General features: G+C 75.1%; 50 protein-coding genes, 1 pseudogene and 1 riboswitch (2 of these 52 running past the window's edge). Of the genes and pseudogenes, 30 read left to right on the top strand and 21 right to left on the bottom strand.

Annotation, left to right across the window (positions count from 1 at the left end; genetic code table 11):
• Positions 1–418: the 5' portion of a flavin reductase family protein gene (locus tag AB0N63_RS21800; protein ID WP_365530650.1), read on the bottom strand. It extends 74 nt beyond the left edge of the window; 418 of the gene's 492 nt are visible here — the first part of the coding sequence; its start codon is at positions 416–418; its stop codon lies off the left edge, out of view.
• A gap of 125 nt (positions 419–543) precedes the next feature.
• Complete coding sequence (locus AB0N63_RS21795; RefSeq protein ID WP_365530649.1) at positions 544–1,377, bottom strand: hypothetical protein; 834 nt, start codon at positions 1,375–1,377, stop codon at positions 544–546.
• Positions 1,378–1,615: 238 nt separating this feature from the next.
• Here AB0N63_RS21795 and AB0N63_RS21790 point away from each other — a divergent pair, with 238 nt between their 5' ends.
• The gene (locus AB0N63_RS21790) at positions 1,616–2,029 is read left to right on the top strand and encodes a zinc ribbon domain-containing protein (RefSeq protein WP_365530648.1); all 414 of its coding nucleotides are present in this window, start codon (positions 1,616–1,618) and stop codon (positions 2,027–2,029) included.
• 59 nt (positions 2,030–2,088) lie between these two features.
• On the opposite strand, the gene AB0N63_RS21785 is transcribed toward AB0N63_RS21790, so the two are convergent.
• The 3 genes from AB0N63_RS21785 to AB0N63_RS21775 form a co-directional block, all read right to left on the bottom strand.
• A complete protein-coding gene (locus AB0N63_RS21785) occupies positions 2,089–3,351 on the bottom strand; it encodes a glycosyltransferase 87 family protein (protein WP_365530647.1) in 1,263 nt (420 codons plus the stop codon).
• Between the two features lie 196 nt (positions 3,352–3,547).
• The gene (locus tag AB0N63_RS21780) at positions 3,548–3,937 is read right to left on the bottom strand and encodes a PPOX class F420-dependent oxidoreductase (protein WP_365530646.1); all 390 of its coding nucleotides are present in this window, start codon (positions 3,935–3,937) and stop codon (positions 3,548–3,550) included.
• Entirely contained in the window at positions 3,934–5,112 is a 1,179-nt protein-coding gene (locus tag AB0N63_RS21775; protein WP_365530645.1) for an aminotransferase class I/II-fold pyridoxal phosphate-dependent enzyme, read from the bottom strand. The genes AB0N63_RS21780 and AB0N63_RS21775 overlap by 4 nt, the downstream gene beginning before the upstream one ends.
• 167 nt (positions 5,113–5,279) lie before the next feature.
• Here AB0N63_RS21775 and AB0N63_RS21770 point away from each other — a divergent pair, with 167 nt between their 5' ends.
• Entirely contained in the window at positions 5,280–6,689 is a 1,410-nt protein-coding gene (locus AB0N63_RS21770; protein ID WP_365530644.1) for a S1 family peptidase, read from the top strand.
• A gap of 194 nt (positions 6,690–6,883) precedes the next feature.
• On the opposite strand, the gene AB0N63_RS21765 is transcribed toward AB0N63_RS21770, so the two are convergent.
• Both AB0N63_RS21765 and AB0N63_RS21760 read right to left on the bottom strand, forming a co-directional pair.
• Positions 6,884–7,069, bottom strand: a complete 186-nt coding sequence (locus tag AB0N63_RS21765; protein WP_019983535.1) for a hypothetical protein — start codon at positions 7,067–7,069, stop codon at positions 6,884–6,886.
• A 129-nt stretch (positions 7,070–7,198) separates the two neighbouring features.
• Positions 7,199–7,894, bottom strand: coding sequence for a L,D-transpeptidase family protein (locus AB0N63_RS21760; RefSeq protein ID WP_365530643.1), 696 nt, complete (start codon positions 7,892–7,894; stop codon positions 7,199–7,201).
• 430 nt (positions 7,895–8,324) lie between these two features.
• Between AB0N63_RS21760 and AB0N63_RS21755 the strand changes: the two genes are divergently transcribed.
• On the top strand, positions 8,325–8,873 hold the full coding sequence (locus tag AB0N63_RS21755) for a hypothetical protein (protein WP_365530642.1): 549 nt from the start codon (positions 8,325–8,327) through the stop codon (positions 8,871–8,873).
• A 60-nt stretch (positions 8,874–8,933) separates the two neighbouring features.
• Here the strand turns inward: AB0N63_RS21755 and AB0N63_RS21750 are convergent, their stop codons facing one another.
• Both AB0N63_RS21750 and AB0N63_RS21745 read right to left on the bottom strand, forming a co-directional pair.
• Positions 8,934–9,563, bottom strand: coding sequence for an MBL fold metallo-hydrolase (locus AB0N63_RS21750; RefSeq protein ID WP_365530641.1), 630 nt, complete (start codon positions 9,561–9,563; stop codon positions 8,934–8,936).
• Positions 9,563–10,648, bottom strand: coding sequence for an S-(hydroxymethyl)mycothiol dehydrogenase (locus AB0N63_RS21745; RefSeq protein WP_365530640.1), 1,086 nt, complete (start codon positions 10,646–10,648; stop codon positions 9,563–9,565). The genes AB0N63_RS21750 and AB0N63_RS21745 overlap by 1 nt, the downstream gene beginning before the upstream one ends.
• A gap of 223 nt (positions 10,649–10,871) precedes the next feature.
• Here AB0N63_RS21745 and AB0N63_RS21740 point away from each other — a divergent pair, with 223 nt between their 5' ends.
• Both AB0N63_RS21740 and AB0N63_RS21735 read left to right on the top strand, forming a co-directional pair.
• Complete coding sequence (locus AB0N63_RS21740) at positions 10,872–11,228, top strand: nuclear transport factor 2 family protein (RefSeq protein WP_365530639.1); 357 nt, start codon at positions 10,872–10,874, stop codon at positions 11,226–11,228.
• A gap of 342 nt (positions 11,229–11,570) precedes the next feature.
• Positions 11,571–11,655, top strand: a riboswitch (ZMP/ZTP riboswitch).
• Positions 11,656–11,675: 20 nt separating this feature from the next.
• Complete coding sequence (locus AB0N63_RS21735; protein ID WP_365530638.1) at positions 11,676–12,524, top strand: bifunctional 5,10-methylenetetrahydrofolate dehydrogenase/5,10-methenyltetrahydrofolate cyclohydrolase; 849 nt, start codon at positions 11,676–11,678, stop codon at positions 12,522–12,524.
• On the opposite strand, the gene AB0N63_RS21730 is transcribed toward AB0N63_RS21735, so the two are convergent.
• Positions 12,525–13,142, bottom strand: a complete 618-nt coding sequence (locus AB0N63_RS21730) for a hypothetical protein (RefSeq protein ID WP_365530637.1) — start codon at positions 13,140–13,142, stop codon at positions 12,525–12,527.
• 50 nt (positions 13,143–13,192) lie between these two features.
• Here AB0N63_RS21730 and AB0N63_RS21725 point away from each other — a divergent pair, with 50 nt between their 5' ends.
• The 8 genes and pseudogenes from AB0N63_RS21725 (at position 13,193) to AB0N63_RS21690 (ending at position 22,870) form a co-directional block, all read left to right on the top strand.
• Positions 13,193–14,428 (top strand): glycosyltransferase, encoded by a 1,236-nt coding sequence (locus AB0N63_RS21725; protein ID WP_365530661.1) that lies wholly within the window; start codon positions 13,193–13,195, stop codon positions 14,426–14,428.
• A gap of 414 nt (positions 14,429–14,842) precedes the next feature.
• Positions 14,843–15,403 (top strand): (2Fe-2S)-binding protein, encoded by a 561-nt coding sequence (locus tag AB0N63_RS21720; protein ID WP_365530636.1) that lies wholly within the window; start codon positions 14,843–14,845, stop codon positions 15,401–15,403.
• A complete protein-coding gene (locus tag AB0N63_RS21715) occupies positions 15,400–17,802 on the top strand; it encodes a xanthine dehydrogenase family protein molybdopterin-binding subunit (RefSeq protein ID WP_365530635.1) in 2,403 nt (800 codons plus the stop codon). Before AB0N63_RS21720 ends, AB0N63_RS21715 begins: the two co-directional genes overlap by 4 nt.
• Positions 17,799–18,653 carry a xanthine dehydrogenase family protein subunit M gene (locus AB0N63_RS21710; protein WP_365530634.1) on the top strand — a complete coding sequence of 285 codons (855 nt, stop codon included), beginning with the start codon at positions 17,799–17,801 and terminating at the stop codon, positions 18,651–18,653. Before AB0N63_RS21715 ends, AB0N63_RS21710 begins: the two co-directional genes overlap by 4 nt.
• A gap of 66 nt (positions 18,654–18,719) precedes the next feature.
• Positions 18,720–19,544: a MoxR family ATPase gene (locus tag AB0N63_RS21705; protein ID WP_365530633.1), complete on the top strand. Its 825-nt coding sequence runs from the start codon at positions 18,720–18,722 to the stop codon at positions 19,542–19,544.
• Positions 19,545–19,573: 29 nt separating this feature from the next.
• Positions 19,574–20,698, top strand: a pseudogene (locus AB0N63_RS21700) (VWA domain-containing protein); the annotation flags it as partial.
• Between the two features lie 286 nt (positions 20,699–20,984).
• Positions 20,985–22,091: an XdhC/CoxI family protein gene (locus tag AB0N63_RS21695; protein WP_365530632.1), complete on the top strand. Its 1,107-nt coding sequence runs from the start codon at positions 20,985–20,987 to the stop codon at positions 22,089–22,091.
• A 41-nt stretch (positions 22,092–22,132) separates the two neighbouring features.
• The gene (locus AB0N63_RS21690; protein ID WP_365530631.1) at positions 22,133–22,870 is read left to right on the top strand and encodes an SRPBCC family protein; all 738 of its coding nucleotides are present in this window, start codon (positions 22,133–22,135) and stop codon (positions 22,868–22,870) included.
• 345 nt (positions 22,871–23,215) lie between these two features.
• Here AB0N63_RS21690 and AB0N63_RS21685 read toward each other — a convergent pair whose 3' ends face one another.
• Positions 23,216–23,725: a metallophosphoesterase gene (locus AB0N63_RS21685; protein ID WP_365530630.1), complete on the bottom strand. Its 510-nt coding sequence runs from the start codon at positions 23,723–23,725 to the stop codon at positions 23,216–23,218.
• Positions 23,726–23,852: 127 nt separating this feature from the next.
• On the opposite strand from AB0N63_RS21685, the gene AB0N63_RS21680 reads away from it, so the two are divergent.
• Positions 23,853–24,311: a MarR family transcriptional regulator gene (locus tag AB0N63_RS21680; RefSeq protein WP_365530629.1), complete on the top strand. Its 459-nt coding sequence runs from the start codon at positions 23,853–23,855 to the stop codon at positions 24,309–24,311.
• A 78-nt stretch (positions 24,312–24,389) separates the two neighbouring features.
• On the top strand, positions 24,390–24,977 hold the full coding sequence (locus AB0N63_RS21675; RefSeq protein WP_365530628.1) for a hydrolase: 588 nt from the start codon (positions 24,390–24,392) through the stop codon (positions 24,975–24,977).
• Between the two features lie 75 nt (positions 24,978–25,052).
• Here AB0N63_RS21675 and AB0N63_RS21670 read toward each other — a convergent pair whose 3' ends face one another.
• The 4 genes from AB0N63_RS21670 to AB0N63_RS21655 form a co-directional block, all read right to left on the bottom strand.
• Positions 25,053–25,232, bottom strand: a complete 180-nt coding sequence (locus AB0N63_RS21670) for a hypothetical protein (RefSeq protein WP_365530627.1) — start codon at positions 25,230–25,232, stop codon at positions 25,053–25,055.
• A gap of 110 nt (positions 25,233–25,342) precedes the next feature.
• On the bottom strand, positions 25,343–25,714 hold the full coding sequence (locus AB0N63_RS21665; protein WP_365530626.1) for a DUF6479 family protein: 372 nt from the start codon (positions 25,712–25,714) through the stop codon (positions 25,343–25,345).
• A gap of 60 nt (positions 25,715–25,774) precedes the next feature.
• Positions 25,775–26,047, bottom strand: a complete 273-nt coding sequence (locus AB0N63_RS21660; RefSeq protein ID WP_365530625.1) for a hypothetical protein — start codon at positions 26,045–26,047, stop codon at positions 25,775–25,777.
• A gap of 151 nt (positions 26,048–26,198) precedes the next feature.
• Positions 26,199–28,661 carry a SpoIIE family protein phosphatase gene (locus tag AB0N63_RS21655; RefSeq protein WP_365530624.1) on the bottom strand — a complete coding sequence of 821 codons (2,463 nt, stop codon included), beginning with the start codon at positions 28,659–28,661 and terminating at the stop codon, positions 26,199–26,201.
• A 234-nt stretch (positions 28,662–28,895) separates the two neighbouring features.
• On the opposite strand from AB0N63_RS21655, the gene lanKC reads away from it, so the two are divergent.
• From lanKC to AB0N63_RS21635, 4 genes are all read left to right on the top strand, one after another.
• A complete protein-coding gene (gene lanKC / locus AB0N63_RS21650; RefSeq protein ID WP_365530623.1) occupies positions 28,896–31,649 on the top strand; it encodes a class III lanthionine synthetase LanKC in 2,754 nt (917 codons plus the stop codon).
• Between the two features lie 55 nt (positions 31,650–31,704).
• On the top strand, positions 31,705–31,821 hold the full coding sequence (locus AB0N63_RS21645; protein ID WP_019983510.1) for a SapB/AmfS family lanthipeptide: 117 nt from the start codon (positions 31,705–31,707) through the stop codon (positions 31,819–31,821).
• A gap of 805 nt (positions 31,822–32,626) precedes the next feature.
• Positions 32,627–34,663, top strand: coding sequence for an ABC transporter ATP-binding protein (locus AB0N63_RS21640; RefSeq protein ID WP_365530622.1), 2,037 nt, complete (start codon positions 32,627–32,629; stop codon positions 34,661–34,663).
• The gene (locus AB0N63_RS21635) at positions 34,660–36,549 is read left to right on the top strand and encodes an ATP-binding cassette domain-containing protein (protein ID WP_365530621.1); all 1,890 of its coding nucleotides are present in this window, start codon (positions 34,660–34,662) and stop codon (positions 36,547–36,549) included. Before AB0N63_RS21640 ends, AB0N63_RS21635 begins: the two co-directional genes overlap by 4 nt.
• Here the strand turns inward: AB0N63_RS21635 and AB0N63_RS21630 are convergent.
• Positions 36,518–37,078, bottom strand: a complete 561-nt coding sequence (locus tag AB0N63_RS21630; RefSeq protein WP_365530620.1) for a response regulator transcription factor — start codon at positions 37,076–37,078, stop codon at positions 36,518–36,520. The genes AB0N63_RS21635 and AB0N63_RS21630 overlap by 32 nt on opposite strands.
• Positions 37,079–37,483: 405 nt before the next feature.
• Between AB0N63_RS21630 and AB0N63_RS21625 the strand changes: the two genes are divergently transcribed.
• The gene (locus AB0N63_RS21625) at positions 37,484–39,640 is read left to right on the top strand and encodes a SpoIIE family protein phosphatase (protein WP_365530619.1); all 2,157 of its coding nucleotides are present in this window, start codon (positions 37,484–37,486) and stop codon (positions 39,638–39,640) included.
• A 393-nt stretch (positions 39,641–40,033) separates the two neighbouring features.
• Here AB0N63_RS21625 and AB0N63_RS21620 read toward each other — a convergent pair whose 3' ends face one another.
• Positions 40,034–41,383 (bottom strand): S1 family peptidase, encoded by a 1,350-nt coding sequence (locus AB0N63_RS21620; protein WP_365530618.1) that lies wholly within the window; start codon positions 41,381–41,383, stop codon positions 40,034–40,036.
• A gap of 621 nt (positions 41,384–42,004) precedes the next feature.
• Here AB0N63_RS21620 and AB0N63_RS21615 point away from each other — a divergent pair.
• The 9 genes from AB0N63_RS21615 (at position 42,005) to AB0N63_RS21575 (ending at position 51,601) form a co-directional block, all read left to right on the top strand.
• Positions 42,005–42,220 (top strand): type A2 lantipeptide, encoded by a 216-nt coding sequence (locus AB0N63_RS21615; protein ID WP_365530617.1) that lies wholly within the window; start codon positions 42,005–42,007, stop codon positions 42,218–42,220.
• Between the two features lie 121 nt (positions 42,221–42,341).
• Complete coding sequence (locus tag AB0N63_RS21610; protein ID WP_365530616.1) at positions 42,342–43,145, top strand: HlyD family efflux transporter periplasmic adaptor subunit; 804 nt, start codon at positions 42,342–42,344, stop codon at positions 43,143–43,145.
• Positions 43,142–45,367 (top strand): NHLP family bacteriocin export ABC transporter peptidase/permease/ATPase subunit, encoded by a 2,226-nt coding sequence (locus AB0N63_RS21605; protein WP_365530615.1) that lies wholly within the window; start codon positions 43,142–43,144, stop codon positions 45,365–45,367. Before AB0N63_RS21610 ends, AB0N63_RS21605 begins: the two co-directional genes overlap by 4 nt.
• 1 nt (position 45,368) lies before the next feature.
• The gene (locus AB0N63_RS21600; RefSeq protein WP_365530614.1) at positions 45,369–48,194 is read left to right on the top strand and encodes an NHLP bacteriocin export ABC transporter permease/ATPase subunit; all 2,826 of its coding nucleotides are present in this window, start codon (positions 45,369–45,371) and stop codon (positions 48,192–48,194) included.
• Between the two features lie 123 nt (positions 48,195–48,317).
• Positions 48,318–49,325: a Ppx/GppA family phosphatase gene (locus AB0N63_RS21595; protein ID WP_365530613.1), complete on the top strand. Its 1,008-nt coding sequence runs from the start codon at positions 48,318–48,320 to the stop codon at positions 49,323–49,325.
• 127 nt (positions 49,326–49,452) lie between these two features.
• Positions 49,453–49,647, top strand: coding sequence for a hypothetical protein (locus AB0N63_RS21590; protein WP_365530612.1), 195 nt, complete (start codon positions 49,453–49,455; stop codon positions 49,645–49,647).
• 50 nt (positions 49,648–49,697) lie between these two features.
• Complete coding sequence (locus tag AB0N63_RS21585; protein ID WP_365530611.1) at positions 49,698–50,714, top strand: iron-containing redox enzyme family protein; 1,017 nt, start codon at positions 49,698–49,700, stop codon at positions 50,712–50,714.
• A 31-nt stretch (positions 50,715–50,745) separates the two neighbouring features.
• Positions 50,746–51,399, top strand: coding sequence for a HemK2/MTQ2 family protein methyltransferase (locus AB0N63_RS21580; protein ID WP_365530610.1), 654 nt, complete (start codon positions 50,746–50,748; stop codon positions 51,397–51,399).
• Between the two features lie 43 nt (positions 51,400–51,442).
• On the top strand, positions 51,443–51,601 hold the full coding sequence (locus tag AB0N63_RS21575) for a CDGSH iron-sulfur domain-containing protein (RefSeq protein WP_365530660.1): 159 nt from the start codon (positions 51,443–51,445) through the stop codon (positions 51,599–51,601).
• A gap of 199 nt (positions 51,602–51,800) precedes the next feature.
• Here the strand turns inward: AB0N63_RS21575 and AB0N63_RS21570 are convergent, their stop codons facing one another.
• The 3 genes from AB0N63_RS21570 to AB0N63_RS21560 form a co-directional block, all read right to left on the bottom strand.
• Positions 51,801–52,232, bottom strand: coding sequence for a protease inhibitor (locus tag AB0N63_RS21570; RefSeq protein WP_365530609.1), 432 nt, complete (start codon positions 52,230–52,232; stop codon positions 51,801–51,803).
• Between the two features lie 314 nt (positions 52,233–52,546).
• Entirely contained in the window at positions 52,547–52,924 is a 378-nt protein-coding gene (locus AB0N63_RS21565; protein WP_019983493.1) for a hypothetical protein, read from the bottom strand.
• A gap of 3 nt (positions 52,925–52,927) precedes the next feature.
• Positions 52,928–53,173 (bottom strand): hypothetical protein, encoded by a 246-nt coding sequence (locus AB0N63_RS21560; RefSeq protein WP_027758336.1) that lies wholly within the window; start codon positions 53,171–53,173, stop codon positions 52,928–52,930.
• Between the two features lie 277 nt (positions 53,174–53,450).
• Between AB0N63_RS21560 and AB0N63_RS21555 the strand changes: the two genes are divergently transcribed.
• Positions 53,451–55,826, top strand: coding sequence for a SpoIIE family protein phosphatase (locus AB0N63_RS21555; RefSeq protein ID WP_365530608.1), 2,376 nt, complete (start codon positions 53,451–53,453; stop codon positions 55,824–55,826).
• A gap of 84 nt (positions 55,827–55,910) precedes the next feature.
• Here the strand turns inward: AB0N63_RS21555 and AB0N63_RS21550 are convergent, their stop codons facing one another.
• Positions 55,911–56,157 carry the end of an RNA polymerase sigma factor gene (locus tag AB0N63_RS21550; RefSeq protein WP_365530607.1) on the bottom strand. The gene runs 305 nt beyond the window's last position, so 247 of the gene's 552 nt are visible here — the last part of the coding sequence; the start codon falls outside the window, past its right edge — the gene reads right to left on this strand; the stop codon is at positions 55,911–55,913.

The raw sequence follows: 56,157 nt of genomic DNA, 5'->3' as shown, positions 1-56,157 counted from the left end.
TCCCGCCCCGTTCGACCGGGTCGAGCACGAAGCCCACGTGGTCGCCGCCGTCGACGCGCGTCACGATCCGGCCGACGAACCAGACCGGCGCGTCGTCCAGCACGACCGCTCCGCCGTCCCGCTCCGAGCGGCGGACCCGGGCGAGCTTGTCCACGCCGTCGTCGCCGGTGCTGCCGCCGAACAGCTCGGCGAGCGCGTGCTGGCCCCGGGTGAGGAGGTGCACGGCGAGCCGGTCGGCGCGTTCGGCCACCCGGTAGGTCCGGTTCTCCTTCGACAGCCACACGACGAACCGGGGCGGGCTGATGGAGCACTGCGAGGAGAACCCGACCAGGCAGCCGGCCCGCTCGCCGTCGGCCTGGGCGGTCACCACGCACATGTCGGGGTCCAGCCGGTCGGTGAATCCCTTGCCGCCCGTCATGCCGTTCCGCTCCGTTCCCGCGCCGGCGCGCCGCGTCGTCCACCCGGGGCGCGCGACGCCGGTCCGGCGCGTCCCCGTGGGCGTGTGCCCGCCGGGCGGCGCGTCAACCGCCGGGGGTGCCGGTCTCAGTGCGCGACGGCCAGGAAGCGGTGCAGGGACGCCTTCAGAGCGGCGACGAAGGACGCGCGGGCCGGGTCGTCCAGCGCGTCCAGGGAGAGGTACGGGTTGAGGTCCTCCAGTTCGACCAGCAGCAGTCCGCCCTCCGGCGCCCGGCAGGCGTCCACGCGCTGGATGCCGTGGCCGAGGGTGTTCCAGTCGATGAACCGCCGGGCGAACTCCAGGTCCGGGGCGGTGGGGCGGTACGGCCGCAGCTCCCAGCGCCGCTCGGGGTCGGGGGCGTAGAGGGCGTACTGGAAGTCGTGGTCCACGAAGCAGAACGAGATCTCGTGGACGAAGTCGATGTGCGGCTGGACGAGGAGGGTGCCGTCGGCGAGGCCGGGCAGCTCCCCGGCGGGGACGATGCGCAGCCCGATGGAGTCGGCGCCGAGCTTCGGCTTGACGACGTAGCGGTCGGCGGCGGGCAGCCGGTGCAGGTCCTCGGCGCGGTCGACGGTGGGGATGACCGGGTACCCGGCGGCGGTCAGGTCGAGGAGGTACTGCTTGCCCGCCATGTCGGCGCGGCCGGTGAGCGGGTTGTAGACGCGGGTCCCGGCGGCCAGCGCCCGGGTCCGGAAGTCGTCGTAGGCCGCCCGGTAGCCGAGGACGGGGCCGCTGTTGCGGACCACCACCGCGTCGAAGGCGGCCATCAGCGCGGCGGCGTCCCGCGGATGGGCGAGGGCCAGGTCGAAGTCGTCGCGCAGCCGGGCGGTCAGCCCGATGTCCTCGTCGCAGTAGCGGCGCCCGCGCGCCGGGTACGCCAGGTCGGTGACGTAGAGGAGGCGGGGACGTGCGGACGGCATGGCGGGCTCCTGGGCATGGCGCGCGGGGGAAGGCACGAGGTGCGGGGTGGGCGAGGAAAGGTTACTTCGGCCGGGCGTACGGGCCGCCGTCGGCGATTGGCGGTACCCAGTACCTTTACCTACGGCACTGAGTGCCATACGCTGTCGCCGTGCACGGTGGCACAGCCCGTCCGCGCACGGCGTGCACGGACTCCGCCGGGCACGCGGGATTCCGGCCGAGAGCAGGGAGTTGACCAGCGTGTACCACCACTCAGGGAACGCCGTTCATCCGGCGGCCGGCTCCGCCACCGGTCTGCTGGAGCCCGGGGGCCGCGACCCGGAGGCGCTGTACTTCCAGCGCTGCGCCTGGTGCGGTACGGCGATGTACCACCGGGTGCTGTGCCCGGTGTGCCGGGGCAGCGAGCTGCGGACCGAGCGCAGCGAGGGCACCGGCACGGTCCGCCACTCCACGGTCGTGCACCGCAACACCCCGGCGGCGCGCAATGTGTCGCTGATAGAGATGAGCGAGGGCTTCGTCGTGCGGGGCAGGGTCATGGGCCCGCCCATCGGCATCCACGGCGGCGACCGGGTGCGCCTGTCCACCGCGCAGGACCCGGTGCGGGGCGAGCCCGTCTTCCAGCTGCTGGACGAGCCGTACCGCGCCTGGACCTGACCCCCAGTCAGTAGGCTTCTCTCGACGGAGTCGGGGCGCGTCCGGCGGGCGTCGCCGCCTCAGGGCAGCAGCGAGCTGTCCGAGCGGTCGCCGGACCGCCGCCCGCCGGGCACCGCCACGTGCTCACGGCGCGGTTCGCCTCCGGTGGCGAGCGCGAGGAAGGTCAGCACCGCGCAGACGGCGAAGCCCGTCCCCAGCCAGGCCATCAGCGCCGGGTAGGGACCGGAGTGGACGGTGGCGTCCTCGATCCCGCTCAGCCGCGGCACCAGCCGGCCGGCGGTGACGAGCGCCCACAGCGCGAGCGCGCCCCGGCCGAGCGGCCGCCTCCGGCAGGGGCCGTGGGCGAGCCAGATCATCGCGGGCACGCACCAGATCCAGTGGTGGCTCCAGGAGATGGGGCACACCAGCAGCCCGTACAGCTGCACGGCGACCAAGGCGCCGAGCCGGTCCGTGCGCCGTACGGCGGCGCGCAGCGCCCAGGCCGCGGCCAGGGTGGTGAGCGCCAGCACCGTCCACCACAGGGCGGTCGCGGTGGCGTCCGGGCCGAGGAGCCGGGTGAGCGCGCCGCGCAGGGACTGGTTGCGCACGGTCCGCACCGGGCCGACGCGGCTCGTGTCGGTCACCAGGGAGGTCCAGTAGCGCCAGGACTGGTCCGGCGAGACGCACCAGGCCAGGACCGTGGCCGCCGCGCCGGCCGCGGTCGCCCACAGCGCCGCCCGCCACTGCCGGGTCGCCAGCAGGTACAGCCCGCCGACGGCCGGGGTCAGCTTCACCGACGCGGCGAGTCCCACGGCCGCGCCCCGGCCGGGCGCCGTACGGCACAGGGCGAGAGCGCCGACCACGAGCCCGCCCAGCAGCAGGTTGATCTGCCCCTGGTCGAGCGTGTGGCGCACGGGTTCCAGCCAGAGCCCGGCGGCGGCCCACAGCAGGGCGCGCTCACGGACGCGGCCCCCGTCGGGCGGGGTGAGCAGGCGCAGGGATCCGGCGGTGAGGACGAGCAGGGCCGCGACCGAGACCGCCCGCCACAGCACCAGCGCCACGTCCCAGGGCAGGACGGCCAGCGGGGTCAACAGCAGCGCGGCGAACGGCGGGTAGGTGAACGGCAGGACGGGGATGGGCGGGCCGGTGTGCACCGCGAAGTCGTACAGGCCGCCGGAGAACAGATGCGGCGCGCCGCCCCGGTAGACGCGCAGGTCCAGTGGCTGGGACGGGTCGACGAGGGCGGTCAGCGCGTACAGCGCCACGGAGGCGGCCAGGCACCGGCCGGCCCGTTCGGTGAGCCACCGCCCCGCTGCCAGGCCATGGGCCCGGGTCCCCTCCACTGCGCACCAGCTCCGTCGCATCCATGACGCCGCACCGGCTCGCGCGGGCCGCGGCGGCCCGGGGCCCGTCGGCGACGCCCGTCCCGTCCCGTCCCGGCGCCCGCAGCCTAGCGGCGCGCATCGGCTCAAGACGGCCGCCACGCGGAGGTTCCGGGACGATTCGCCCCGTGGTCGCCGGCGCGTCATGTGCGCGTCGTCAGCCCGTCAGGGTCACCCGGATGCCGACCGTTCCCCGCTCGCCCCGGCGCAGCCGGCTGCCGAGGAGGGTGAGGCGGCCGACGATGCCGTACTTGCGGGCGATCAGGCCGCGGTAGCGGGCGGTGGTGGCCGGGCCGGTGATCTCGGCGGTGGCCGGGATCTGGTCGCCGGTCGGGTTGCCGCGCACGTCGCAGGGGCCGACGAGGACGTCGGCGCGGTTGCGGATGCGCCGGACCTTGTAGGAGTCGGCGACCGTCCAGGCGCCGAGCGCCGCGCCGTCGCGGACCACCCAGACCGGGGTGGAGACGGGGGTGCCGTTCTTGCGGTAGCTGGTGAGCAGCAGGTACTTGCCGGAGCCGAGCCGGGCGAGGGTCTCCTCGGGGGTCATCGAACCGCCTCCGTCATACGTCGTACGGCCTCGGTGAGCAGTTCCGGCGAGGTGCCGATGTTGAGGCGCACATGTCCGGCGCCGCCCTCGCCGAACGGCAGGCCGGAGTTGAGGGCGACCCTGCCCCGGTCGAGGAACACCTGGGCGGGGTCGTCGCCGAGGCCGAGGCCCCGGCAGTCCAGCCAGGCGAGGAAGGTGGCCTGGCCCGGCCGGTGGCGGATCGCGGGGAGCCGGTCGGCCAGGAGCGCGGCGAGCAGCCGCCGGTTCTCGTCGAGGCCGGCCAGCAGGGCGTCCAGCCAGGGGACGCCGTCGCGCAGCGCGGCGGTGTGGGCGATGACGCCGAGGTGGCTCGCGCCGTGGCCGACCTCCTCGGGCAGCCGGGCGAGGTCGGCGGCGGCCTCCGGGCCGGCGACGGCGAGGGCCGCCTTGAGCCCGGCCAGGTTCCAGCCCTTGCTGGCCGACATCAGCGACAGGCCCCGCTCGCCGCCCGGCACGCTGAGGTACGGCACGAAGGCGGCGCCGGCGGCGGTCAGCGGCGCGTGGATCTCGTCGGCGACGACGCGTACGCCGTGGCGGTCGGCGCGTTCGGCGACGGCGGTGAGCTCGGCGGCGGTGTGCACGGTGCCGGTCGGGTTCTGCGGGTTGCACAGCAGGTACGCGGCGCGCCCGCCGCCGGCGACGGCCCGGCCGAACGCCTCGTCGAGCGCGTCGGGGTCCAGGCGCAGGCCGGGGCCGAGCGGCACCTGGACCACCCGGCGGTCCATGTGGGTGACGAACTGGAAGAACGGCGGGTACACCGGCGGGTTGACGATCACCGGGTCGCCGGGGCCGGTCACCAGTTTCAGCATCTCCACCACGCCGAGCATCACGTCGGGCACGAGCGCGGTGCGCTCCACCGCGAGCGCGTCCCAGCCCCAGCGCTTGGCTGCGAAGGCGGCGAGCGCCTCGGCGTAGGCGGTGCCGGCGGGGTAGCCGGTGTCGCCGAGGGCGAGGGCGTCGGTGACGGCCCGGACGACGGGTTCGGGCTGGGGTACGTCCATCTCGGCCACCCACAGCGGCAGCACGTCGGCGGGGTGGGTGCGCCATTTCATGCTGGTGCGGCGGCGCAGTTCGTCGGGGGTGAGGACGCGCAAGGGGTCCGGTTCACCGGACGTGTCGTGCGGGATCCTGTTCATGTGCCCAAGATAGGCGGCCGGACGCGGAGTTCCGAGTGCGCCCGGGGATGCGCGGCCGGCCTGCGGCTGCTGAACGCGGGCCCGGTGCGGCGCGTATGGGGGGAGGGCGCCCGAGCGGCGAGGCGCCTCGCGGTGGTGCACCGGTGTTCGGGGTTCGGGAGCCAGGTATGAGGCACGCACGACGACGGGTGGTCCGGCGAGCGGCACGGCTGACGGCCGTGGCGGGACTGCTGCTCGGTACGGCGATGGTCGCGCAGTCGGCGCTGGCCGGTGAGCCGTCCGGGACGCAGGCATCCCCGCGCTCGTCCGCCGGTTCGTCCGCCGCGCCGGGCTCCGGTCTGACGGCGCGGCTCGGCACCGCCCGTACGGCGGGCAGCTGGGTGGGCGCCGACGGTCGTACGGTCGTCGCCGTGACCGACGCGGAGGCGGCGGCAGAGGTACGGCGGGCAGGCGCCGAGGCGAAGCTCGTGCGGCACAGCATGGACGAGCTGAGGTCGGCGGGGGCGGCGCTGCGCGCGGCGCCGCGGGTGCCCGGCACGGCGTGGGCGGTGGACTACCGGACCAACCGGGTGACCGTGCAGGCCGACGGCTCCGTCTCCGCCGCCGACTGGAGCCGGATGAGCCGGGTGGCGAGCGGCATCGGCTCCTTCGTCCGGATGGAACGCGCGAAGGGCCGGTTCACCAGGCGGCTGAACGGGGCGCAGCCCATCCTGTCGGCGGGCGGGCGCTGTTCGGCCGGTTTCAACGTGACGGACGGGAAGAGCGACTTCATCCTCACCGCCGGGCACTGCGGGCCCACCGGTTCGACCTGGTTCGCGGCCGGGCAGGGCGACCGGCAGCTGGGCAGCACGGTCGCCGGGACCTTCCCCGGCAGCGACTTCTCGCTGGTGCGGTACGCCGCCGGGCGTGCCGGGCAGGGCGCGGACGTGGTGGCGATCGGCGGCGGCAACGGTGTGCGGATCACGGGGGCGGGGGACGCGGCGGTGGGGCAGCGGGTGTTCCGCAGCGGCAGCACCAGCGGGCTGCACGAGGGGGAGGTGACCGGGCTGGACGCGACCGTGAACTATCCGGAAGGAACGGTGACCGGGCTGATCCGGACCACGGTGTGCGCGGAGCCGGGCGACAGCGGCGGTCCGCTGTTCTCGGCGGGGATCGCCCTCGGGGTGACCTCGGGCGGCAGCGGCGACTGCACGACGGGCGGCACCACGTTCTTCCAGCCGGTGACCCGGGCGCTGAGCGCGCTGGGGGTGCGGCTGATCGTGGCGGCTCCGGCGCGGGACACGGGCGGGACGGCGCCCACCGGGAGTGCGTCCGGCGGGCCGGGAGGCGGTTCCTCCGGCGGGCCGGCCGCCCAGGGGGCCGCCGCGCCGGGAGGGGCCTCCCCCGGCCCGGCCGCGCCGGTGACGGGCGGGACGGCCGGGAGCACGCTGTCGGCACGGCTGACCGATCCGCGGACGGTGGGTCCGGGGCTGCTGGTCATGGCGGGCAGTCTGATCGCGCTGGTGGCGACCCGGTGGCTGCGCGCGGAGCGGGACCGGAAGGCGTACCGGCGCCACTACTCGGCGACCTGGAGCTGACCGGAGCACGCCGGTGCGCCGGCGCCTCGGTCGGCGGAGGCAGATGACCGAGGGGGAATCGGTCCGGCGGGACCGGGTCCCGCCGGGGAGTTTCGACGATGCCGTACGGGACGGCGGAGGTCGGTGCGAGAAGGGCGCCCGTTCGCAAAAGGGTGCCCTCGCGGGAGAGTCCGGTGCCGGGAGCCGGCCGGCGGTCAGGCCGCGCGGTCCGACTGCGGAGCGGCCTGAGCCCACTCCAGGACGAGGCGCTGGTACACCTCGCGCTGCTCGGTGGTCAGTGTCCCGCCCGACCGGCGCCACAGCGCACGGATCTCCTCGTTGACCTCCGCGGCCGATCGCTCGGAGGCGGTTTCAACAGTGGTGGACATGCTGTGAAGCATATGCCGGGCGACGTGAAGGCGGTGTGAGCAAGTACGACCGATACGGACATTTCGGACCGTGTTGCTCATCACGTCCGCCCGGCTCAACCCGCCCGGCCGCGGCTCCCGTTCCGGACTCCCCCACCCGGCTCACGTTCCCGGTTTGCGGCCGTACACGTAGACGTCGTCGCCCTTCTTCAGCAGCGACCAGTACTTCTTGGCGTCCTTGGCGGTCATGTTGACGCAGCCGTGGGAGCCCGGCGGGTTCCACATGCTCAGCCCGACCGAGTGGAACGCCTGCCCGCCGTCGAAGAACTGGCTGTAGGGCATGCGGACGTCGTAGAGGGTCGAGACGTGGTCGATGTCACGCCAGTAGACCTTCTTCAGGCCGGTGCGGGTCTCGTAGCCGTCGCGGCCGGTGCGCACGGGCACCGGCCCGTACACGAGCTTCTTGCCGTCCTGGATCCAGCTCAGCTGGAGGGTGAGGTTGACGCAGGCGATGCGGCCCTTGTTCGTCGGGCACTTGCCGCCCTTGTTCGGGTTCTTCCCGACGGCCTTCTGCTTGTTCATGAGATCCATCACGCCCCAGGTGACGGGTCCCGCGTAGCCGATGGCGGGTGTGATGCCGTGCTTGTTCTGGAAGGCCCGGATCGCCGAGCAGTCGGCGGCCGACTGCCGGCCGTCCACCGGGCGGCCGAGGAACTTCTCGACCTGCTTCTGGTACGGCCCCTTGCTCGCCGTACAACTCGCCGCCTGCGCCGGCGCGGCGCCGAGCGCGAGGGTGAGCGGTGCCACCAGCGAGGTGGCGCCGAGCACCACGACTCCCCGTCTGCCTATGTGCCTCATGGGCGCGCTGTCCTTCCCCCTCGATCGGGTTCTTCCGTGTGTCTCCGGTCCTCGGACACCTGGTGCTGTGACCGGGAAGGTTCGCCGGGAAGCTCGCGGCGTCCCGTGGTGGGGGCACCTCCCGCGCCGTTCAGGCAGTGGGAGCATCACAAGGCGGAGCATCACCCGCGTACTGGATGTACCCGGGTGACGCGCAACGCGGCGAGGTGCCGTGCCGGGCGTCGCGAGCCGGTGAACCTTCTCGGTCACAGCACTAGACAGCTGTGGGCGGGCGACGGTTGTGGGAGACCCCGGGTCGAGACGAAACGGTGACATTCGGGCGGGTCGGGCGCGGGCGTGCGCGCGGGGGCGCGCGATGCCGGCGGCGCGGGCGTGCGGTGCTCGGCGGCCGGGTGCGCGGCGGTCCGCGGCGGCGGATAACGTGCGGCGCATGTCGTCGTTCTTGCAGCAACTCCCCGCGCTCATCGGTGTGGTGATCGGCGCGCTCGGTTCCTATCTGGCGGTCGTGCGCAGCGACCGGGCCCGCTTCCAGCGGGAGCGGACGGCCCGTTGGGAGGAACGGCGGCTGGCCGTCTACACCGAGTACGCGCGCACGCTCAAGCAGTCGGTCACGCTGGCCTACCGGGTCGCCTCGCACCTCGGCAACGATCCGCATCCGCATCCGCTGTCCCTGGCGGAGGCCGAACCGCTGCTGACCGAGGCCGCGCTCGCCCGGGACCCCTCGGGCGAGGCGCTGCTCATGCTGGGCAGCCCGCGGGTCGTGGAGAGGGCCCGGGCGTGGGTCGTGGTGGCGATGGAGATGGAACGGTTCCTGCGCGAGGGTCGGCGCGAACCCGCCGCGTGGCAGGGGCTGCTGGCGCGGCAACGGACCGCGCGGGAGGGCTACTACACGGCCGTGCGTGAGGACTTGGCGCTGCCGCCCGGCCATCCGGGACGCTGGTCGCTGCCGGGGGCGCGGCAGCCCGCAGCGGGTGAGTGACGGCGGCGAGGCCGGGGCGGCGCTTCGGGGGTGAGCGCCGCCCCGCTGTGCCTGCGCGGCTCAGTGGCCGCGTGCGATCCACTCCTCCAGGTGGGGCGCCTCGGCGCCGATGGTGGTGCTGTCGCCGTGGCCGGTGAGGACCTTCGTCTCGGGCGGCAGCGCCAGGAGGCGGTCGCGGATCGAGTCGATGATCGTCGGGAAGTGGGAGTAGGAACGGCCGGTGGCGCCGGGGCCGCCCTGGAAGAGGGTGTCGCCGGTGAAGACGGCGCCGAGACCCGGGTCGTACAGGCAGACGGCGCCCGGGGCGTGACCGGGGGTGTGCAGGACGGTGAGGTCGGCGCCGGCCGCCTCGATCACCTGGCCGTCGGCGAGATGCTCGTCGGGCTCCCGGTCCGGGTGGGTCATCCGCCACAGCGGCAGGTCGTCGGGGTGCAGCCAGATCTTCGCGCCGGTGCGGTCGGCGAGGGCGGGCGCGGCGTCGATGTGGTCGTTGTGCGCGTGGGTGCACACGATCGCGGTCAGCCGGCGGTCCCCCACCGCCTCGGCGATCGCCTCGGCGTCGTGGGCGGCGTCGATGACGACGGCCTCGTGGTCGTCGCCGACGATCCACACGTTGTTGTCGACGTCCCAGGAGCCGCCGTCGAGGGTGAACTTGCCGGAGGTGACGAGGCGTTCGATGCGGGCGGCCATCACAGCACCACTACCGAGCGCAGCACGTCGCCGTGGTGCATCCGCTCGAACGCCTTCTCCACCTCGTCCAGTTGGATGGTCTCGGTGACGAACTTGTCCAGCGGCAGGCGGCCCTGGAGGTGGAGGTCGATGAGCATGGGGAAGTCGCGGGAGGGCAGGCAGTCGCCGTACCAGCTGGACTTGAGGGAGCCGCCGCGTCCGAAGACGTCCAGCAGCGGGAGTTCGAGCTTCATCTCCGGGGTCGGCACGCCGACCAGGACGACGGTGCCGGCCAGGTCGCGGGCGTAGAAGGCCTGCTTGTACGTCTCGGGACGGCCGACCGCCTCGATGACGACGTCGGCGCCGAAACCGCCGGTGAGTTCGCGGATCGCCTCGACGGGGTCCGTGTCCTTGGAGTTGACGGTGTGGGTGGCGCCCATGGTGCGGGCGGTCTCCAGTTTGCGGTCGTCGATGTCGACGGCGATGACCTTCGCCGCGCCCGCCAGGTACGCGCCGGCGATCGCCGCGTCCCCGACGCCGCCGCAGCCGATGACGGCGACCGAGTCGCCGCGGCCCACGTCGCCCGTGTTGATGGCCGCGCCGATGCCGGCCATCACGCCGCAGCCCAGCAGTCCGGCCACGGCCGGGGAGACGGCGGGGTCGACCTTGGTGCACTGGCCGGCCGCCACGAGCGTCTTCTCGGCGAACGCGCCGATCCCGAGGGCCGGGGACAGTTCGGTGCCGTCGGTGAGGGTCATCTTCTGCCGCGCGTTGTGGGTGTCGAAGCAGTACCAGGGGCGGCCGCGCCGACAGGCGCGGCATTTGCCGCACACGGCACGCCAGTTGAGGATCACGAAGTCGCCGGGCGCGACGTCCGTGACGCCCTCGCCGACCGACTCCACGACGCCGGCCGCCTCGTGACCGAGGAGGAAGGGGAACTCGTCGTTGATGCCGCCCTGCTTGTAGTGCAGGTCGGTGTGGCAGACGCCGCAGGCCTGGACCCGTACCACGGCCTCGCCGGGCCCCGGGTCCGGCACGACGATCGTCTCGACCCGTACCGGCTCGTTCTTCCCGGGTGCGATCACGCCGCGCACTTCCTGCGCCATGATGGTGGTTCCTTCCGTCGACCGGTTCGGTTGTCCGTGCCTTCCGACCCTACGCGCAGCTGATCGACTACGGCACCAGGACCCGGCCGATGTCCTGCTCCCCCGCCGCGCACCGCCCCGCCGCACGGCTGCGCTTGCCGAGCCCGGTGGGGCGGAGGACGCTCGGAGGTGAGGCCCGTCGCGGCCCCTGCGGTCCGGGCCGCGGACCTCGCAGGAGGTCACCATGGCAAGCCCGGCTTTCGACACCGGCACACTGCGCCGCGGCATCGAGGAGCACACAGCGTCCACCCTGCTGTCGCTCTACGCGGACGACGCGGAGGTGCGCATCGTGGACCGCGAAGCCCAGCCGAGCCGGCCCAAGGTGCTTCGCGGCCGCCACGAGATCGGCGCCGTGCTCGAGAACGTCTACGGCCGGGACATGACGCACGCCCTGGAGCACTGCGTCGTCCAGGGTGACCGCGCGGCGTTCCTGGAGTCCTGCCGGTACCCCGACGGCGTGCGCCTCCTGGCCGAGTCCATGATCTCGCTGCGGGACGGCGAGATCAGCGAGCAGATCATGATCCAGGCATGGGACGAGTAGGCAGGCGGTCCGCTTCGTTCCAGGTCACCTCCCGGCTGACCTGGACCTTCTCGGCCCGTGCGGGCCTGGGCCACTCCCGCACCCCGGTCCCCGGCCGGCCCCGCCCGGTCACGACGGCGAGCCACGTCGCCGCCACCGCCCTCCTCCGCTCCCTGCTGCGAGCAGCCCGGCCGCGCGCCCGCGTACGCGCCCGCTCGGGGTGTCCACGGCGGGGCCGGCGCAGGTAGGCGGCCCGCTCCCGAGGCACAGGGCACCGATGGCGCCGCGCCCCGACCGGCGACCGGGCGAGCCGTACCCGGCGGGAAACCCGGACGAGTTCCGCGTCCGGCGGGACGTAAGCTGGTCCGGGACCGTGACTGGCGCTGAGGTGGAGCACCACCGGGGAGCGGTCTCCGTCGAGTCACAGCCGCGCGCCTGGGCGATCCGTCGAACGCCCCGGAGTGGACCATGTCCCAGGCACGCCTCATGGACGGCACCGCGCTCGCCCGCCGCATCGTCGAGCGGACCGCGCAGCGCGCCGCAGAACTCACCGACCGCACCGGCGCCGCGCCCTGTCTGGCGACGGTGCTGGTCGGCGCGGACCCGGCCTCCGTCACCTACGTCCGGATGAAGCAGAACCGGTCCCGTACGGCCGGCATCGTCTCGCGGCACGTGGAGCTGCCCGCCGAGACCACCACCGGGGAACTGGTCGGCACGCTGCGCGCACTCTCGCAGGACCCCGCCGTGCACGGCATCCTGCTCCAGCATCCGGTCGGCGAACACATCGACGAGCGGGCCGCGTTCGAGGCCATCGCTCCGGAGAAGGACGTCGACGGCGTCACGTTCGCCTCCTTCGCGACGATGAGCTTCGGCGGGCCGGGGTTCGTCTCCTGCACGCCCGGCGGCATCCTGCGGCTGCTGGACGCCTACGACGTGGACCTGGCCGGCAAGCGGGCCGTCGTGGTGGGCCGCAGCGCGATCCTCGGCAAGCCGGTGGGCATGCTGCTGCTCGGGCGGGACGCCACGGTGACGTACTGCCACTCGCGGACCCGGGACCTGTCGGCCGTGGTCGGCGAGGCGGATGTCGTGGTGGCCGCCGTGGGCCGGCCGCGGCTGATCAAGGGCGAGGACGTCAAGCCGGGCGCGGTCGTCGTCGACGCCGGCTACAACCCGGGCAACGTCGGCGACGTGGACTTCGAGTCCGCCGCCGAGCGGGCCTCGCTGATCACGCCGGTGCCGGGCGGGGTCGGTCCGATGACCATCGCCACGCTGCTGGAGCAGACCGTGGCCGCCGCCGCCCGGCAGCTCGGCGTCTGATCAGCGCAGCCAGGCGCTGTACGCCATGACGTCCCCGGCCTTCGTGCCGTACTGGGGCTGGTCGGCGGTGGAGGTCTCCTCCGGGCCGAGGACGGCTCCGGTGACCGGGTCCAGGACGATCATCCGGCGGATGCCGGGGGCGTCGTACGCGTACGCCCGGCCCGGCCGGCCGAGGCGGTCGGTCACCTCGCCGGCCGGCCGCAGTCCGTCCGCCCCGGCCAGCAGCCTGGCCAGCGCGGCGGACTTGCTCGCGCCGAGTGTCCAGTTGTCCGGCAACTCCCGTACCGCGTCCAGGAGGAGTGGCGTGGTGAGGGTGTCGGCGTGGACCGTCTCGGCGAGGTAGGCGCGCAGCGCGGCGGCGTCGTGCGGGGGGCGCGCCTGGGGCGGGGCGTCGCTCCATCTCGGCGGGTAGGTGGGGGCGCTGAGGACGTGCCCGTCCCTCACCGGATGCGGTGCGCCGCCGTCGTCGGCGAGGACGGGGTGGCCCGGGTGCCGGGGGTCGGTGGCCACGGCCAGTTCCGTGTGGCTGCCGTCCGCCCGCCGGCGCACGACGCGGTCCCGGACGTCCGCGGGTCCGGCGTGCCGGGTGAGGGCGCCGACATCCCACGGGTCGCTCACGGGCGGCGGGCCGCGCCGCCCGCATACTGGCCGACGTGCGCGTAGCGATCATGACGGCGGGTTCCCGGGGCGACGTCGCCCCGTTCACCGGACTGGGGCACGGCCTGGCCCGCGCGGGCCACGAGGTCACCCTGGTCACCCACGCGTGTTTCGAGCCGCTGGTCACGGGCTCGGGCCTCGGCTTCCGCGCGCTGCCGGTCGATCCACGGGCCGAGCTGGACTCCTCGCGCGGCCGGGGCCTGCACCGCAGCGCCACCAGTGCGGGCAAGATGGTCCGGGCCGTCGGGCTGGCCCGGGCGGCCCTCGCGCAGATGACCGACGACCTGGTCGCGGCGGCCGAGAAGAACGACGTCCTGCTGCTGTCCGGATCGCTCGGGCCGGTCGGGCACGCCATCGCCGAGGCACTGGGCAGACCCAGTATGGGCGCCCATCTGCAACCTCTCTCCCCCACCCGCGAGTTCGCGCCCCCGCTGCTGGGCGGCGGGCACTGGGGGGCGGCGGCGAACCGGCTGGCCGGGCACGGCGTGAACCTCGCCGTGGACCGGGTCTTCTCCGCGGCGGTGCCCGCCGTGCGCTCCCGGCTCGGGCTGCCCGCCGCCCGCGCCGCGACGCCCTGGCACATCCGCGCGGGGCTGCGCCGCCCGGTGCACCACGGCTTCAGCGAGCTGGTGGTGCCCCGGCCGGGCGACTGGCGGTCCGGGCTCCAGGTGTGCGGCTACTGGTGGCCGTACGACCGTGACGAGACGCTGTCCGAGGAACTGCTGCGGTTCCTGGACGCCGGGCCGCCACCGGTCTTCGTCGGGCTCGGCAGCGCCACCGTCCCCGATCCGCGCCGGCTGAGCGGGACCATCGTGCGCGCGCTGCGCCGGGCCGGGCTGCGCGGGGTGGTGCAGCGCGGGTGGGGCGGACTGGCGGCGGCCGGCGACGACATGCTGACCATCGGCGAGACGCCGCACTCGGCGCTGTTCCCGCGCATGGCCGCCGTCGTCCACCACGCGGGGGCGGGCACGACGGCGGCGGGGCTGCGCGCCGGGGTGCCCGCGGTGCCCCTGCCGGTCCAGTTCGACGAGGGGTTCTGGGCCGACCGGCTGGTACGGCTCGGGGTGGCCCCGTGCGCCGTGCCGTTGCGCCGGCTGACCGCCGAGACGCTGGCCGCCGCGCTCGTACGGGCCACCCGCCACCCGGTCCACCGGGAGCGGGCCGAGGCGCTGGGCGTCCGTATCCGCGCGGAAGACGGCGTCGCGCCGGTGCTGGCCGCGATCGAGGAGCTGGCCGGGACGGTCTGACACCCGGGACGGACCGACACCCGGGACCCACCGAGAGGCCGTCCCGGCGGGGGGCACGGCGTACGGACGCCGTCGGCCCGGCGCCGGCCCGGCACGGACGCCGTTTCGGCCCTCCTGTCGCGCGCCCTCCTCGGGGAGCCGAGGGGCACCGCGTTCGAGACCCCCGCTCATCGAGGTCAGGGCTCCACAGAGGGCCTCCCCCTCGCCACCGTCCTCCGGGCGGAGAACCGCCGAGGCCCACCCCGGGCCTTGCACGCCTTGCCGACCGACCATCGGGACTTCCGCTGGACCCGCCCGCCCCGGACCCGGCCCCGTCGCACCGCTCGCCGCGCCCCGGACTCGGTCATAGAGTGACCTACACCACACCGGTCGCTGACTTCCCTCACGCACGCCCGGACGGTCCCTGGAGGACGCATGACCCACATCTCGGTCACGGTGGACGGCACGGTCTACGAGGACGAGGTGGAACCCCGTCTCCTGCTGGTCCACTACCTGCGCGACCGGCTCGGCCTGACCGGCACCCCGGTCGGCTGCGACACCTCCAACTGCGGGGCGTGCACGGTCGAGCTGGACGGCGTGAGCGTCAAGAGCTGCACGGTGCTCGCGGTCCAGGCGGACGGCGGCGAGGTGACCACCGTGCAGGGGCTGGCCCGCGACGGTGCCTGGACGCCGCTCCAGCGCGCGTTCCACGAGCGGCACGCGCTCCAGTGCGGCTACTGCACCCCCGGCATGATCATGGCCGCCCGCGATCTGCTGCGCGAGAACCCCCACCCCACCGCCGGCGAGGTGCGCCAGGCGCTCGAGGGCAACCTGTGCCGGTGCACCGGCTACCAGAACATCGTCCGCGCGGTGCTCGCGGCTGCCGAGGACACCGCCGGGGACGCCGGCGGCACCGCCGAGGAGGGCGCCGGACGGAGTCCCGGTGCGGGTGCCCCCGGCCGGCGGACCGCGTCCGGGCAGGGGGTGACGGCATGACCGGCCAGACCGTCCACGCAGCCGAGGGCGAGGTCGGCCGGGCCCGGCTACGCAAGGAGGACGCCCGGCTGATCACCGGGCAGACCAACTGGACCGACAACATCTCCGTCACCGGTCTGCTGCACCTGGCGTTCCTGCGCAGTCCGATGGCGCACGCCCGCATCGAGCGCGTGGACGTCTCCCCCGCCCTGGAGCGCCCCGGCGTCGTCGCCGCGTTCACCGGCCGCGACCTCGCCGGCGCGCTGGGCCCACTGCCGTGCGCCTGGCCGGTCACCGAGGACATGGTGCTGCCCAACCATCCGCCGCTGGCCGTGGACGAGGTGCGCCACGCGGGCGACCCGGTCGCGGTGGTGGTGGCCCGCGACCGGTACGCGGCCGCCGACGCGCTGGAGGCGATCGAGGTCGACTACGATCCACTGCCGCCCGTGCTGGACCTGGAGTCCGCGCTCGCCGAGGGCGCCCCGCTGGTCCACGCCGACAAGGGCACCAACCGCGCCTACGACTGGCCGTTGAAGGCGGGCGAGGACTTCGCCGCGGTCCGGGAGCGCGCCGACGTGGTCCTCGAGCGGCGCTATGTGCAGCAGCGGCTCATCCCGAACGCGATGGAGCCGCGCGCGGTCGTCGTCACCCCGCTCGCCGCCTCCGGCGAGTACACGGTGTACTCGGCGACGCAGATCCCGCACATCCTGCGGATCATGCTGTCGGTGGTGTGCGGGGTGCCCGAGCAGAAGCTGCGGGTCGTCGCCCCCGACGTGGGCGGCGGCTTCGGCTCCAAGCTCCAGGTGTACGGCGAGGAGGCGGTCGCGCTGGCGGTCGCGCGCAGGCTCGGCCGGCCGGTGAAGTGGACCGAGTCGCGCTCCGAGGGCTATCTCGCCACCCACCACGGTCGCGGCATGATCCAGGACGTGGAGGTCGCCGCCACCCGCGAGGGCCGGCTGCTCGGCCTCAAGGTGGACCTGCTCGCCGACATGGGCGCGTACCTGATGCTGGTGACGCCGGGCATCCCGATCCTGGGCGCGTTCATGTACCCGGCGATCTACAAGATGGACTCCTACGAGTTCGCCTGCACCGGGGTGTTCACCACCCGCACCCCCACCGACGCCTACCGCGGCGCCGGCCGCCCCGAGGCCACCTTCGCCATCGAGCGGATCATGGACGAGCTGGCCGCCGAAGTGGGCCTGGACCCGGTCGAGGTGCGGCGGCGCAACTGGATCCGGCACGAGGAGTTCCCCTACACCTCGGTCGCGGGCCTGACCTACGACAGCGGGAACTACGAGGCCGCCACCGACAAGGCGCTCGCCCTGTTCGGCTACGACGAGCTGCGCGCCGAGCAGCGCGAGCGCAACGAGCGCGGGGACACCGTCCGGCTGGGCATCGGCGTGTCGACGTACACGGAGATGTGCGGGCTCGCGCCGAGCCGGGTGCTGCGGGACCTCAGGTACTCGGCCGGCGGCTGGGAGGCGGCGAGCATCCGGATGCTGCCCACCGGGAAGGTCGAGGTGGTCACCGGCACCAGCCCCCACGGGCAGGGGCATGTGACGTGCTGGAGCCAGATCGCCGCGGACGTGCTCGGCGTGCCGTTCGAGGACGTCGAGGTGGTGCACGGCGACACGCTGGTCGCCCCGCAGGGCATGGACACCTACGGCTCGCGGTCCCTGGTCGTGGGCGGCGCGGCGGTGCACCGGGCGGCCGAGAAGGTGGTGGACAGGGCGCGCAAGGTGGCCGCGCATCTGCTGGAGGCCAGCGAGGACGACCTGGAGTTCAAGGGCGGCGTGTTCTCGGTGAAGGGTTCGCCGGAGGCGCGGCGGACCATCCAGGAGGTCGCCTTCGAGACGTTCACCTCGCACGACGTGCCCGACGGCATGGAGCCCACCCTGAACGCCGGGCATGTGCTCGACCCGGAGAACTTCTCCTACCCGCACGGCACCCATCTGTGCGCGGTCGAGGTCGATACCGAGACCGGGCAGACCCGCATCCGGTCGTACGTGTGCGTGGACGACGTGGGCCGGGTGATCAACCCGATGATCGTCGAGGGGCAGGTGCACGGCGGTCTCGCCCAGGGCATCGCGCAGGCGCTGTTCGAGGAGGCGGTCTACGACGCGGAGGGCAACCTGGTGTCCGGCACGATGGCCGACTACCTGGTGCCGTCGGCGGCGGACCTGCCCGAGTTCACCACCGACCGGACCGAGACGCCGGCCACGTCCAACCCGCTCGGCGCCAAGGGCGTCGGCGAGGCGGGCACGATCGCGTCCACGCCCGCCGTGGTCAACGCGATCGTGGACGCGCTGCGCCCGTTCGGGGTGACCGACGTACGGATGCCGTGCACACCGGAACGGGTCTGGGAGGCGGTCCGGGCCGCCGGGTCCGGCCGGCCGGACCGGAAGGAGGCCGCGCAGTGATTCCCCCCGCGTTCGACTACGTCCGGCCGGACACCCTGGAGGAGGCCGTGAGCGTCCTCGCCGAGGCGGGCGAGGAGGCGAAGGTACTGGCCGGCGGGCAGAGTCTGCTGCCGTTGCTGCGGCTGCGACTAGCCTTCCCCGAACTCGTCGTGGACGTGGGGCGCGTCCCCGGTCTGCGCGGGGTGCGCGAGGACGGCGACACACTGGTCATCGGCGCGCTGACCACCCACCACGACGTGGTCCACGATCCGCTGGTGCGGCGGTACGCGGGACTGCTGGCGCAGGCCACCGAGACGGTGGCCGACCCGGCCGTACGGCACCGGGGCACCCTGGGCGGGTCCCTGGCGCACGCCGATCCGGCCGGCGACCTGCCCGCGGTCGCCCTCGCCCTGGACGCCGAACTGGTCGCCGTAGGACCGGACGGCAGGCGCGGCGTCCCGGCGGGCGAGTTCTTCGCCGACTACCTCCAGACCGCGCTGGCCCCGGACGAACTGCTGGTGGAGGTGCGGGTGCCCAAACGGGAGGGCTGGGGCTTCCGGTACGAGAAGTTCCACCGGGTCTCCCAGTCCTGGGCGATGGTCGGGGTGGCCGCGCTGGTGCGGCGCGAGGACGGGCGGATCGCCGAGGCGCGGATCGGGCTGACGAACATGGGCCCGACCCCGCTGCGGGCCACGGCGGCCGAACAGGCGCTGGCCGGGGCGGCGGACGCCGGGGCCGTGGCCCGGGCGGCCGGGTCGGCGGCCGACGGCACCCGGCCCTCGCGGGACGCCTCCGCCTCGCCCGAGTACCGGGCGCACCTGGCGCGGGTGCTGACCGAGCGGGCGGTCCTGGCCGCCGCCGGGACGGGGTGAGCGCCGATCACCGCCGTCGACAGCCCCGAGCAGGTCCGCGCCCGCCTGGAGAAGACCGGGTACCTCGTGGACGACGGGCTGGCCGTCGCCTGCTTCCTGGCGCTCAGGCTGCACCGGCCCGTCTTCTGCGAGGGCGACGCGGGCGTGGGCAAGACCGCGCTCGCCGCCGCCCTCGCCGAGGCGCTGGACGCCCCGCTGATCCGGCTCCAGTGCCACGAGGGCATCGACGCCTCCCAGGCCCTGTACGACTGGGACTTCCCGCGTCAGCTGCTGCATCTGCGCGCCGCCGAGGCGGCGGGGGTCGAGGACGCCGAGCGGCTGGAGCGCGAGCTGTACGACCGGCGGTTCCTGGTCGCCCGGCCGCTGCTGCGCGCACTCCAGACGCAGCCGTCGGTGCTGCTGGTGGACGAGATCGACCGCGCGGACGACGAGTTCGAGGCGTTCCTGCTGGAGGTGCTCTCCGAGTTCCAGGTGACGATCCCGGAGCTGGGCACGCTGCGCGCCGAGGTGCCTCCGGTGGTCGTGCTGACCTCCAACCGCACCCGGGAGGTGCACGACGCGCTGAAGCGGCGGTGCCTCTACCACTGGTTCGACCATCCCGGCTTCGCCCGCGAGCTGGCCATCGTGCGGCGGCGGCTGCCCGGGGTGTCGGCGCGGCTGGCCGAGCAGGTCACCGCGCTGGTGCAGGCGCTGCGCGCCGAGGACCTGCTGAAGCCGCCGGGGGTGGCCGAGACCCTGGACTGGGCGCGCGCCCTGGACGCGCTCGGCGCGGACGAGGTGGACGCGGAGCTGGCGGTGGCCACGCTCGGCGCGGTCCTGAAGTACCGCGAGGACACGGACCGGGCCCGGGGCCTGGACTTCGCGGCGATCCTCGCGGGGCGGGAGGCGTGAGGGACGTGTCCGGCTCCGTACCACCCGCCGTGACGGCCGACGCCGCGGCCCCGTCGGGGGCCGACGCGGTGCTGGTCGGCTTCGCACGGGCGCTGCGGGCGGCCGGGGTCGCGGTGAGCGCCGAGCGGGTGCACGCCTTCCTGCGCGCGGTGGCCGTCCTGCGGCCGGGCGTGCGGGCCGACGTGTACTGGGCGGGGCGGCTGACCCTGTGCGGCGACCGGGACGATCTGGAGCGCTACGAGCGGGTGTTCGCCGCGTACTTCGGTGCGGGAGGGCCGTGCGTCCGGCCGGTGCGGACCCCGCCCCGGCCGCGGCTGCGCCCGGTGCTGCGGGAGGCGCCCGACGGGACCCGCGGCGGCGGCCGTGACGAGGAGCGGCGGGGTCCGGCGGTCACCTCCCGCGCCAGCTCGGCCGAGGTGCTGCGCCACCGCGACGTGGCCGGGCTCGACGCGGCCGAGCGGGCGCAGGTACGGCGGCTGCTGGCGGCGTTCGCGCTGCGCGGCGAGTCACGGCGCGGGGCACGGCGGCGGCCGGCCCGGCGCGGGGCCGTCGATCCGCACCGCACCGTGCGGGAGCTGCTGCGGCGCGGCGGCGAGCCCGCGCTGCTGCGCCGGCACGCGCGTACGGAGCGGCCCCGGCGGGTGGTGCTGCTGGTGGACGTCAGCGGCTCCATGGCGCCGTACGCCGACGCGCTGCTGCGGTTCGCGCACGCGGCGGTGCGGGGGCGGCGCACCGAGGTGTTCACCGTCGGCACCCGGCTGACCCGGGTGACGCGGGAGCTGTCCCACCGGGACCCGGACCTGGCGATGACGGCTGTGGCCGAGGCGGTGCCGGACTGGCGCGGGGGCACCCGGCTGGGCGAGCTGCTGCGGGCGTTCCTGGACCGGTGGGGGCAGCGGGGCATGGCGCGCGGGGCGGTCGTCGTGCTGCTGTCGGACGGCTGGGAGCGCGGCGATCCGCGGCTGCTCGCCGACCAGATGCGCCGGCTGCACCGGCTGGCGCACCGGGTGGTGTGGGCCAACCCGCGCAAGGCGCGCCCGGGTTACGCCCCACTGGCCGCCGGAATGGCGGCGGCTCTGCCGAGTGTGGATGCGTTCGTCGAGGGCCACAGCCTGGCGGCGCTGGAACGGCTGGCGGCGGTGGTGCGGGGCGCGGAGGCGGAGGGCGCGGGGGCGGCGGTCGGCGGGGCGGGGCCGGGTCCGACGGGCACCGCGGACAAGGCGGGCAAGGCAGCGGGCGGCGGCGCGGGACGGGCGGAGCCGGTGACGGATCGCGGCGCGGGAGACGGACCGGCGGGCAGTGCAGGGCGGGCGGAGACGACAGGGACGGCGGGACCGACGTGCGGCGGCGCGGTGGGGGCGGCGGGACGGAAGGTACGGATGTCGGGTGACGGTCCGGGCCGGGCGGGCCCGGAGCGGGCCGGGCGGGAAGGAGTGGAGCGTGCGTGACATTCTTCCGGCGCTCGGACGCTGGCACGCGGCGCGGGCGCCCTTCGCGCTGGCCACCGTCGTCTCGGTGAGCCGCAGCGCGCCGCGCGACCCCGGCGCGGCGATGGCGGTCGGCCCGGACGACGAGGTGGTGGGCAGCGTGTCCGGGGGCTGTGTGGAAGGCGCGGTCTTCGAACTGGCGCAGGAGGTCATGGCGAGCGGCGAGGCGCGCCTTGCGACCTTCGGGTACAGCGACGAGGACGCGTTCGCGGTCGGCCTCACCTGCGGCGGCGAGATCAGTGTGCTGGTCCGGCCGGTGACGCCCGAGACCGACCCGGCGTTCGGGGCGGTCGCGGCGTCGGTGGCGGCCGGGGAACCGGTCACCGTCGCGACGGTGGCCGACGGTCCCGCGCCGCGCGGCGCGACGCTCGCCGTGTGGCCCGGCACGGTGACGGGCACGCTCGGGACGCCCGGCCTGGACGTGGCGGTCACCGCCGACGCCCGCGGCGAACTCGCCCTCGGTGCCACCGGGACGCGGCACTACGGGGCGCACGGCGAGCGCCGTGAGGACGCCGTCGCCGTGTTCCTGCACTCCTTCGCCCCGCCGCCGCGGATGCTGGTGTTCGGTGCGATCGACTACGCGGCTGCGGTCGCCCGGATCGGCGCCTTCCTCGGCTACCGGGTGACGGTGTGCGACGCACGCCCGGTGTTCGCCACGCCGAAACGGTTCCCCGACGCGGTGGAGGTCGTCGTGGACTGGCCGCACCGCTATCTGCGCGGCACGGACACCGACGAGCGCACGGTGATCTGCGTGCTCACCCACGATCCGAAGTTCGACGTGCCGCTGCTGGAGGAGGCGCTGCGCCGCCCGGCCGCCTACATCGGCGCGATGGGCAGCCGCCGTACCCACGACGAGCGGCTGGAGCGGCTGCTCGACGCCGGTCTGACCGAGGCCGAACTGGCCCGGCTGCGCTCGCCGGTCGGTCTCGACCTGGGCGCCCGCACCCCCGAGGAGGTGGCCGTGTCCGTCGCGGCCGAGATCATCTCGCTGCGCTGGGGAGGCACGGGCATGCCGCTGACCGCGACCGGGGGCGCCATCCACGCGGTCCGCTCCGCCTGACCGCCTGACCGTTCGACCGCCTGACGGCGAGGAGGAAGTCCATGGAACTGCGCCACGAGTTCACCGTTCCCGTCCCGGTCGACGACGCCTGGCGGGCGCTCCTCGACATCGAACGGATCGCGCCGTGCCTGCCCGGGGCGACCGTCGAGGACTACGACGGCAAGACCGTGACCGGGTCGGTGAAGGTCAAGCTGGGTCCGATCACCGTGACGTACAAGGGGACGGCGGTCTTCGAGGAGCAGGACGAGGCCGCGCACCGCATGGTGCTGGCGGCGAACGGCCGGGAGACACGCGGCCAGGGCACCGCGCGGGCCGCCGTGACGGGCGTTCTGGAGGCGCGCGAGGACGGTACGGCCGTGTCGGTGCTGACCGATCTGACGGTGACCGGCCGCCCGGCACAGTTCGGGCGGGGGGTGCTGGCGGAGGTCGGCGACCGGCTGGTGGGGCAGTTCGCCGACTGTCTGTCGCGGCGGCTGGCCGGGACGGCGCCCCCGGCGGGGACGGCGACGCCCACCGCGACGGGGCCCGAGCCCACTGCGGTCGCGCGACCCGAGCCGAAGCCCGTCACGGTCCCGGCGGCGGGCGGCGCGGCGGCACGCGGTCCGGCGGGCTCCGACGGTCCCGGCGGCCTCGAGGCGGGCTTCGGCGGCGAGTCGGAGCCGATCGATCTGCTGCGTGTCGCCGGGGTGCCGGTGGCCAGGCGGGCCGCCGCGGCGGTCGGGGCGGCCGTGGTGGTCGCGCTGCTCGTCGTGGGCGTACGGCGGCTGCGGCACGGCTGAGCGGCCGGGCCTGTCTCCCCTGGGGCCGCTGGGTGCGGCTGTGCTGGAGTGCCCGGTGTGACATAAGTGGTGCGGATTTCTTCCCGATTCCCGGAATCGGGTGGTTCGGTTGACCCAGGAGGGGTAGGTGGGCCAGCACGGATGAGGCATGCACGCCTCCGCAGCACATGTGCGGCACATCTCCGCTGGAAGGAGGTCCGTGACAGCGCATACTCGCAGCTTCCGGGCCGCTTCCGCGCACGGAGCGGCCCGGATCTCGCCGAGAAGTCGGACATGAGAAAGGGAAGAGTGACTGCGGGGCGGCCCCTACGGGGTCGCCCTCCCTCGTTCCCGGAGATCCCGCCGTCACCGCGTCCGGCGCTGCGGGAGCCGGTGCAGCCGGACCTCGGTGAGGCGGCCGTCGGCGAGGGCGGCGGTCATGTAGGTGCAGTGCGGCTGGCGGCGCCGGTCGGTCGGGGAACCGGGGTTGAGCAGCCGCAGCCCGGTGGGCGCGGCGGTGTCCCAGGGGATGTGGCTGTGGCCGAAGACCAGCACGTCGAGGTCGGGGAAGCGGGCGGCGCAGCGCGCCTCGCGGCCCTGGGCCGGCCCGGTCTCGTGGACGACGCCGAGGCGCACGCCGTCGAGGTCGGCGCGAGCCACTTCGGGCAGGCGGGCGCGCAGTTCGGGGCCGTCGTTGTTGCCGTGGACGCCGATCAGCCGACGGCTGCGGCTCTCCAGCAGGTCCAGGGTGGCGGTGTCGACCCAGTCCCCGGCGTGCACGACGACGTCCGCACGCGGGAGTTCGGCGAGCAGCGGCTCCGGAAGTTCCTTGGCCCGTTTGGGCAGGTGGGTGTCCGACATGAGGAGCAGGCGCACGGAGTCAGCGTACTGCGGGACGCCTGCCGGGGGGCACGGCGGGCCGGCTGGCCGGGGCGGGTAATCTTCAGGTAAGGCTGTTCAGTTCCAACTGGAAAGTTTCGGTTGAAGGTTCTACGGTGGCGGCATGGACGAGAAGCCCACCGAGGCGCCCGAGGGCGTCTCCGCCTCCGCCGGGCGCGCGGCGCGCGATCTGCGGGTGGTGTTCAGCCGGCTGCGGCGCCGCATTCGTGAGGTCGCGCAGGAGGACGACCTCACACCGTCCCAGGTCTCCGCGCTCACCCTGGTCGGCAAGCACGGAGCCGCCACGGCCAGCGCGCTGGCGGCCGCCGAAGGCGTCCGTCCGCAGTCGATGGCCGCGACCCTCGCCGCCCTGGAGCGGCACGGGCTGATCCGGCGCAGCCCGGACCCGGCCGACGGCCGCCGCCAGCTCGTCACCCTGACCGACAGCGGCCGGGAGCGTATCGAGGGCAACCGGCAGATCCGCGCCGAGTGGCTGACCCAGGCCCTGGACGAACGGTTCACCGAGGACGAGCGGCACAAGCTCATCGAGGCGTTGGCCCTGATGGACCGGCTGACCGGCTGAACGCGCCGTCCGGCCGTCCCCTCCCCCGAAGAAGTCCGAACCCGTAACCCCTTCCCCCCTCTCTGAAAGGCCCGAGCAATGGCACTCACCACCCTCGACCCGCGCACCGCCCTCGTGGTGATCGATCTCCAGGCCGGCATCGCCTCCGCGCCGACCGTCCCCTACCCGGGTTCCGAGGTGGTCGCGCGGTCGGCCGAGCTCGCCGACGCCTTCCGCGCCCACGGTCTGCCGGTCGTCCTGGTCCGGGTCTCCTTCGCCGCCGACGGCGCGGACGCCGTGCCCGGCCGCAACGAGATGTCCGGCGCGGGCGGCCACGTCCGCCCCGAGGGCTGGGACGTGATCGTCCCCGAGCTGTCCGGCCACCCGGGCGACATCACCGTCACCAAGCACAACTGGGGCGCCTTCCACGGCACCGACCTGGACGTGCAGCTGCGCCGCCGCGGGGTGACGCAGATCGTGCTGACCGGCATCGCCACCAGCATCGGCGTGGAGTCCACCGCGCGCGCCGCCCACGAGCACGGCTACCACGTCACGCTGGCCACCGACGCGATGAGCGACATGGCCGAGGAGACCCACCGCAACAGCGTGGAGCGGATCTTCCCGCGCCTTGGCGAGACGGGCACGACCGCGGAGATCCTGGAGCTGCTGGCCAAGACCCGCGGCTGACACACGTGTGCGGGGGCGCCCGGCGCGTCGTGCGCCGGGCGCCCCCGTTCGTGTCGTCAGGCGGGCGCGGGTGTGTCAGTCCTCGCCCCGCACGATGTTCCACTCGGGGCCGGTACGGTCCTGCCGGGGGTCGCCGCACTCCTCCCCGAGTGCCGGGAGACAGGTGCGTACGCCCTGCTTCCCCTGCCGTCGGGCCTGCGCCCAGCCCGTCTCCGGGCGGTCGACTGCCGGTGCCTCAAGGGTGTGCGCGGTCACGGCTCCTCATCAACTTCCTGCTTCCGGTGCGGTGCGGGGTCCGGGGGAACCCCGCGGTCCTGGCCGGTCGGGTCCCCCGGGTGCGCCACGGGCAAACCCGGTGCGCCCCGTCATGACCCGCCGGAACCGCCGCTGCCGAAGGAGCCGCTGGAGCCCTGGTCCCAGCGCGGCCGGTCCTGGTTCTCGCTGCGTCTGCTGCCGGGTGAGCCCAGTTCGTGCGGGGACAGGCGCCGGCCGGTCTCCTCGGCCCGCGGCACCTCGTCCGGTTCGCGCCGCTGATGGGTCTCGTGCACCGGCCCGGAGTCCGGCCGTGTCGGATGCTCGCCGCCCCTGGGGGTCCTCGGCTCGCGCTGCTTGACCTTGATGCCGAGCCGTACGGCCCAGATCAGCAGGCCGACGACGACCAGACCGCCGATGACCACGAGGAGAGTCCCGACGACCGAGCCCGTGCCCGCCGCCATTACGTACCCGCTGGTGTCCATGCGCACCGGGTACCCGCCCGCGACCGGCGGATACCTGTCGGGGCCCGCGGTCCGGGACGTTCAGCCGCCGTCCGGGGAGGCGGCCCGCGCGACCTCCGTCTCGATGTCCGCGCGGGGTCTGCCCGCGGTGTGCGCGTAGTCGGCCACGGCGGCCTGGAGGTCGCGGGCGAGGTCGCGCCAGGCCCGGACTGCCGTCTCGTACGTCTCGCTCTGCAACGCGGTCCACCGCACCTGCGCGGGCGGCCCGTACATGTCGCGCAGGTGCTCGACGCGGGTGTGCGCCTCGTCGGCCGCCCGCTGCTTGGCCACCAGTTCTTCGAAAGTGTGGGACACCTAACGACCGTAAGCACCGCGGGTGTGTGCGGCGACTCGAGACCCGGGCCGCGCGACGGCACACCCACGCGGGGGAACGTCCGCACCGCGACACACCTGGTCGATGGCACGCCCGTGCCGTCACACCTGTGCGTCGACACGCCCGGTCCGCTCACCCCCGCAGCGGCAGCTCGCACCACACCTGTTTTCCGCCGCCCACCGGAAGGGTGCCCCAGGCCGCGGACAGGGCCTCGACGAGGTAGACGCCCCGGCCCCCGGTGGCCTCCCAGCCGATGCCGGGCGGCTTCACCGGGGTGCGCGGCGAACCGTCCGCCACGGCGATGCGCAGCCGGTGGTTGACGAGGGTCAGGTCCAGGCGGACCTGGCCCTCGGTGTGCACGAGGGCGTTGGTGACCAGTTCCGAGACGATGAGCAGGGCGGCGTCGGTCTCCTCGGTCACGCCCCAGGCGCGCAGGGTGCGCCGGGTGAAGCGGCGGGCGTGCCGGACCGCCTCGGGGACCCGCCACACCGTCCAGCTCTCCCGCAGCGGGCGTACGGCCAGGCCGTCGTAGCGCATCAGGAGGAGGGCGATGTCGTCGTCGCGACGGGCGCCGGTCAGCAGCGCGTCGGCGACCAGGCCGAGGTGGCCGGGGTCGGCGCCGGCCAGGCCGCGGGCGAGCCGGTCGATGCCCACGTCGATGTCGGCGTCCGGGGACTCCACGAGGCCGTCGGTGGCCAGCGCGAGCACGGTGCCGGACTGGAGCCTGATCGGCGTCATCGGGAAGTCGGCCTCGCTCTGCACGCCGAGGGGCGGCCCGCCCTCCGACGGCACGATCTCGGTACCGCCGTCCGGGTGACGCAGCACCGGCGGCAGATGTCCCGCCCGTACGCACCAGGCGCTGCCGGCCTCCATGTCGACGTCGACGTAGGCGCAGGTGGCGAAGAGGTCGGTCTCCATGTCCAGCAGGAGCCGGTTGGCGTGCGAGACGACGACGTCCGGCGGGTGTCCCTCGACGGCGTAGGCGCGCAGCGCGGTGCGCATCTGGCCCATCAGGGTGGCGGCGCCCGCGCTGTGGCCCTGGACGTCGCCGATGACGAGGGCGACGTGGTTGTCGGGCAGCGGGATCACGTCGTACCAGTCGCCGCCGACCTCCAGGCCCGCGGTGGCGGGCAGGTAGCGGGCGACGGCCTCGGCGCCGGGGAGTCCGGGCAGCCGGCGCGGCAACAGGGTGCGCTGGAGGGTGGCGACGAGTTCGTGTTCGGCGTCGAAGGCGTGCGCGCGCATCAGGGCCTGCCCGGCCAGGCCCGCGGAGGCGGTGAGCAGGGCGCGTTCGTCGGGGCCGAAGTCGTGCGGGGTGTCCCAGCCGATCAGGCAGGCGCCGGCCATCCGGCCGTCGGCGGGCAGCGGCAGCACCGCGAGGCCGCCCGGGCCGACCTCGGCGAGGGCGGGTTCGAGGGCGGTCCCGGCGGGCCAGATGCTGGCCCGGCCCTCGCGCAGCGCGGCGGCCAGCGTCGGCATGGCCCGCACGGGCGCGTCGGGCCACTCGCTGCGCCACTCCAGGCGCCACAGTTCGGGCCAGGCCTCGGGTTCGGGCGGGTCGAGGACGGTGACGACGAGCCGGTCGTTCTCCAGCTCGGCGAGGGCGATCCGGTCGGCGCGCAGCGGTCTGCGCAGCGCGGCCACCACGGCCTGGCTGACGTCGCGCACGGTGCCGGCGGTGGCCAGGGCGGCGGCGAGCCGCTGGACGCGGGCGACGTCGGTGACCCCGGAGCGCAGCGCGGAGGCGTCGGCGACGGTGCCGACCAGGCGGGCGGGACGGCCCTCGCCGCCGGGCAGCAGCCGGCCGCGCAGCCGCAGCCAGCGCGGCGGACCGGTGGGCCTCACGACGCGGAACTCCAGCTCGCGTTCGCCGATGGACATGTGGTCGGCCTCGACCACGGACATCAGCGAGGGCAGGTCGTCGGGCACGGTCCGGGCGAGCAGCGTCTCCACCTTGCCGTCGAAGTCGGCGCGGTCGATGCCGAACAGGCCGAGGACGTCGTCGTCCACGTCGACGCGCCCGGTGTCCATGGCGAGGCCGAACCCGCCCGGCGGCAGCTCGCCGACGCGCGGGGCGCGCGCGGGCGCGGGCGCGGGGCAGGCGACGGCCTCGGCGACCAGCCGGAGGCAGGCGCGGTCCTCGTCGTCGAAGCCCCCGGGGCGCTCGGTGACGGCGAGCAGGCAGCCGCCGGCCTCCCCGGTCAGGGGCAGTGCGGCCAGGGAGACGTCGCCGGCGGGCATCCGCCGGGAGTCGGCCCCGGCGGCGAGTTCCTCGGGTCCCAGCCACACGGGCCGGCCGGTGCGGTGCGCGTCGGCCGGCGGAGACTGCCCGGTCAGGGAGTAGGTGTCGCGCAGCCCGTAGAGGGTGCGCGGCACTCCGGCGGCGTCCGCCAGGCACAGCGCGTCGCCGCCGCCGGGGGTGTAGAGGCCCGCGAAGGCGGCGCCGGTGAAGACGAGGGCCTGTTCCAGGAGGCTGTGCGTCCGCTCCGGGGCGGGCGGCCCGGCGGCCAGCGTCGCGAGGGCGAGTTCGGCACGTGTCAGCCGCGAAGTCCTCGTTCCGCGTGCCGTAGTGCCCTCACTGACCACGTTGGCCATTACAGCGCGTCTCGCGGCCGGGCGCAGCCCCTGTGACAGCAGGTTCCGCCCGGTCCGGCGGGCGTGTCCGGCGGACCGGGCTCCCGTCCGCCGGGGCTTCGAACGGCACCGGGGCCGTCCTTTCGAACAGATCTTGACGCGTGCGTTCTGCACGGTGGTCTGGTGACAGTCGTGACTGTCGGCGGCCCCCGCCCGGCTGGAAGGCTCGGTGCCGACCAGGGAGGGGGAACGGACATGGACCAGCGCTACGAGGTGTACGCGCTCGCCGATCCGCACTTCTACGAGACGCCCGACCGGCTGTCCGGGGGAGAGCGGACCGCCGCGCCGCTGTACGAGACCGCCCGGCGCGCGGCGCCCGAGGGGTGGGACGCGGCACGGATCGGCGACTGGCTGACCCTCACCCCGCTGGGCCCCGACGGCCGGCCCGAGCCCGGCCCCGCGCAGGGCTGGAAGGTGCATGCCTCGGCGACCCGCGCGAACGCCGACGAGATCGCCTCGATCGTCTGGGACTACTGCGTACCGCGCCGGATCCCGTTCAAGTTCGTCCCCGGGCCGCATCTGCTGCACCTGCGCAACACCAAGTACGCGGGCCGCGACACCAGCGGCAAGTTCGTCACGCTGTACCCGGCCGACGAGGAGCGGCTGCACCAGGTGCTGCGCGAGCTGGGCGCGCTCCTGGAGGGCTTCGAGGGGCCGTACATCCTCACCGACCTGCGCTGGGGCGAGGGACCGCTGTACGTCCGCTACGGCGCCTTCGCTCGGGTCTTCGTCGTGGACGAGCGCGGCTCGCTGGTGCCGGCGGTGCGCGACGGCGAGGGGCGGCTGGTCGCGGACCGGCGGGCGCCGTCCTTCCAGGTCCCCGAGTGGGTGACGCTGCCGTCCTTCCTGGAGCCGCACCTGGCGGCGCGCAACACGACGACGGTCGGCGAACTGCCGTACCGCATCGAGAAGGCGCTGCACTTCTCCAACGGCGGCGGGGTGTACGCGGGCACCGACACCCGCGACGGGCGGCGGGTGGTCCTCAAGGAGGGCCGGCCGCACGCGGGCCTGGCGGCCGACGGCGCCGACGCGGTGACCCGCCTCGAACGGGAGAAGGCCGCGCTGGAGCGGGTCGCCGGGACCGGGGTCGTGCCGGAGGTGCGGGACTGGTTCGCCCTCGGCGAGCACCGCTTCCTGGTCATGGACTTCCTGGACGGCAAGCCCCTCAACTCCTACTTCGGCGAACGGCATCCGCTGCTCACCCCGGACCCCGACCCCGAGGCCGTCGCCGCGTACACGGCGTGGGCGCTGCGCGTCCACGGCGCGGTGGAGCGGGCGGTGGCGGCGGTTCATGAGCGGGGGATCGTCTTCAACGATCTGCACGTGTTCAACATCATGGTCGGCCCCGACGACGAGTCGGTGTCGCTGCTCGACTTCGAGGCGGCGGCGCCGGCCGCGGAGAACGGCCGGCAGGTGGTCGCCCACCCGGGCTTCTTCGCCCCGCCGGACCGCACCGGCCCCGATGTGGACCGCTACGCCCTGGCGTGTCTGCGGCTCGCCCTGTTCCTGCCGGTGACGACCTTGTTCGTGGTCGACCGGGGCAAGGCGGCGCATCTGGCGGAGGTGATCGCCGAGCAGTTCCCGGACGTGCCGCGGGAGTTTCTCGCGGAGGCGGTCGCGGAGATCACCCGCGAGGTCCGCCGTCCGGGGGACGACGGCGCGGGCGGGGACGACGACGGCGTACGGGACGCGGCGGACCGGGACGAGCGGACGGGCCGCGCGGGCTCGGCGCCCGGCGGGCCTGTGGGCAGGACGGCCGGTGGGCGTGTGCCCTCGCCGGACGCCGTGACCGCCCGGGCCGCCTCGTTCGTGGACCCGGCCGACTGGCCCTACAGCCGTGACTCCATGGTCAAGGCGATCCTCGCCTCGGCCACCCCGGAACGCGCCGACCGGCTCTTCCCGGGCGACATCGCGCAGTTCTCCGACGGCGGCGGACTCGGTCTCGCACACGGCGCGGCCGGCGTGCTGCACACGCTGGCCGAGTGCGGCGCCGAACGCTACGAGGAGGGCGAACGCTGGCTGCTGGCCCGCACCGCGCCGCCCCCGGCGGGCACCCCGTTCGGCCTGTACGACGGACTCGCGGGCGTCGCCCACGTCCTGGACCGGCTCGGCCACCGGCAGCGCGCCCTGGACCTGGTGGACGGCATCCTCCGCGAACGGTGGCAGAACCTCTCCTCCGACCTGCGCGGCGGGCTCGCCGGACTCGGTCTGGTCCTCGACGGCCTGGCCGGGACGACCGGCGAGAAGGAGCTGCGTGCACGGGCCGGTGAGGCCGCCCGCATCCTCGCCGACCGGCTCGCCGAGCCGGTCGCGGACACTCCCCGGCAACGGGCCGGGCTGCTGCGGGGCGCGAGCGGACCGGCGCTGTTCCTGCTGCGGCACTTCGAGCTGACCGGCGAGCGCGAGTGGCTGGACGCCGCGGTGGTCGCGCTGCGCCGGGACCTCGCGCAGTGCGTGCGGCAGAAGAGCGGCGACGGCCTGGAGGTCGACGAGGGCTGGCGGACCCTGCCCTACCTCGGCGACGGCAGCGTGGGCATCGGGATGGTCCTGGACGACTGCCTTGCGCACGTCGCCGACGAGGAGTTCGAGCAGGCCCGCGCCGGCATCCTCACCGCCGCCACCTCACGCTTCTACGCGCAGCCCGGCCTGTTCCAGGGCCGCGCCGGAATGATCCTGCACCTCAGCCGCACCACCGCGCCGGGCGTCACCGAGCGGCGGCTGACCGAACAGGTCGCCGCACTCGGCTGGTACGCGATGTCGTACCAGGGCCAACTGGCCTTCCCCGGCCACCAGATGATGCGGCTCTCCATGGACCTCGCCACCGGAACGGCCGGGTGCCTGCTCGCTCTCGCGGCGGCACTCGACGGCGAGCGGCCCGCCCGGCTGCCGTTCCTGCCGCCCCTCGGGCGGCCCTCACAGACGCGGCCCCGCGACCACGCGGAGTCGTGACACAACCCCCGTCCCCAGCAAGGGTTTACCGGGACGCCTACCGAAAGGACATGACATGGCCCTTCTCGACCTGCAGACGATGGAGTCCGACGAGCTGAACGGCGGCGGCGGCGCGAGCACCGTCAGCCTGCTGTCCTGCGTCAGCGCCGCGAGCGTCCTGCTCTGTCTCTGACGGACCTCGTGACTCGCCGGCTCCGGGCGACTCTCCCCGAGGGGGAGGGCCGCCCGGAGCCCCATGTCCGCCCCAGGATGCGAGGCCCCGCCGTATGACGCCGCCACCCAGGCCCGAACGGCCGTCCGGCCCCGGACCGCGACACGGCCGCGAGCCGCGGTCCGGCCCGGAACGGCCGCCAGGCTCCGCCACGCCGTCCGGCACCGAACCGCCGCCCGGCTTCGCCACGCCGCCCCGCCGCGAGCGGCCGGCCAGGCGCGAGACGTCACCCGGCCGCGAGCCGCTGCCGAGCCCCCCGTCTCCGCACGGCCGCGGGCCGGTGCCCGGCCCGGAGACGGCACCCGGGTCCGAAACGCCGCCCGGGTCCGAGGCGCCGGCCCGGGAGCCGTCGGCCGGGCTCGCACCGGCGCCTGGTCCCGGGCCGGCGCCTGGTCCCGGGCCGGCGCCTGGTCCCGGGCCGGCGCCTGGCCTGGAGGCGGCCCCCGGCCTCGCGACGACGTCCGCCTTCGAGCCGCCTCCCGCGCCTGCGGCGACGCCGCGCGGCAGAGCGGTCACGGCCCAGGAGGCGGCGACCCGCACCGGGAAGGGCGGCAAGCGCGCCGGCTCGGGGGCCGTGCCTGACCGCGATGCGAGGTCCAGGTCCGAGGCGGCGTCCGCCCGGGAGCCGTCGACCGGGCTCGGGCCGCCGCGTACCGCCGAGCCCCGGCGCGCCGCTGAGCCGGCGCCCGCCCCTGCGGCGCTGCGAGCCCCCGGGACCGCCGCCCCCGGGACCGCACCGCACGCCCGCCCGACTGCCGCCCCCGTAATGCCGCCCGCCCCCGCGGCGGCACCCGTCGGCGCGTCGGCCGCCGCCGACGCGGCCGTGCCCCGCGCCGGGGAGACCGGCGGAACCGGGCCGGGCCGGGCTCTGCTGCGCGCGGCCGTGCGGCACAGTGCCGTGCGGTGCGCCCTGCTGTGTCTGGTGGGTGTGGGGGCGGCGGGGGCCGGGCTGCTGCTGCCCGCCGTGCTCGGCCGTACCCTCGATCTGCTGCTCACCCGCGCCCCGGCCGGCCGCTGGGTGGCGTACTCCGCCGGGCTCGTCCTGCTGCTCGCGCTCCTCGACATGGCGGAGGCGGTGCTCCACGGCACCACCGACGCGCGGGCCACCGCCTGGCTGCGCGGGCGGCTGACCGGGCACGTGCTCGCGCTCGGCCCGCGCGCCACCGCCCGCTTCGGGTCCGGCGAGCTGGTAGCCCGGCTCGTGGGCAGCGCGGCGCAGGCCGGGACGGCGCCCACCGCGCTGGCCGCCTCGGCCGCCGCCCTGGCGGGCCCGGTCGGCGGTGTGGTGGCGCTCGGTCTCATCGATCCTTGGCTCGCCGCCGTGTTCCTGGCCGGCGCGCCGCTGCTCGCCCTGCTGCTGCGCGCCTTCGCCCGCGACTCCTCGGCGTGCGTGGCCGAGTACCAGCGCGTGCAGGGGCGGATCGCGGCGGCGCTCGCGGAGGCCGTCGGCGGCGCCCGTACGATCCGGGCGGCCGGGACCGAGGACCGGGAGACGGCCCGCGTCCTGCGGCCGCTGCCCGAACTGTCCCGGGCAGGAAGGCTGATGTGGCGGGCACAGGGCCGGGCCGCCGCCCGGGCGGTCGCCGTGGCCCCGCTGCTGCAACTGGCCGTCGTCGCCGTCGCCGGGCTGCTGCTGGCCCGGCACCGGTTGACCGTGGGCGAGGTGCTGGCCGCCTCCCGGTACGCGGTCCTGGCGACCGGCGCCGGGGTGCTGGTCGGGCAGCTCGCCGCGCTGGTCCGGGCCCGGGCGGCGGCCGGACGCCTCGGCGAGATCCTGGCCGAGCCCGCGCCCGTCCACGGCAGCCGTCCGCTGCCGCCGGGGCCGGGCCGTCTGGAGCTGCGCGGGGTGACCGCGCGGCGCGGCGACCGTACGGTGCTGGCCGGCGTAGATCTCACCGTGCCCGGGGGTACGACCCTCGCGGTGGTCGGCCGGTCCGGCGCGGGCAAGTCACTGCTGGCCGCCCTGGCCGGACGCCTGGCCGACCCGGACGCCGGGGAGGTGCTGCTGGACGGCGTACCACTGCCCGAGCTGGCCCACGACGAGCTGCGGCGCGCGGTCGGCTACGCCTTCGAGCGGCCGGTGCTGCTCGGCACGACCGTCCAGGACGCGATCGGCCTCGGCGTGGACACGCCCCCGCCCGCCCGGGTCCGGCAGGCGGCCCGTACGGCATGCGCGGACGCCTTCGTCCGCCGGCTGCCCGAGGGCTACGCCACCGCCCTGGCCGACACGCCCCGCTCGGGCGGCGAGTCCCAGCGGCTGGGCCTGGCCCGCGCCTTCGCGCACGGCGGCCGGCTGCTCGTCCTGGACGACGCGCTCTCCAGCCTGGACACGATCACCGAGCACCGCATCACCCGCGCCCTGACCGAGGGCGACGTCGCCGCCACCCGCCTGGTGGTCGCCCACCGCGCCGCCACGGCGGCCCGCGCCGACGCGGTGGCCTGGCTGGACGGCGGCCGGGTGCGCGCGGTCGCCCCGCACGCGCGGCTGTGGCGGGAGCCGGAGTACCGGCGGGTGTTCGGGGAGTACGCGGAGGGGGTGAGGGGCGCGGCGGCGACGGAAGGCGTCGACGGAGGCGTCGGCGCCGAAGGTGCCGCCGTGTCCGGCGACACCGACCCGATCAGCGGCGCCGACCCGATCAGCCGTGCCGACGGATCGGACGGCGGTACCGACGGGAGGGACGAGGTGGCGAACGGCCCGACAGCGTCGACGCGCGCGGCGGAGGCGACCCGTGCGGCCGACGCCACGCACGCCCCACCCCCCGTCACCGCCTCACCCCACCCGGCGAACGGAGCCCGCCCGTGACACGAGAACCCCGCGCCGCCCGGCGCATGCCCCGCGCCCTGCGCTTCCTGCACGGCCACGGACGCGAGCTGGTGCGGCTGGGCGGGTGGTCGGTGCTGGAGACCGGGCAGACGTTCCTGCTCGGCTACGCCCTGGCCCGCGCCCTGGACGACGGGTTCCTGGCCGGGCGGGCGGGCGCCGGCCTGGCCTGGCTGGGGGTGGCCGGGCTCGGGGTCGTCGCGGGCGCCTACGGCACCGGCCGGGTCTACCGGGCGGTGGCGGCGCTGGTCGAGCCGTTCCGGGACCGGCTGGTGCGGCGGGTGGCGGCGCGCGGGGTGCGGGAGGCGGACAGCGGGGCGCTGTCGCGGCTGACCCAGCAGGTGGAGATCGCCCGGGACACCTTCGCCGGGCTGGTGCTGGTCTCCCGGTCCTTCCTGGTCGCCACGGCCGGCGCTCTCGTCGGGCTGTTCTCGCTGGCGCCGCTGCTCCTGCTGGTCGTCGCGCCGCCGCTGTTCGCCGGGGTCGTGGTGTTCGCGGCGACGCTGCGGCCGCTGGCCCGGCGGCAGGAGGAGTACCTGGTGGCGGACGAGGCGCTGGCGGAGCAGTTGAGCGCGGTGTCGCCGGGGCTGCGGGACGTGACGGCGTCCGGCGCGGAGGAACGGATCGCGGCGGGCGTCGGTCGGTGCGTGGCTGCGGAGCGCCGGGCGGCACGGGCGCTGGCCCACTGGGGTGTCGTCCGGGTGGCGTCCCTGGCACTGGGCGGCCAGCTGCCCGTGGTGCTGCTGCTGGCCGCCGCGCCCTGGCTGTTGGCCCACGACGTCACTCCGGGCGGCCTGGTCGGCGCCCTCGCCTATGTCACCCAGTCACTGCTGCCCGCCCTGCACAACCTGATCCACGGACTCGGCACCAGCGGCGCGCGTCTCACGGTCGTCCTGCGCCGTCTGCTCCCGCCGCACGCGCCCGCCGGACCGTCCGTCCCCAGGCCTCGTCCGTCCGCCGCGGACCGCCCGGCGCCCGGCGCCCGGCGCCTCTCCCCGGACGGCCGGGAATCGACGTTCGAGGCGGGTCGCAGCGCCGGAACTCCGCCACGAATCGACCCCCGTGGGCCCTCGGGGCGGCCTCCGGGGCCCGCGCTCTCGCTCTCCCGCGTCACCTTCGCGTACGGGCCGCACAGCGAGCCCGTGCTGCGGGACTTCGATCTGGTCGTGCCGCACGGGGGCCATCTGGTGGTCGTCGGGCCGAGCGGGATCGGGAAGTCGACGCTGACCGCGCTGGTGGCCGGGCTGCTGGAGCCGGCCCGGGGCGAGATCAGGGTGTACGGGTCGCCCGTGCCGGGGGCGGCGGCGGCCGCGCGGCGGGTGCTCATCCCGCAGGAGGCGTACGTCCATTCCGGCACCCTCGCCGAGAACCTCTCCCAGCTGCGCCCCGGCCCCGTGCCGGAGGCGGAACTGCTCGCCGCCGCCGACGCGGTCGGCCTGACCGGGCTGCTGCACCGCCTCGGCGGCCCGGCCGCGCCCGTGGACCCGGCGGCGCTGTCCGCGGGCGAGCGCCAGCTGATCGCGCTCACCCGCGCCTATCTGTCCCCCGCTCCCCTCGCCCTGCTCGACGAGGCGACCTGCCATCTGGACCCGGAGGCCGAGGCCCGCGCGGAGCGCGCCTTCGCCGCCCGGCCCGGCGGCACCCTGGTGATCGTGGCCCACCGGGTCAGCTCGGCACGGCGCGCGGACCGCATCCTGGTCATGGACGGGCTGGACACCGCGTACGGCACGCACGAGGAGCTGCTGTCGCGCTCGCCGCTCTACCGCGAGCTGGTCGGCGACTGGTCGCCCCCGCCGCCCCCGGCCGCCGCCCCCGCGGCCACAGGCGTCGCCCGGGTCACAGCCACCCCTCCCCCTGCGAGATTCTGATCGCGTCGATGCGGTTGCGCGCCCCGGTCTTGCGAGTGATGGCCGCCATGTAGTTGCGCACGGTCCCGTGGGACAGGTGCAGGCTGCCGGCTATCTCGGCGACGGAGGCGCCCTCCGCTGCCAGTGACAGCACGCTCAGCTCGCGCCGGGTGAGCGGCATCTCGGCGGCCTTGACGAAGCCGAAGCCCAGCGAGTCGTCGACGAAACGTTCCCCCGCGGCGACCCGGCGTATGCCGTGCACCAGCCGGTCCGGCGAGCCCTTCTTGTCGACGTAGCCGAGCGCCCCCGCCTCGATGGCCCGGCGTAACAGCCCGGGGCGGTCCGCGCCGGTCAGGACCAGCAGGCGGGGCGGGCCGGCGATCGTCCCGCGCGGGCACAGGTCGCCCAGCGGCGGCAGCCCGTGCGCGTCGGCGTGGTCGAGGTCGGCGGCGCAGACGTCGGGCCGTACGGTACGCGCCCGTGCCGCCGCGCCGCGCCACGGCGTGTCGTACACCCTCAGGTCGGGCTCCCGGCGAAGCCACTCCGCCATGACAGACCGCACCAGACATGCGTCGTTCACCAGAAGTACCCGGATCACTGCCGCCCCTTCAGCTCGCCTTGCACCGGTTTTCCGTGGATGGTCAGCGCGTGCCCAATTCTTGGGGGCGCGGGCCCCCACCGTGCGCGGAGATCCAGCCATCGGGGTGCGCGGGGGCGCACATGTGGCGCTTGTCCGTCGGCGTGCGCTCCAGCCGTGGGGGCATGGACCGTGGCCGAGGGGGTATGGCGCGGCGGCGCGTCCTCACCCTGTCCTACGGCACGTACGCCGCCCGGCCGTCGGCCGCCCCGGCGGTGCGCGCCACGTGCCGTACGCACCGCTCGCCGTGCGCGCCGGGCCGGGAAGGAGGAACCTTGCTCCCTGGGACCCGTCACGCGGCCGGACGGGTACGAGGAGGTGGTCGGCGTGTCCGACGGGCGCGGTGCGGGACGGCCGCCGCCGGCCGCCCGGGGTGCGGTCGGCCGGCCACTGCTGTCCCTCGCCCTGGCCGCCATGCTGGACGAGGTTCACGCCCACTCCGGCGCGATCTACCTGCTCGCCCCGGACCAGCCGGTGCTGGAGATGGCGGTGATGGCGGGCATGCCGCGCGATTTCGCCGCCCCCTGGGAGCGGGTCGGGCTGAGCGCCCCCATCCCGGTGGCGCAGGCGCTGCGCGAGCGGCGGCTGATCTGGGTGGGCGGCGAGGAGGAGATGGTGCGCCGCTACCCGCGCATCGCCGTCGTCCTGCCGTACCCCTTCGCCCTGGCCGCGCTGCCCCTGGCGACCCGGGACGCCGCGTACGGCGCGGTGTTCGTGACCTGGCCCGCCGCGCATCCGCCGGTGCTGTCCGACTGGGAGCGCGACCATCTCGGTGCCGCCTGCGACCGGCTGGCGCTGCGGCTGGAGCGGGCGGCGGCCGAGCACCGGCCGGTGCTCGCGGAGCCGGATCTGCTGGGCACCGGGCCGCCCGGGGGCGCGCCCGGCTCGCTCGGCTCGGCGGAGGCGGCCCGGATGGTGTCACGGCTGCCGTACGGTCTGGCCGCGCTGGATCTGCACGGCCGGGTCTCCTTCGCCAACACCGCGGCGGCCGACCTCCTGGGCCTGCCCGTCGCCGAACTGCTCGGCACCCGGCTGTGGACGTCGGTGCCCTGGCTGAGCGACCCGATGTACGAGGACCGCTACCGGGGCGCGCTGCTGAGCCAGCACGTCACCTCGTTCGTGGCGCTGCGGCCGCCCAGCGACTGGCTGTCGTTCCGCCTGTACCCGAGCAAGACCGGGCTGAGCGTCCGCATCAGCCGGGCCCGGGCGGTCACGGAACTCGGCCGCGGCACGCCCGGGCCCGGCGACGGCACCTCCCCGTCCAGCCTGGTGACCATCTCCCGGGTGCTGGGACTGGCCGGGGCGCTGACCGAGGCGGTGGGGGTACGGGACGTGGTGCAGCTGGTCGCGGACGAGATCGTGCCCGCGGTCGGCAGCCAGGCCCTGATGATCCTCGGCTCGGAGTCGGGGCGGCTCCAGGTGCTGGGGCAGCGCGGCTACCGGGACCGGGATGCCGTCGAGCAGTTCCACGGCACCCCGCTGTCCGCGCCGACCCCCAGCACACATGTGCTGTCCACGGGCGCGCCCGCCTTCTTCAGTTCCCGGCAGGAGCTGGAGCGGCTGTACCCGGTGCGGTACGCGGTGCGCGACGACTTCGCGGCATGGGCGTACCTGCCGCTGATCGCCTCCGGGCGGCCGGTGGGCACGTGTGTGCTCTCCTACGCCGAACCGCATCCCTTCCCGGCGGACGAGCGCGCCGTCCTGACCAGTCTCGGCGGACTGATCGCACAGGCCCTGGAGCGGGCCCGGCTCTACGACGCCAAGCACCGGCTGGCGCACGGTCTGCAACAGGCGCTGCTGCCACACTCCTTGCCGCGGGTGCCGGGCTTCGACGCCGCCGCCCGCTATCTGCCGGCCACCCAGGGGATGGACATCGGTGGCGACTTCTACGACCTGGTGCCCACCCCGCCGCCCGCCGCCGTGATCGGGGACGTGCAGGGACACAACGTGACCGCTGCCGGGCTGATGGGCCAACTGCGCACCGCCGTGCGCGCGTTCACCACGGTGGGCCAGGAGCCGCAGGAGGTCATGCGCAGCACCAACCGGCTGCTGATGGACCTGGGCGTCGAGTTGTTCGCCAGTTGTCTGTATCTGCGGCTCGATCCGGCCGACGGCTCGGCCGTGATGTCCCGGGCCGGGCACCCGCCGCCGCTGCTGAGACGGCCGGACGGCCGGGTGCGGGTGCTCGACCTGGCCGGCGGCCCGCTCCTGGGCATCGACGCGGCGGCCACGTATCCGACGACACGGGTCGGCCTCGCTCCCGGTTCGGTGCTCGTCCTGTACACCGACGGGCTGGTCGAGTCGCCGGACGTGGACATCGAGGACGCGCTCGCCGAGCTGGGGCAACGGCTCGGCGCGGCCGGGGACATGCCGTTGGACGAGCTGGCGGACTGCCTGGTGCGGCACAGCGCGGCGGCCCGGGAACGCGCCGACGACGTCGCCCTGTTGTTGCTGCGGGCGCGGGGGGACGGCTGAGAGGCGGATGAGCGGCGGGCTCCCCCGCCGTCGGGCCGGGCGCCCGCCCGGGAGCGGACCGCCGCTTCTGGCATGCTCACGACAATGTGGCGTGCCGAGGGACGGGGGCGTACGGCGGGCGGGCGACGGCGGCGGGGAACGGTCGGCGTCGTGCAGGCCGAACCGGCGGTGCCGGCCGTGGGCGGGACCGTCGCGTCGCCGAGACGACCGGTGCGTCAGCCGGGCCTACGCCGCACCGAGACCGACACATGTCGTCCCGGGACCCGCCTGTCGCCCCGGAGCCGGCGTGGCAGCCGGGCAGGCGCCGCCGGTCCCGGCGCGTCGTCGGCCGGGGCCGGCCCGTCGCGCCGCGACCGGTGCGGCACCGGGACCCGTGCCGTGCCCGTCGGCCGGTCAGTGGCCGCGGCCCCGGCCGTTCCCGTGGCCGCTGCCCGTCTGGGGCGTGCCCGCCGGGGAGTCGCCGCCCGTGCCGGGGCTCTGGGCCGTGCCCGAGCCGTCGCCCGGCACGGCCGCGGAGCCGTCGCCGGACCGGCCGCCGCCGGCCTGGTCGCCCGCCTGGTCGCCGGCCCCCGCGGCGCCGTCGCCTCCTTGGCCGCCGGAGCCCGCACCGAATGTCGCCCCGGTCGCCTGGAGGGCGGTGGTGACCGGCTGGAAGAAGGTCTCGCCGCCCTGGGTGCAGTCGCCGCTGCCGCCCGAGGTGAGACCGACCGCGCCGCCGTCCTGGGTGAACAGGGAGCCGCCGCTGTCGCCCGGCTCCGCGCAGACGTCGGTCTGGATGAGGCCGGTCACGGTGTCCACACCGTTCGGGTCGGTCTCGCTCTGGAAGTTGACCGTGGCGTCGAGGCCGGTCACCGTCCCGTTGTGCAGCCCGGTGGTGCTGCCCATGCGGAACACGGTCTCGCCGACGGTCGCCTCCGCGGCCCCGGTGATCTGCACGCTCTGCCCGCCCCCCACGTCCACCGCGCTGGGCGCCTCGGTGGCGGGGTCGTCGTACTTGACGAGGGAGAAGTCGTTGCCCGGGAAGGCCGCCTGGTCGACGGTGGCGACGGGCCGCCCGTTCTGCGAGTCGGCCCACTGCTTGGCGGCGACGCCGCAGTGACCGGCCGTCAGGAAGGCGGGGCTGCCGTCGGCGGCCGTGACGTTGAAGCCGAGGGAGCAGCGCACGGTGCCGCCCTGCGCCTGCGCGAAGATGGCGTCGCCGCCGGATGCGAACGTCCGGAAGGCGCCGGCGGACCGCTTGAGGGTGGCCATGCCCTCGCCGAGGCCGCGGACGGTGGACCGGAGCTTGTTCCACTCGGCGCCGGTGACCGTGCGGTCGGCGGTGACGACGACCTTGTCGGTGCGTGGGTCCACGGTCCACGACGTGCCGGGGATGGTGGCGCTCGTCCTCAGGGTGCGTGCGGCCGACTTGAGGGCGGCGGCGCTGTTGCCGACCCGGCGGACGTCCGCACCCGCCTTCTCGGCCCGCGCCACGGTCTCGTCGTCCGCGCCCGCCACGTTCACCACGAGCCGCTGTTTGGCGCTGTCGTAGTAGGCGCCGGCGTACGCGGTCCCGAGTGTTCCGGCGAGCCGGGAGGCGACGTCCGCGGCGTCCTTCGCCGCGAAGATCCTGGGGGCGTCGGCGCCGGTCGCGGCGTCCTGGGCGGCGTCGGCGTGCGGGAGCAGCAGCACCGCCGCACCGAGCGCCATCACGCCGCCCGCCGCCATCGCGGCCTTGCGCTTCGGAATTCGCTTGTGACTCAAACTTCTCGACCTCCTGGGGGCGGGGTCCGTGCCGCCGTACGGCGGCGGATCGGGGCGCGTCTGGCTGGCAGTTGGTACGCACCCGGAGCGCGGGGCGTTCAAACCGGTACGCCGGCTCACGCGGCACCGGCCCGGATCGGCGCGCGCACCGTGAACACACTCCGCTGTCACCCGGCGCCCCGAAGGTGACGCTCCGTCACGGACCAGGAGCGGAATCCCTGCTTCAGGGAATCTGCACAGCGCGTGCCCAGCGAGGTCACCAGGCGCGGCCGATCTGCACAACCGCCGCGTCCGTGACGCGCGTTTGGCGCCAAGTGCCCCGTTCGGCCTCCGGGTGGGCAAGGGTGTGCGTGGGCCGATGCCGTGCGGCATGTGAAGAAGTGGCCGACGACTCGTGCCCGCACATCCACGCAAGAGACCTCTTGATGGGCAAGTGCGCTGGTGAGAGCCCTGCACAAGTGGAAGCCGCGGGGCGCGTCGTGCTTTGATCCATCGCACCGCAGGGGCCGGCCGGGACGCTTGGGAAACAGGCGGCCGGCGCCCGTGGCCGCGGTCCTCCGCCCGTCTCGGGCGGGGCCGTTCCCCCCTTGTAACAACCCCCACACGAAGGGAAGTTCCAGCATGAACTCCACCCCCCAGGTCGAGACCGCCGAGATCTCGGACGCCGAGCTCGACTCCATCTCCGGCGGCCTGTCCGTGCACGCCCTCGGCACCGTCACCGGCCTGGTGGACGGCGTCGCCCCGGTGACCGGCCTGGTCGACACGGCCGTCGGCACCGTCGAGGGTGTGACCGGTCTGAACACCGCGCCGGTCACCAACCTGGTCGCCGGTCTCTGAGCGCACCGCGCTGCCGCCGAGCCCCCGGAGCCGTCCACCGGTTCCGGGGTTCTCGGACGTTCCGAAGAAGTTCCTTCGGCCTTTGACCCCCGAAGAAGTCTCCCCAGGTGAGGGAAGTTCCGTGCAGTTCCGTCAACAGGCCCTCGCCAGGCTCCAGTCACCCGAAGAGCTGGACCTCCCGGTCCGGCTCGCCCGCCCCCGCGGCGGCATCGTGCTGGCCGTGACACTGGTCGCCCTGGCCGCCGCCTGCGGCTGGGCGGTGACCGGCTCGGTGGCCACCACGGTCGCCGCACCCGCCGTGCTCACCCACGCGCAGGGCAGTTACGTGTTGCAGAGCCCGGTCGCCGGTCAGGTCACGGCCGTGCTGGCCGAGGAGGGCGAGCGGCTGCCGGCCGGCGCGCCGGTGCTGAAGGTGCGTACCGCCCGGGGCGAGACGGTGGTGCGCACGGTCGCCGCGGGCCGGGTGACCACCCTCGCCGCCGCGCTGGGGCAGATCGTCGCCACCGGTTCGGACGTGGCCGCCGTGGAGAAAGTCGCCCATGCCGCGGACCCGTTGTACGCGACGGTGTACGTGCCCGCGCAGAGCGGCGCCTCGGTCCCGGTCGGCGCGGCCGTGGACCTGACTGTGTCCTCCGTGCCGGCGGAGCGCTTCGGCGTGCTGCGCGGCCGGGTGACGGCGGTGGACCGCACGGCCCAGTCCGTGCAGCGGATCGGCGCGTTCCTCGGAGACGCCCGGCTGGGAGAGCAGTTCGCGGGGAAGGGCCGGCCGGTCGCCGTGCTGGTGCGGCTCGAGACGGCCGCGACGAAGAGCGGGTACCTGTGGTCGTCGGCGGACGGACCGCCGTTCCGGCTGGACTCGATGACGCTCGCCGACGCCTCGATCCGGCTGGCCGGCCGGCATCCCGTCGACTGGCTGCTGCCGTGAGCGCCGCCCCGCAGACCCGGGGCCGCCGGCGCGCCGCCGCGCCCCGCAGGCCCCCCGCTTCCCGGCGGCGCGGCCGGACCGTGCGCACCCCCACGGTGCTCCAGATGGAGGCCGTGGAGTGCGGTGCCGCCTCGCTGGCGATGGTGCTCGCCCACTACGGCCGCCATGTGCCGCTGGAGGAGCTGCGCATCGCCTGCGGCGTCTCCCGCGACGGTTCGCGGGCGAGCAATCTGCTGAAGGCGGCGCGCGGTTACGGTCTCACCGCCAAGGGCATGCAGATGGACACCGCCGCCCTCACCGAGGTGAAGGCACCGGCGATCCTGTTCTGGGAGTTCAACCACTACGTCGTCTACGACGGCACGGGCCGGCGGCTGGGCCGGCGCGGGGTGTACGTCAACGACCCCGGCAAGGGGCGGCGGTTCGTGCCCATGGAGGAGTTCGACGCCTCCTTCACGGGTGTGGTGCTGGTGCTGGAGCCGGGTGAGGGTTTCACCAAGGGCGGGCGCAGACCGGGCATCCGCGGCGCGTTGCCGGCCCGGCTGCGCGGCACCGCGGGCGCGCTGCCGGTGGCGGTGCTGGCGAGCCTGCTGCTGGTGGCGGTGGGCGCGGCGGTGCCCGCGCTCAGCCGCACCTACATCGACACGTATCTCATCGGCGGCCAGTCGTCGCTGCTGGGTGTGCTGTTCGCCGCGATGGCCGCGTGTGTGCTGTTCACGGTGGCGCTGACCTGGTTGCAGCAGGCCAATCTGCTGCACGGGCGAATCGTCTCCTCGACGCTGACCGGCGCCCGGTTCCTGCGCCATCTGCTGCGGCTGCCGGTGACGTTCTTCGCCCAGCGCAGCCCGGCCGACCTGGTGCAGCGGCTCCAGTCCAACGACGCGGTCGCCGAGACGCTGGCCCGCGATCTGGCCGCGGCCGGGGTGGACGCGGTGGTCGTGGTGCTGTACGCGGTGCTGCTGTACACCTACGACCCGCAGCTGACCGCCGTCGGCATCGGAGTGGCGCTGCTCAACATCGTGGCGATGCGGGTGGTCGTACGGCTGCGCGCTACGCGGACGGCGAAGCTGCGGGCGGACACCGCGCGACTCACCAACACCGCCTACAACGGGCTCCAGTTGATCGAGACGATGAAGGCGACCGGTGGCGAGGACGGCTACTTCCGCACCTGGGCCGGACAGCACGCCACCACGCTGGAGGAGCAGCAGCGGCTGGGTGTGCCGGGCGCCTGGCTGGGTGTGGTGGCGCCGACGCTCGCCACGGTCAACAGCGCCCTGATCCTGTGGATCGGCGGGATGCGGGCCGTGGAGGGGCACATCTCGGTGGGTCTGCTGGTCGCCTTCCAGGCGCTGGTGGCCCGTTTCACCGCGCCGCTGACCCGGCTCACCGGCGTCGCGGGCCGGATCCAGGACTTCGCGGCCGATGTGGCCCGTCTCAAGGACGTGGAGGACTTCCGCACCGACCCGCTGCACACCCGGTCCGGCGCGGGGGACTCGACGCGGCGGCTGCGCGGTCATGTCGAGCTGGAGAACGTCTCGTTCGGCTACAGCCCGCTGGACGAGCCGCTGCTGAGCGGGTTCGACCTGCGGGTGGGGCCGGGCCAGCAGGTGGCGCTGGTGGGCGGGTCCGGCAGCGGCAAGTCGACGGTGTCCCGGCTGATCTCTGGTCTGTACGCGCCGTGGGAGGGGGTGATCCGCATCGACGGGCAGCGGCTGGCGGACATCCCGCGCGGTGCGCTGGCGGCGTCGGTGTCCTTCGTGGACCAGGAGGTGTTCCTCTTCGAGGGCACGGTCCGCGACAACGTCGCCCTGTGGGACCCGTCGGTCCCGGACGAGGCGGTGGTGGAGGCGCTGCGGGACGCCGCCCTGTACGACGACATCGCCCGGCGGCCGGGCGGCATCCGCAGCAGGGTGGAGCAGGACGGCCGCAACCTGTCCGGCGGACAGCGCCAACGCCTGGAGATCGCGAGGGCGTTGGTGCGCCGGCCGAGCATCCTGGTGCTGGACGAGGTGACCAGTGCCCTGGACGCGGAGACCGAGCAGGTGGTGATGGACAACCTGCGCCGGCGCGGCTGCGCCTGTGTGGTGATCGCGCACCGGCTGTCCACGGTGCGCGACAGCGACGAGATCGTGGTGCTGCGGCACGGCACGGTGGTCGAACGCGGGCGGCACGAGGAGCTGCTGGCGCGCGGCGGGGCGTACGCGGCGCTGGTCGGGGAGCGGTGAGATGACGGAGACGACGGCGGTGCACGGGAGCGATCCGGTCCTCGGCGCGCTCGGTTCGCTGGGCGCGCCCGTGGACTGCGCGGGCTCGAACCGGCTGGATCTGGCGGGCCCGCAGGTGCTGTGGCTGGTCACGGCCGGCGAGCTGGACCTGTTCGCGGTGGACGCGGAACGGCAGGGGCACTGGCACCATCTGGGCCGGCTGGCGGCGGGCTCGCTGCTGCTGGGCCCGGCGCCCGGGCCGCGCCACACGCTGGTGGCCCGGCCGCTGCGGGACTGCGCGGTGCGCCGCATCGGGCTGCGCGAGCTGTACCGGCCGGCGCCCACCGAGACCTGGTCGTGGGACGAGTACGGGCGGCCGCAGCACGTGCCGCCGGCGGCCGGCGGTCTGGAGTACGCGCTCGCGCTCGGTCTCGGCCGCAGCCTGTCGGTGCTGTTCCAGGCCCCGCTGGCGACCGACCGGCCCGCCGCGCCCGCCGACGACGAGGTGTTCTGGATGCAGGTGCCGCCGGGCAGCGTCCAGTACGGGGCGCTGTACGGCGCGGAGGCCGCCGCCGATCTGCTGATGGACCCGGCGGTGTGGCAGTCGGTGGTCGACCAGCAGTACCGGCTGCTGACGGCGCTGGACCGCTGGATCGAGGAGCTGGAGCAGGCCCACGAGACGCGGACGGCCGCGGGGATCGCGGCCGGTGAGGCGGTCCGGGACCGGGCCGACCGGACGCTGCTGGCGTCCATCGGCCGGTCCGCGGCGCACCGGGTGACGGCCGCCGACGCGGACGCCGTGTACGCGGCCTGCCGGCTGGTCGCCCGGGCCGCCGGGATCGCCCTGGCGGACCCGCCGCAGTCGGGCACGGTCAGCGACCGGCTCGATCCGGTGGAGCAGGTGGCCCTGGCGTCCCGGGTGCGCAGCCGGGTGGTGCGGCTGGAGGGCCGCTGGTGGCGGGAGAACACCGGCCCGCTGGTGGGCCGGCGGGCGCTGTCGGGGGCGCCGGTGGCGCTGCTGTGGCGGCGCGGCGGCTATGCGGCCGTGCATCCGGCGACCGGGCGCGCGACGCCGGTCGGGCCGGGCAACGCAAAGGAGTTCGAGCCGCGCGCGGTGATGTTCTACCGGCCGCTGCCCGAGCGTCGGCCCGGTCCGCTCGGCCTGCTGCGGTTCTGTCTGCGCGGCAGCCGGGGCGATATGCTGAACCTGCTGGTCAGCGGGCTGGTGACGGTGGTTCTCGGGGCGCTCGTGCCGGTGGCGACGGGGCGGGTGCTCGGACAGTACGTGCCGCGGGCCGAGCGTGAGCCGATCGCGCAGGTGTGTCTGGCGGTGCTGGTCAGCGGTGTGGTGGCGGCGGCGTTCCTGCTGCTGGAGAACCTGACGGTGCTGCGTCTGGAGGGGCGCGTCGAGGCGACGCTGCAACCGGCCGTGTGGGACCGGCTGCTGCGGCTGCCGACGCGGTTCTTCACCGAGCGGTCCACCGGTGAGCTGGCGAGCGCGGCCATGGGGGTCAGCGCGATCCGCCGGCTGCTGGCGGGGGTCGGCCCGGTGGTGGCGCAGTCGCTGACCGTGGGCGCGATGAACCTGGTGCTGCTGTTCTGGTACAGCGCCTCGATGGCGTGGGCGGCGGTCGGCATGCTGGTGGTGATCGCGGCGGTGTTCTCGGGGCTCGGGCTGTGGCAGGTGCGCTGGCAGCGGCGGCTGGTGGTCCTCACCAACAAGCTGAACAACCAGGCGTTCCAGACGCTGCGCGGGCTGCCGAAGCTGCGGGTGGCCGCTGCCGAGAACTACGCGTACGCCGCCTGGGCCGAGCAGTTCGCGCGCGGCCGCGAACTCCAGCGGCGGGTGGGCCGGATCAAGAACGTGACGACGGTGCTGGGCGCGGTGTACCTGCCGGTGTGCACGCTGCTGATGTTCATGCTGCTGGCCGGTCCGGCGCGGGGTTCGATGTCGGCGGCGGCCTTCCTGACGTTCAGCACCTCGGTGACGATGCTGCTGACCTCGGTGACCTCGCTGACCGGCGCGTTCGTGTCGGCGGTGGCGGCGCTGCCGCTGCTGGAGGAGATCCGGCCGGTGCTGGACGCCGTGCCGGAGGTGTGCGCGGGCAGCACCCGGCCGGGGCCGCTGTCCGGGGCGGTCGAGGCGCGGCGGCTGTCGTTCCGGTACTCCGCCGACGGGCCGCTGGTTCTGGACGACGTGTCCTTCCAGGTGCGGCCGGGCGAGTTCGTGGCGGTCGTCGGGCCGAGCGGCTGCGGGAAGTCCACCCTGCTGAGGCTGCTGATCGGCTTCGACAAGCCGCTGTCCGGCAGTGTGCTCTACGACGGCCAGGACCTCGCGGCGCTGGACCGCTCCGCGGTGCGCCGGCAGTGCGGGGTGGTGCTCCAGCACGCGCAGCCGTTCACGGGATCGATCCTGGACGTCATCCGGGGCACCGAGCCGTGCTCGCCGGAGGAGGCGATGGCGGCGGCCGAACTGGCGGGTCTGGCCGAGGACATCCGGCGGATGCCGATGGGCCTGCACACCCTGGTGGCGGGCGGCGGATCGGTCTCGGGCGGCCAGCGGCAACGGCTGATGATCGCCCAGGCCCTGGTGCGGCGGCCGAGGATCCTCTTCTTCGACGAGGCGACCAGCGCCCTGGACAACGAGACGCAGCGCATCGTGATCGACAGCACCCGCAAGCTGAACGCCACCCGGATCGTCATCGCGCACCGCCTGTCCACGGTGCTGGACGCCGACCGGGTCGTGGTGATGCGCGACGGCCGGATCGTGCAGCAGGGGCCGCCGGCGGAGCTGCTCGCGGACGGGAACGGGCCGCTGCACGAGCTGGTGCGCCGGCAACTGGCCTGAATCCCCGCCGGTTGCCCCCGTCACCGGGCCGGAATGAGACGTTCCCTGTCGTTCACCCGCCGTCCATGCGTCGTTGGACATGCCGTCGGGCGTACGGATCGGCCCGGCGGGTAGCTCCCGGCCATGCGAATCAGCGTGGTGGACGTGGGGTCGAACACGGTTCGGCTGGTGGTGGCGGACGCGGCGGGCGGGGTGCCGTTGCCGGTCCACACCGCCAAGTGGCGGCTGAGACTGTCCGAGGAGGTCTCCCCCGGGCGGGACATACCGCCCGAGGCGGTGGAGCGGCTGGTGCGGGCGGTCGCGGAGGCGAGCGGAACGGCGGCCCGCTGGGGCGCGCCCGGTCCGCTGGCCTTCGCGACCGCCGTGGTGCGTAACGCGCCCAACCGGCTCCAGGTGCTGCGCGCGGTGCGGGCCGGCACCGGGGTGGAGCTGTGCACGCTGCCCGGCGAGGTCGAGGCCGAGCTGACCTTCCTGGCGGCGCGGCGCTGGGCGGGCTGGCGCTCCGGGCCGCTCGCGCTGCTCGACGTCGGCGGCGGCTCCCTGGAGGTCGCCTTCGGGCGGGGCCGGCTGCCCGACTTCGTGGCCTCGCTGCCGCTGGGCGCCGGCCGGCTCACCCACGAGTTCTTCGCCGACGAGGACCCGCCCTCGCCGGAGCGGGTCAGGGCGCTGCGGCGGCGGGTCCGCCACCAGCTGCGGGACGTGGCCGCACGGATCCGCTGGGAGGGGCCGCGCACGGCGGTGGTCACCTCGCGTACGTTCCAGCAGCTGGGGCGGTTGTGCGGGGCCGCGCCCGGGCGGTACGGGCCGTTCGTGGAGCGGCGGTTGCGGCGCGGGGAGCTGCGCCGGGCCGTGGACCGGCTGGCCGCCCTGCCGGCCGCCGAGCGCTCCGCGCTGCCCGGCATCTCCGCGCCACGGGCCGCGCAGAGCCTGGCGGGCGCGGTGGTCGGCCACACGGCGATGAAGCTGTCCGGGCTGAAGACGGCCGAGGTGTGCCCGTGGGCGATCCGCGAGGGCGTGCTGCTGCGGCACCTGGAGGACGGGCCGTCCTGGTGGGCGGAGGTCGCCCGGCTGAGCGAGGACGCCGCGCCCCCGGAGCCCGTGCCGCTGCGGATCGCGAGCGCGACCCGGTGAAGCGGGTGAAGACGGGAAGACGTAACCGGACCGGGCCGTACCGGACCCGGACGAGGCCCCGATCCGGGCCGGGCCGCGCCCGGCCCCGAGACAGGACCGCACCGACTTCAGGCGAGGAGCGAGAACCATGCCCGACAACGACGGCACGCAGCACCACGACCGCCCGCAGACCGCGCTCGGCGAGGTCCTGCGCGAGTTCGAGAAGGCCGAGACGGACGTGGACGAGTCCCGGGAGAAGCGGCACCGCGGCGAGGCCGCCGAGGCGATCACCCCGAACGCGGGAGCGGAGGAAGAGGCCCAGGAGGAGTCCGAGGACCACTAGCGCCTGATCACGGGGAGGATGGCCGCGGGCGCCCCGGGTACCCGGGTTCCATGGACGACGATCGCCGAGGACCCCAGCTGCCGCCCGCCCGGGGCCCGCTCTCCGCAGCCGTGACGGCCCACCTGCTCGACACCGGCCCGCTCCCCCGCCCCGCGGACGCCGGGGCCGCCGACCCGTACGGCGACGACCTCCAGCTGGCCCTGTACCAGTGCTACGAACTGCACTACCGCGGGTGGGCGGGGGTGGCCGCGGGGCGTGAGTGGGACCCGGACCTGCTGCGGGTGCGGGCGGCGCTGGAGGACCGCTTCCTGACCGCCCTGCGCGCCGACACGCCCGGCCACGGCAGTCTCGACGAGGCGCTCGGCGAGCTGCTGGTCGAACCGGTCGACGGTGCGGGCGTCTCCCACTTCCTGCGGGACGAGGGCGAGTTGTGGCAGCTGCGCGAGTACGCCGCCCAGCGCTCCCTGTACCACCTCAAGGAGGCCGACCCGCACGCCTGGGTGCTGCCGCGGCTGTGGGGCCGGGCCAAGGCGGCGATGGCGGCGGTGGAGTTCGACGAGTACGGCGGCGGCCGGGCGGCCCGCGTCCACGCCCGGCTGTTCGCGGACCTGATGACGGACCTCGGGCTGGACACGACGTACGGCCGCTATCTGGACGCGGCCTCGGCGGAGGTCCTGGCCACGGTGAACATGATGTCCCTGTTCGGGCTGCACCGGTCGCTGCGCGGGGCGCTGGTGGGGCACTTCGCGGCGGTGGAGATCACCTCCTCGCCCGGTTCCCGGCGGCTGGCCGAGGCGATGCGCCGCACGGGCGCGGGCCGGGCCGCCGAGTTCTTCTACGACGAGCACGTCGAGGCCGACGCGGTGCACGAGCAGGTCGTCCGCCACGAGGTGATCGCGGGCCTGCTGGAGGAGGAGCCGCACCTGGCGGCCGACGTGGCCTTCGGCATCGACGCGACCGGGTTCCTGGAGGACCGGTTCGGCGGCCGGCTGCTCGCCGACTGGCGGGCGGGCCGCTCCTCGCTGCGCGTGCCCCTGGCGATGACGGAGACGGTCCCCGCCTCCTGATATTCCACGGGTTACGGGGTACTCGCGTGGCGTGAGTGAACTGGTACTTCCGGGCGTCTACGCCCCGCAGGACGACACCGCCCTCCTGGCCGAGGCCCTGGGCGACGAATTGCTGCGGCCCGGCACCGAGGTCCTCGACGTGGGCACGGGGAGCGGCGCGCTCGCGCTGGCGGCCGCCCGGCGGGGCGCCGATGTGACCGCGGTCGACGTGTCCCGGCGGGCCGTGTGGAGCGCCCGCCTCAACGCCTGGGTGCGCCGACTGCCGGTCCATGCCCGCCGGGGCAACCTCTTCGGTCCGGTGCGCGGCCGGACCTTCGACCTCGTCCTGGCCAATCCGCCCTACGTCCCGGCCCCCGGCGCACGGCACGCACCGCGCGGGCGGGCGCGGGCGTGGGACGCGGGTCACGACGGGCGCGAGGTGCTGGACCGGATCTGTCAGGAGGCCCCCGGTCTGCTGCGGCCCGGCGGGGTGCTGCTGATCGTGCACTCCGCGCTCAGCGGCCCCGACCGCACCCTGGAGCTGCTGCGCGGGACCGGGCTGAAGGCCTCCGTGGTGCGGCGCCGCTGGATCGCCTTCGGCCCGGTGCTGCGGGCGAGACGGGAGTGGCTGCGCGAGCGCGGACTGCTCGCCTCGGACGACGAGAAGGAAGAGCTGGTGGTCATCCGTGCCGAACGACCCCTCTGACGGCGCCGGGGACGCCCGCCGGACGCCGGCCCGCCGGATCACCATGCAGCGCCAGGGCCCGATCCTGGTGGACGGTCCGGTCGAGGTGGAGCTGGAGGACGGCACCACGGTCACCTCGGACCGGTGGCGGGTGGCGCTGTGCACCTGCCGCCGCAGCCGCCGCTACCCGTGGTGCGACACCAGTCACCGCAAGCGGGTGTAGCAGCGGTCCTCCGCACGCGAAGAAGCCGTGCACGGAGAAGCCGTGTACGGGAAGACAGCGAAAGATGTCAGGGACCGGCGGGAGGCCCCACTCCGCCCGCCGGCCCCTGTCGCGGGATCACCGCCGGTTCCCGTGCCGGGCCGCGCACTCCCCAGTCACGCGGCCCATCGTGCTGCCCGGGAACCGTGCGATCCCGGCTCTAGAACGCGAAGACGCTCGTCATGGCGGCGTTCTTCACGCACTCGTTGGCGAAGGTGCGCTCGTAGGAGACGCGCTTGCCCTGCCAGACTCCGGCGGCCGTGACCACCACGGGGTTGTACTCCTTGGTGCACAGCACGCCGCCGCCGGTCAGGGCGTCGAAGTCGCCGCCCACGGCGCGTAGTTCGGCGCACGCGTCGGGTGCGGCGGGGTGGGTCCCGGAGGCCGTGGGCGCGCAGGTGAGGGTGACGGCACGCTCCGGCGTGGCGGTGGCGGCGGCCGACCCGTGGCCCACGGTGAGCACCAGGGCCGAGGGAGCGTACAGCGAGGCGGGGGCGGCGGCCGGGGCGGCGAGGGCGGCCCCGGTGAGCGGTCCGCAGACGGCGGTGGCCGTCAGACCGAGGGTCGCTGCCCAGCGCGCGGTGTTCCGCATTGTGTGCTTCCTTCCGCAGGGTTCGATGAGAGATGCCCGTCCGGCGCGGTCGGTGCCGGACCCGGCGAGCGGGAGTCTGCCGAGTCCGCCACCGAAACTCACATCGAACCCACGGGTTTCGGTAACCTTGCGTATTGAATCAGTGGCGTGAAGTCACGGAATTCGAACGTTCCGACCCCGGAATCACGGGCCCGACAGGCACAAGATCCAGCCGGGTGGCGCGTTCTCCCGTGCTCCGCAATCGACTTGAAACACTCCCGTCATACATGCCGGAACGTTCCCGCAGAGGGGTGCGACGGCGTCGGCGACCGCTCTCAGATCTCCCAGGACCGCAGCCGGTCCGCCGCGCCGTACACGTCCGTCTTGCCGGACATCAGATCGCGGGCGAGATCGACGAGGGCGCCGTAGGGCGGGTCGATGCCGACGCCGCTGACGTACATGTAGGCGACGGCCGTCGCGCAGGCGAAGCGGGCGTTGGCCGAGGGCAGCGGCTTGAGCACGGCGAGGGTGTGCAGCAGGGCGGCGGCCCGCCAGGCGGCGTCGGAGTCCACGCCCAGCCGGGGCGGGTCCACGCGATGGCGGGCGACGGCGGCGACCAGGGCCGAGAAGTCGTCGACCGCGGGCTGGTCCGGCAGCACTTCCTCATGGCGCTGGAGCAGCCAGGGCACGTCGATGTGGATGACGGGGGTCATCGGTCAGGCGGCTCGTCCCTCGCCCCTCGTGGGCGGCTCGTCGTCGGGGAACGCGGCGGCGAATTCTTCGGCGTGGCCGGCGAAGAACCGGCGGAAGGCCTCGGCGCCCTCCTGGAGGGCCCGGTGCCGGGCTATGTCGGCGGCGGCGGCCTCACGCACGAGCGCCTTCATCGACGTACCGCGTTCCTTGGCGATCTGGCGCAGGTCCTCCAGCTCGCGGTCACTGAACTCCACATTGAGCGCTGGCATGCTCCAAACGGTACCGCGAGGGTACTTTCACGTAAATAGCCGCTGGTCACAGCGGCGCGATCACGGTACCGAAACCGGCGCGCGACGGATCGTCCGGCGCGCGGGGAGCGCCCCGTGCGGCGGGGCGCGCGCCCGGCTCAGGTCGCCCCCGCGCCGCCGTACCGGGGGCGCCCCGGTACGGAAAGGGGGGTCGGCGACCGCGCGCCACGGGGACGCACTAGGCTGGATCGCGAGTGACACACGTCTGATCACTGTGAGTGTGCGCGATGGAGTGGCGATGAGCCCGGTGTATCCGTTCGACGATGCCGCCACGGCCCGGGCCGTCGTCGACGAACGGGGCCTGCTCGCCGAGTGGAACGAAGGCGCGCGCCGGCTGCTCGGCTGGGCGCCCGAGGAGGTCGTGGGCGGACCGGCCGGCCGGCTGCTGGCCGAGGGTGCGCAGGCGCCGGCCGTGCCCGCGGAGCACCGCTGGACCGGCACGCTGGACCTGCGCCACCGCGACGGGCACACCGTCCCCGTGTGGCTGCTGGCGCACCACCGCCGGCCCGAGGACGGCGGCGACTGGCTCCTGGTCACCCCGCTGGAGGGCGGCCCGGCGCCGGCGCCGGACGATCCGCTGCTGCGGGCGCAGCTGCTGCAGTCCCCGTGCGCCGTCGCGGTCTACGACGGGCGGCTGCGCCTGCACGCCGTGAACGACGCCATGGCGGAAGTCATCGGCGTCTCGGGGGAACGGCTGCGGGGCCTGCGGCACTCCGAGATCGGCGGCCGGCCGCACAGCCAGGACATCGAGTCGTACATGCTCCGGGTGCTCGACACCGGCCGGAGCCACGACGTGCGGACGTACGTCTCGACCGGCGAGGACGAGCGGCTGAGCGCCTGGCTGGCCCGGGTCTCCCCGGTCAAGGACGCCGACGGGCGGGTGCTCGGGGTGTGCGTCGCCGTGCACGACTTCACCGAGCAGTACCGGGCGCGCGAGCGGCTCCAGCTGGTCAACGAGGCCAGCGCCCGCATCGGCACCACCCTCGACGTCACCCGGACGGCGCAGGAGCTGGCCGACGTCTGCGTCCCCTCGCTCGCCGACTTCGTCAGCGTCTATCTGGTGGACCCGCCCGAGCAGGACGGCGAACTGCCCATCGGGCCGCTGAAGGTCCCCGTCTCGCTGCGCCGCGTCGCGCACCGCTCGGCCGGTCCGGGTGAGCCCGAGGCCATGTTCCCGCCCGGCCGGAGCGAGGTGTACCCGGCCGTCTCGCCGCAGGGCGCCGCGCTGCTGGCCGGCCAGCCGATCGTGGTGTCGCAGCAGTCGGGCGACCTGGAGAAGTGGCTCGCCTGGGACCCCGAGCGCGTTCTGCTCGCCCGGCGCCTCGGCATCCACTCCACGATGTCGGTGCCGATCCTGGCCCGGGGCGTCACCCTGGGCGTCGCCGTCTTCACCCGCTTCCAGCACCCGCACCCGTTCATGCCGGACGACGTGCTGCTCGCCGAGGACGTCACGGCCCGGGCCGCCGTCTGCATCGACAACGCCCGCCGCTACTCCCGCGAGCGGGAGACCGCGCTCGCCCTCCAGCGCAGCCTGCTGCCGCGCTCCCTGCCGCGCACCGCCGGCGTGCAGGCGGCCTCCCGCTACCTCCCGGCGGCCCGCGCCGACGTGGGCGGCGACTGGTTCGACGTGATCCCGCTGTCCGGGATGCGGGTGGCGCTGGTGGTCGGGGACGTCATCGGGCACGGGGTGCGGGCCTCGGCCGCCATGGGCCGGCTGCGCACCGCCGTGCGCACCCTCGCCGACATCGATCTCGCCCCGGACGAGCTGCTCACCCATCTGGACGACGTGGTGGTGCGGATGTCCGCCGAGGGCGGCGACGACGGGCCCGGCGAGGTCGGCGCGACCTGTCTGTACGCGGTCTACGACCCGGTCTCCCGGCGGTGCACTCTCGCCCGCGCCGGGCATCCCTCGCCGGTGCTGCTGCCGCCGGACGGCCCGCCGCACCGGATCGACCTGCCGGCCGGGCCGCCGCTCGGTCTGGGCGGGCTGCCGTTCGAGTCGGCGGTGCTGGAGCTGCGCGAGGACAGCGTGCTGTCGTTCTACACCGACGGGCTGCTGGAGAGCCGGGAACGGGACGTGGAGGCCGGGTACCGGCTGCTGTGCGCGGCGCTGGCCGCCGGGGCCGGCTCCCTGGAGGAGACCTGCGACCGGGTCCTGCACGCCCTGCTGCCCGGCGGCAGCGCCGGCGACGACGTGGCCCTGCTGCTGGCCCGCACCAAGGGCCTGCCCGCCTCCCAGGTGGCGACCTGGGACATCCCCGACGACCCCTCGCTGGTGGCCCCGATCCGCAAGCAGGTCGTCGAACAGCTGGACGACTGGGGGTTGAGCATGGCCGCGTTCACCGCCGAACTGGTGGTGAGCGAACTGGTCACCAACGCCATCCGGTACGGCGCCCCGCCGATCCGGCTGCGGCTGATCCACGACGAGACGCACCTGATCTGCGAGGTGTCCGACACCAGCAGCACCGCCCCGCATCTGCGCCGCGCCAAGACCTGGGACGAGGGCGGCCGGGGCCTGCTCCTGGTCGCGCAGCTCACCCAGCGCTGGGGCAGCCGGCACACCCCTGAGGGCAAGACCATCTGGGCCGAGCTGAGCCTGCTCGACGGGGAGTGAGGGGCGCGCGGGCGGCCCCGCACACCGGCCACGGCACCGGTCCCGCCGCCCGCTGTCGCGCCGCCGTCCGGGACCGCCCGCCGGTCAGGACCCCGCGGCCAGCCAGGGCCTGACCTGTCGGCGGGCCTCGTGCAGCCGTGACTTCAGGGTCCCGAGCGGGATACCGGCGCGCTCGGCGGCCTCGGCGTACTCCAGCTGGCAGATGTCCCGGTACACCAGCGGCGCCACCAGGTGGGGATGTTCCCGCTCGAGCCGGTCCAGCGCCTCCAGCAGATCGATCCGGGAGCCGGCGATGACACTGGTGGTGCGCGGGTCGACGTACCGCTCGGGC

Origin of the sequence: Streptomyces sp. NPDC093260 (genome assembly GCF_040683715.1) — a bacterium.
Taxonomy (GTDB): domain Bacteria; phylum Actinomycetota; class Actinomycetes; order Streptomycetales; family Streptomycetaceae; genus Streptomyces; species Streptomyces sennicomposti.
This window is presented reverse-complemented; position numbering and strand designations above follow the sequence as displayed.

Excerpts from the sequence above, each read along its gene's own strand:
- AB0N63_RS21585 (WP_365530611.1), top strand. The coding sequence starts at position 49,698 with ATGGACGACGATCGCCGAGGACCCCAGCTGCCGCCCGCCCGGGGCCCG.
- AB0N63_RS21690 (WP_365530631.1), top strand. The coding sequence starts at position 22,133 with ATGGAACTGCGCCACGAGTTCACCGTTCCCGTCCCGGTCGACGACGCC.
- AB0N63_RS21740 (WP_365530639.1), top strand. The coding sequence starts at position 10,872 with ATGGCAAGCCCGGCTTTCGACACCGGCACACTGCGCCGCGGCATCGAG.
- AB0N63_RS21655 (WP_365530624.1), bottom strand. The coding sequence starts at position 28,661 with ATGGCCAACGTGGTCAGTGAGGGCACTACGGCACGCGGAACGAGGACT.
- AB0N63_RS21560 (WP_027758336.1), bottom strand. The coding sequence starts at position 53,173 with ATGCCAGCGCTCAATGTGGAGTTCAGTGACCGCGAGCTGGAGGACCTG.
- AB0N63_RS21595 (WP_365530613.1), top strand. The coding sequence starts at position 48,318 with ATGCGAATCAGCGTGGTGGACGTGGGGTCGAACACGGTTCGGCTGGTG.
- AB0N63_RS21720 (WP_365530636.1), top strand. The coding sequence starts at position 14,843 with ATGACCCACATCTCGGTCACGGTGGACGGCACGGTCTACGAGGACGAG.
- lanKC (WP_365530623.1), top strand. The coding sequence starts at position 28,896 with ATGGACCAGCGCTACGAGGTGTACGCGCTCGCCGATCCGCACTTCTAC.
- AB0N63_RS21575 (WP_365530660.1), top strand. The coding sequence starts at position 51,443 with ATGCAGCGCCAGGGCCCGATCCTGGTGGACGGTCCGGTCGAGGTGGAG.
- AB0N63_RS21630 (WP_365530620.1), bottom strand. The coding sequence starts at position 37,078 with ATGGCGGAGTGGCTTCGCCGGGAGCCCGACCTGAGGGTGTACGACACG.
- AB0N63_RS21640 (WP_365530622.1), top strand. The coding sequence starts at position 32,627 with ATGCCGCCCGCCCCCGCGGCGGCACCCGTCGGCGCGTCGGCCGCCGCC.
- AB0N63_RS21765 (WP_019983535.1), bottom strand. The coding sequence starts at position 7,069 with ATGCTTCACAGCATGTCCACCACTGTTGAAACCGCCTCCGAGCGATCG.
- AB0N63_RS21775 (WP_365530645.1), bottom strand. The coding sequence starts at position 5,112 with ATGAACAGGATCCCGCACGACACGTCCGGTGAACCGGACCCCTTGCGC.
- AB0N63_RS21645 (WP_019983510.1), top strand. The coding sequence starts at position 31,705 with ATGGCCCTTCTCGACCTGCAGACGATGGAGTCCGACGAGCTGAACGGC.
- AB0N63_RS21725 (WP_365530661.1), top strand. The coding sequence starts at position 13,193 with ATGACGGCGGGTTCCCGGGGCGACGTCGCCCCGTTCACCGGACTGGGG.
- AB0N63_RS21555 (WP_365530608.1), top strand. The coding sequence starts at position 53,451 with ATGAGCCCGGTGTATCCGTTCGACGATGCCGCCACGGCCCGGGCCGTC.
- AB0N63_RS21665 (WP_365530626.1), bottom strand. The coding sequence starts at position 25,714 with ATGGACACCAGCGGGTACGTAATGGCGGCGGGCACGGGCTCGGTCGTC.
- AB0N63_RS21680 (WP_365530629.1), top strand. The coding sequence starts at position 23,853 with ATGGACGAGAAGCCCACCGAGGCGCCCGAGGGCGTCTCCGCCTCCGCC.
- AB0N63_RS21755 (WP_365530642.1), top strand. The coding sequence starts at position 8,325 with ATGTCGTCGTTCTTGCAGCAACTCCCCGCGCTCATCGGTGTGGTGATC.
- AB0N63_RS21600 (WP_365530614.1), top strand. The coding sequence starts at position 45,369 with ATGACGGAGACGACGGCGGTGCACGGGAGCGATCCGGTCCTCGGCGCG.
- AB0N63_RS21675 (WP_365530628.1), top strand. The coding sequence starts at position 24,390 with ATGGCACTCACCACCCTCGACCCGCGCACCGCCCTCGTGGTGATCGAT.
- AB0N63_RS21570 (WP_365530609.1), bottom strand. The coding sequence starts at position 52,232 with ATGCGGAACACCGCGCGCTGGGCAGCGACCCTCGGTCTGACGGCCACC.
- AB0N63_RS21715 (WP_365530635.1), top strand. The coding sequence starts at position 15,400 with ATGACCGGCCAGACCGTCCACGCAGCCGAGGGCGAGGTCGGCCGGGCC.
- AB0N63_RS21735 (WP_365530638.1), top strand. The coding sequence starts at position 11,676 with ATGTCCCAGGCACGCCTCATGGACGGCACCGCGCTCGCCCGCCGCATC.
- AB0N63_RS21565 (WP_019983493.1), bottom strand. The coding sequence starts at position 52,924 with ATGACCCCCGTCATCCACATCGACGTGCCCTGGCTGCTCCAGCGCCAT.
- AB0N63_RS21745 (WP_365530640.1), bottom strand. The coding sequence starts at position 10,648 with ATGGCGCAGGAAGTGCGCGGCGTGATCGCACCCGGGAAGAACGAGCCG.
- AB0N63_RS21780 (WP_365530646.1), bottom strand. The coding sequence starts at position 3,937 with ATGACCCCCGAGGAGACCCTCGCCCGGCTCGGCTCCGGCAAGTACCTG.
- AB0N63_RS21615 (WP_365530617.1), top strand. The coding sequence starts at position 42,005 with ATGAACTCCACCCCCCAGGTCGAGACCGCCGAGATCTCGGACGCCGAG.
- AB0N63_RS21760 (WP_365530643.1), bottom strand. The coding sequence starts at position 7,894 with ATGAGGCACATAGGCAGACGGGGAGTCGTGGTGCTCGGCGCCACCTCG.
- AB0N63_RS21770 (WP_365530644.1), top strand. The coding sequence starts at position 5,280 with ATGAGGCACGCACGACGACGGGTGGTCCGGCGAGCGGCACGGCTGACG.
- AB0N63_RS21590 (WP_365530612.1), top strand. The coding sequence starts at position 49,453 with ATGCCCGACAACGACGGCACGCAGCACCACGACCGCCCGCAGACCGCG.
- AB0N63_RS21795 (WP_365530649.1), bottom strand. The coding sequence starts at position 1,377 with ATGCCGTCCGCACGTCCCCGCCTCCTCTACGTCACCGACCTGGCGTAC.
- AB0N63_RS21750 (WP_365530641.1), bottom strand. The coding sequence starts at position 9,563 with ATGGCCGCCCGCATCGAACGCCTCGTCACCTCCGGCAAGTTCACCCTC.